46 protein-coding genes (2 of these 46 only partly in view) are annotated in these 57,671 nt (G+C 65.6%); 13 read left to right on the top strand and 33 right to left on the bottom strand.

What is annotated here, in order from left to right:
• The 17 genes from rnc to AC3A6F_RS07650 all read right to left on the bottom strand — a co-directional run.
• Nucleotides 1-482: the 5' portion of a ribonuclease III gene (rnc, locus tag AC3A6F_RS07730; RefSeq protein ID WP_487679479.1), read on the bottom strand. The gene continues 265 nt to the left of window position 1, outside the view; only the first 482 of its 747 coding nucleotides appear in the window; the start codon lies at nt 480-482; the stop codon falls past the left edge of the window.
• Between the two features lie 104 nt (nt 483-586).
• The gene (locus tag AC3A6F_RS07725) at nt 587-985 is read right to left on the bottom strand and encodes a DUF4845 domain-containing protein (RefSeq protein WP_487679477.1); all 399 of its coding nucleotides are present in this window, start codon (nt 983-985) and stop codon (nt 587-589) included.
• 12 nt (nt 986-997) lie between these two features.
• The gene (gene lepB / locus AC3A6F_RS07720) at nt 998-1,927 is read right to left on the bottom strand and encodes a signal peptidase I (protein WP_487679475.1); all 930 of its coding nucleotides are present in this window, start codon (nt 1,925-1,927) and stop codon (nt 998-1,000) included.
• Complete coding sequence (gene lepA / locus AC3A6F_RS07715; RefSeq protein ID WP_320475093.1) at nt 1,927-3,720, bottom strand: translation elongation factor 4; 1,794 nt, start codon at nt 3,718-3,720, stop codon at nt 1,927-1,929. Before lepA ends, lepB begins: the two co-directional genes overlap by 1 nt.
• Nucleotides 3,721-3,946: 226 nt before the next feature.
• On the bottom strand, nt 3,947-4,216 hold the full coding sequence (locus AC3A6F_RS07710; protein WP_487679473.1) for a glutaredoxin family protein: 270 nt from the start codon (nt 4,214-4,216) through the stop codon (nt 3,947-3,949).
• Between the two features lie 14 nt (nt 4,217-4,230).
• On the bottom strand, nt 4,231-5,688 hold the full coding sequence (locus AC3A6F_RS07705; protein ID WP_487679471.1) for a DegQ family serine endoprotease: 1,458 nt from the start codon (nt 5,686-5,688) through the stop codon (nt 4,231-4,233).
• A gap of 142 nt (nt 5,689-5,830) precedes the next feature.
• A complete protein-coding gene (locus AC3A6F_RS07700) occupies nt 5,831-6,130 on the bottom strand; it encodes a sigma-E factor negative regulatory protein (RefSeq protein WP_487679469.1) in 300 nt (99 codons plus the stop codon).
• Nucleotides 6,131-6,190: 60 nt separating this feature from the next.
• Nucleotides 6,191-6,793 (bottom strand): RNA polymerase sigma factor RpoE, encoded by a 603-nt coding sequence (rpoE, locus tag AC3A6F_RS07695; RefSeq protein WP_040776532.1) that lies wholly within the window; start codon nt 6,791-6,793, stop codon nt 6,191-6,193.
• Nucleotides 6,794-6,864: 71 nt separating this feature from the next.
• A complete protein-coding gene (locus AC3A6F_RS07690; RefSeq protein ID WP_487679466.1) occupies nt 6,865-7,464 on the bottom strand; it encodes a protein YgfX in 600 nt (199 codons plus the stop codon).
• Between the two features lie 79 nt (nt 7,465-7,543).
• Nucleotides 7,544-8,791 carry a beta-ketoacyl-ACP synthase II gene (gene fabF / locus AC3A6F_RS07685; RefSeq protein ID WP_320475098.1) on the bottom strand — a complete coding sequence of 416 codons (1,248 nt, stop codon included), beginning with the start codon at nt 8,789-8,791 and terminating at the stop codon, nt 7,544-7,546.
• A gap of 31 nt (nt 8,792-8,822) precedes the next feature.
• Nucleotides 8,823-9,062 (bottom strand): acyl carrier protein, encoded by a 240-nt coding sequence (gene acpP, locus AC3A6F_RS07680; protein WP_005666812.1) that lies wholly within the window; start codon nt 9,060-9,062, stop codon nt 8,823-8,825.
• 193 nt (nt 9,063-9,255) lie between these two features.
• Nucleotides 9,256-9,993, bottom strand: a complete 738-nt coding sequence (fabG, locus tag AC3A6F_RS07675) for a 3-oxoacyl-ACP reductase FabG (protein WP_487679463.1) — start codon at nt 9,991-9,993, stop codon at nt 9,256-9,258.
• 16 nt (nt 9,994-10,009) lie between these two features.
• Complete coding sequence (fabD, locus tag AC3A6F_RS07670) at nt 10,010-10,945, bottom strand: ACP S-malonyltransferase (RefSeq protein WP_487679461.1); 936 nt, start codon at nt 10,943-10,945, stop codon at nt 10,010-10,012.
• 46 nt (nt 10,946-10,991) lie between these two features.
• Nucleotides 10,992-11,978 (bottom strand): beta-ketoacyl-ACP synthase III, encoded by a 987-nt coding sequence (locus AC3A6F_RS07665; RefSeq protein ID WP_487679459.1) that lies wholly within the window; start codon nt 11,976-11,978, stop codon nt 10,992-10,994.
• A 20-nt stretch (nt 11,979-11,998) separates the two neighbouring features.
• Nucleotides 11,999-13,075 carry a phosphate acyltransferase PlsX gene (gene plsX / locus AC3A6F_RS07660; RefSeq protein WP_487679457.1) on the bottom strand — a complete coding sequence of 359 codons (1,077 nt, stop codon included), beginning with the start codon at nt 13,073-13,075 and terminating at the stop codon, nt 11,999-12,001.
• A 222-nt stretch (nt 13,076-13,297) separates the two neighbouring features.
• Nucleotides 13,298-13,480 (bottom strand): 50S ribosomal protein L32, encoded by a 183-nt coding sequence (gene rpmF / locus AC3A6F_RS07655; RefSeq protein ID WP_005666806.1) that lies wholly within the window; start codon nt 13,478-13,480, stop codon nt 13,298-13,300.
• 246 nt (nt 13,481-13,726) lie between these two features.
• Nucleotides 13,727-14,224, bottom strand: coding sequence for a YceD family protein (locus tag AC3A6F_RS07650; RefSeq protein WP_487679454.1), 498 nt, complete (start codon nt 14,222-14,224; stop codon nt 13,727-13,729).
• 101 nt (nt 14,225-14,325) lie between these two features.
• Here AC3A6F_RS07650 and AC3A6F_RS07645 point away from each other — a divergent pair, with 101 nt between their 5' ends.
• Nucleotides 14,326-14,931, top strand: coding sequence for a Maf-like protein (locus tag AC3A6F_RS07645; RefSeq protein ID WP_487679452.1), 606 nt, complete (start codon nt 14,326-14,328; stop codon nt 14,929-14,931).
• A 28-nt stretch (nt 14,932-14,959) separates the two neighbouring features.
• Nucleotides 14,960-15,709, top strand: coding sequence for an SAM-dependent methyltransferase (locus AC3A6F_RS07640; RefSeq protein ID WP_487679450.1), 750 nt, complete (start codon nt 14,960-14,962; stop codon nt 15,707-15,709).
• Nucleotides 15,710-15,757: 48 nt separating this feature from the next.
• On the opposite strand, the gene AC3A6F_RS07635 is transcribed toward AC3A6F_RS07640, so the two are convergent.
• The 8 genes from AC3A6F_RS07635 to AC3A6F_RS07600 form a co-directional block, all read right to left on the bottom strand.
• Entirely contained in the window at nt 15,758-17,035 is a 1,278-nt protein-coding gene (locus AC3A6F_RS07635) for an EAL and HDOD domain-containing protein (RefSeq protein WP_487679448.1), read from the bottom strand.
• Nucleotides 17,036-17,166: 131 nt separating this feature from the next.
• Nucleotides 17,167-18,447 (bottom strand): 23S rRNA (adenine(2030)-N(6))-methyltransferase RlmJ, encoded by a 1,281-nt coding sequence (locus AC3A6F_RS07630; RefSeq protein ID WP_487679446.1) that lies wholly within the window; start codon nt 18,445-18,447, stop codon nt 17,167-17,169.
• Nucleotides 18,448-18,570: 123 nt separating this feature from the next.
• On the bottom strand, nt 18,571-19,869 hold the full coding sequence (gene aceA / locus AC3A6F_RS07625) for an isocitrate lyase (RefSeq protein WP_487679444.1): 1,299 nt from the start codon (nt 19,867-19,869) through the stop codon (nt 18,571-18,573).
• A gap of 352 nt (nt 19,870-20,221) precedes the next feature.
• Nucleotides 20,222-22,831, bottom strand: coding sequence for an ATP-dependent chaperone ClpB (gene clpB / locus AC3A6F_RS07620; RefSeq protein WP_487679442.1), 2,610 nt, complete (start codon nt 22,829-22,831; stop codon nt 20,222-20,224).
• An 88-nt stretch (nt 22,832-22,919) separates the two neighbouring features.
• Nucleotides 22,920-23,306, bottom strand: coding sequence for a fluoride efflux transporter CrcB (gene crcB / locus AC3A6F_RS07615; protein ID WP_487679441.1), 387 nt, complete (start codon nt 23,304-23,306; stop codon nt 22,920-22,922).
• Entirely contained in the window at nt 23,291-23,749 is a 459-nt protein-coding gene (moaE, locus tag AC3A6F_RS07610) for a molybdopterin synthase catalytic subunit MoaE (RefSeq protein WP_487679439.1), read from the bottom strand. Before moaE ends, crcB begins: the two co-directional genes overlap by 16 nt.
• A complete protein-coding gene (locus AC3A6F_RS07605; protein WP_487679437.1) occupies nt 23,746-26,430 on the bottom strand; it encodes a DUF349 domain-containing protein in 2,685 nt (894 codons plus the stop codon). Before AC3A6F_RS07605 ends, moaE begins: the two co-directional genes overlap by 4 nt.
• A gap of 78 nt (nt 26,431-26,508) precedes the next feature.
• Nucleotides 26,509-27,093 carry a hypothetical protein gene (locus AC3A6F_RS07600; RefSeq protein ID WP_487679436.1) on the bottom strand — a complete coding sequence of 195 codons (585 nt, stop codon included), beginning with the start codon at nt 27,091-27,093 and terminating at the stop codon, nt 26,509-26,511.
• 359 nt (nt 27,094-27,452) lie between these two features.
• Here AC3A6F_RS07600 and AC3A6F_RS07595 point away from each other — a divergent pair, with 359 nt between their 5' ends.
• Together AC3A6F_RS07595 and AC3A6F_RS07590 are read left to right on the top strand one after the other, a co-directional pair.
• Nucleotides 27,453-28,724 (top strand): exonuclease SbcCD subunit D C-terminal domain-containing protein, encoded by a 1,272-nt coding sequence (locus tag AC3A6F_RS07595; RefSeq protein WP_487679434.1) that lies wholly within the window; start codon nt 27,453-27,455, stop codon nt 28,722-28,724.
• The gene (locus AC3A6F_RS07590; RefSeq protein WP_487679432.1) at nt 28,721-32,470 is read left to right on the top strand and encodes an AAA family ATPase; all 3,750 of its coding nucleotides are present in this window, start codon (nt 28,721-28,723) and stop codon (nt 32,468-32,470) included. The genes AC3A6F_RS07595 and AC3A6F_RS07590 overlap by 4 nt, the downstream gene beginning before the upstream one ends.
• Before the next feature lie 174 nt (nt 32,471-32,644).
• Here the strand turns inward: AC3A6F_RS07590 and AC3A6F_RS07585 are convergent, their stop codons facing one another.
• From AC3A6F_RS07585 to AC3A6F_RS07565, 5 genes are all read right to left on the bottom strand, one after another.
• Entirely contained in the window at nt 32,645-34,435 is a 1,791-nt protein-coding gene (locus tag AC3A6F_RS07585) for an IlvD/Edd family dehydratase (protein WP_487679430.1), read from the bottom strand.
• Between the two features lie 13 nt (nt 34,436-34,448).
• Complete coding sequence (locus AC3A6F_RS07580; protein ID WP_487679428.1) at nt 34,449-35,327, bottom strand: SMP-30/gluconolactonase/LRE family protein; 879 nt, start codon at nt 35,325-35,327, stop codon at nt 34,449-34,451.
• Nucleotides 35,324-36,142: a D-xylose 1-dehydrogenase gene (gene xylB, locus AC3A6F_RS07575; RefSeq protein WP_487679426.1), complete on the bottom strand. Its 819-nt coding sequence runs from the start codon at nt 36,140-36,142 to the stop codon at nt 35,324-35,326. The genes AC3A6F_RS07580 and xylB overlap by 4 nt, the downstream gene beginning before the upstream one ends.
• A 26-nt stretch (nt 36,143-36,168) precedes the next feature.
• Nucleotides 36,169-37,353, bottom strand: coding sequence for a fumarylacetoacetate hydrolase family protein (locus AC3A6F_RS07570; RefSeq protein ID WP_487679424.1), 1,185 nt, complete (start codon nt 37,351-37,353; stop codon nt 36,169-36,171).
• Between the two features lie 186 nt (nt 37,354-37,539).
• A complete protein-coding gene (locus AC3A6F_RS07565) occupies nt 37,540-40,623 on the bottom strand; it encodes a TonB-dependent receptor (RefSeq protein WP_487679422.1) in 3,084 nt (1,027 codons plus the stop codon).
• 570 nt (nt 40,624-41,193) lie between these two features.
• Here AC3A6F_RS07565 and AC3A6F_RS07560 point away from each other — a divergent pair.
• From AC3A6F_RS07560 to AC3A6F_RS07545, 4 genes are read left to right on the top strand one after another with little or no spacing between them, the layout of a single operon-like run.
• Nucleotides 41,194-43,377 carry an alpha-glucuronidase family glycosyl hydrolase gene (locus AC3A6F_RS07560; RefSeq protein ID WP_487679420.1) on the top strand — a complete coding sequence of 728 codons (2,184 nt, stop codon included), beginning with the start codon at nt 41,194-41,196 and terminating at the stop codon, nt 43,375-43,377.
• A 37-nt stretch (nt 43,378-43,414) separates the two neighbouring features.
• Complete coding sequence (locus tag AC3A6F_RS07555; RefSeq protein WP_487679418.1) at nt 43,415-44,785, top strand: enolase C-terminal domain-like protein; 1,371 nt, start codon at nt 43,415-43,417, stop codon at nt 44,783-44,785.
• 10 nt (nt 44,786-44,795) lie between these two features.
• A complete protein-coding gene (locus tag AC3A6F_RS07550; protein ID WP_487679416.1) occupies nt 44,796-46,088 on the top strand; it encodes an MFS transporter in 1,293 nt (430 codons plus the stop codon).
• Nucleotides 46,085-47,713 carry a glycoside hydrolase family 43 protein gene (locus AC3A6F_RS07545; RefSeq protein ID WP_487679414.1) on the top strand — a complete coding sequence of 543 codons (1,629 nt, stop codon included), beginning with the start codon at nt 46,085-46,087 and terminating at the stop codon, nt 47,711-47,713. The genes AC3A6F_RS07550 and AC3A6F_RS07545 overlap by 4 nt, the downstream gene beginning before the upstream one ends.
• Here AC3A6F_RS07545 and AC3A6F_RS07540 read toward each other — a convergent pair.
• Together AC3A6F_RS07540 and AC3A6F_RS07535 are read right to left on the bottom strand one after the other, a co-directional pair.
• Entirely contained in the window at nt 47,695-48,972 is a 1,278-nt protein-coding gene (locus AC3A6F_RS07540; protein ID WP_487679412.1) for an SGNH/GDSL hydrolase family protein, read from the bottom strand. The two genes, AC3A6F_RS07545 and AC3A6F_RS07540, sit on opposite strands and share 19 nt — an antisense overlap.
• A 96-nt stretch (nt 48,973-49,068) precedes the next feature.
• On the bottom strand, nt 49,069-50,166 hold the full coding sequence (locus AC3A6F_RS07535) for a LacI family DNA-binding transcriptional regulator (RefSeq protein ID WP_487679410.1): 1,098 nt from the start codon (nt 50,164-50,166) through the stop codon (nt 49,069-49,071).
• Between the two features lie 297 nt (nt 50,167-50,463).
• Here AC3A6F_RS07535 and AC3A6F_RS07530 point away from each other — a divergent pair, with 297 nt between their 5' ends.
• The 3 genes from AC3A6F_RS07530 to AC3A6F_RS07520 are packed head-to-tail and all read left to right on the top strand — an operon-like array spanning nt 50,464 to nt 54,193.
• Nucleotides 50,464-51,951: an MFS transporter gene (locus AC3A6F_RS07530; protein ID WP_487679409.1), complete on the top strand. Its 1,488-nt coding sequence runs from the start codon at nt 50,464-50,466 to the stop codon at nt 51,949-51,951.
• A 31-nt stretch (nt 51,952-51,982) separates the two neighbouring features.
• A complete protein-coding gene (locus tag AC3A6F_RS07525) occupies nt 51,983-53,002 on the top strand; it encodes a glycoside hydrolase family 43 protein (protein ID WP_487679407.1) in 1,020 nt (339 codons plus the stop codon).
• A 39-nt stretch (nt 53,003-53,041) separates the two neighbouring features.
• Nucleotides 53,042-54,193 carry an endo-1,4-beta-xylanase gene (locus AC3A6F_RS07520; protein ID WP_487679405.1) on the top strand — a complete coding sequence of 384 codons (1,152 nt, stop codon included), beginning with the start codon at nt 53,042-53,044 and terminating at the stop codon, nt 54,191-54,193.
• 75 nt (nt 54,194-54,268) lie between these two features.
• Here the strand turns inward: AC3A6F_RS07520 and AC3A6F_RS07515 are convergent, their stop codons facing one another.
• Nucleotides 54,269-57,148 carry a glycosyl hydrolase 115 family protein gene (locus AC3A6F_RS07515; protein ID WP_487679403.1) on the bottom strand — a complete coding sequence of 960 codons (2,880 nt, stop codon included), beginning with the start codon at nt 57,146-57,148 and terminating at the stop codon, nt 54,269-54,271.
• Nucleotides 57,149-57,337: 189 nt separating this feature from the next.
• Between AC3A6F_RS07515 and AC3A6F_RS07510 the strand changes: the two genes are divergently transcribed.
• Nucleotides 57,338-57,547 carry a hypothetical protein gene (locus tag AC3A6F_RS07510; protein WP_123068002.1) on the top strand — a complete coding sequence of 70 codons (210 nt, stop codon included), beginning with the start codon at nt 57,338-57,340 and terminating at the stop codon, nt 57,545-57,547.
• 1 nt (nt 57,548) lies between these two features.
• Nucleotides 57,549-57,671, top strand: partial view of a methyltransferase gene (locus AC3A6F_RS07505; RefSeq protein ID WP_487679401.1) — the start only. Its footprint extends 1,017 nt past the window's final position; the window shows 123 of its 1,140 coding nt (coding positions 1-123); the start codon lies at nt 57,549-57,551; its stop codon lies beyond the right edge, outside the window.

Here is a 57,671-nt window from a genome sequence, read left to right as displayed (position 1 = left end):
GCGCCGTGGGTGGCCACCACATTATAGGTCGGCAGCGCGATGCGCTTGGCCTGCAGGAATTCCTGCAGCAGCGTCTTGGCGTCCTTGCCGAGCGTGGCCGGATCGACCGTCTGCAGCAGCGGGATATAAAAGGCGCGGATCGTGTCGCGCGCGCTGTCGAAGCCGCCGTCGAGGAAGATCGCGCCGAGCAGCGCTTCCAGGGTGTCGGCCAAGATCGAGGGGCGGCGGAAACCGCCGGACTTGAGTTCGCCCTCGCCCAGGCGCAAAAATTGCGACAGGTCGAGCTTCTGGGCGATCTCGAACAGCGCCTGCTGCTTGACGAGGTTAGCGCGCAGGCGCGACAGGTCGCCCTCGTCGAGCTGGCTGAAACGTTCGTACAGCACCGAAGCGACGACGCAGTTGAGGACCGAATCGCCCAGGAATTCCAGGCGCTCGTTATGCAGACTGCTATGGCTACGGTGGGTCAGGGCTTGCTGCAGCAACCCGACTTCCCGGAACGTATACCCCAAGCGCGTTTGCAATAACTGAAGATTCATTGTTGATGTCATGTGCGTGGCCGGGCGGGCCACGGTGTTTCTATAAAGGCTTAACGGGCGGCGCTGTCGGCCTCGGCCACCACGCCGCTCGGGTCGGTGGTGCCGGCGAAGTCGATCAGCAGGCTGACGTTACCCATTAGCGGCAGCCGCTTTTCGTAGGCAAAGCTGATCTGCATCTCGTCGCCGTCGCGGCTGAAGACCAGATCCTGGCCGCGTACGGCCTCGACGTCGTTGACGCTGGTATGGCGGTTGAAGGCTTGCTGCATCTCGCGGATGCTGCCGCCGGTGCTCTTGACCTGGGCGATCCCGGACTTGATCGCGTTGTACTCGATATAGGCCGGAACCATGCGCATGGCAAAGATGCCGGCCACGCCGATGACGGCCAGCGCCCCGATCAGGCCGGACAGCGAGATACCGGCTTGCTTGTTCAACAGCTTCCTGCGATCCATGCGCGCCCCTTGTTATTGGATACCGCCGACACGTTTCGGATTGCTGAAGTTCATCCAGACCACGAAGGCCTTGCCGACGATATTGCGATCAGGCACGAAACCCCAGTAACGGCTGTCCGCGCTATTGTCGCGATTATCGCCCATCATGAAATACTGCCCTTCCGGCACCACGCAGGTGAACTTGTCGTAGGTGTATTCGCAATTTTCGCGCAGCGGGAAGTTTTCCACGCTGCCCAGGTCGATATTACGCTTGTCGGCCGTGTTCAGGATGCGGTGCTGGGTAAAGCCTCCCGGGCTCGGCAGTTTCTCGACGAACTGCTTGTGGTAGATCGGATGCTGGTCGTCCAGGTAGTCGTCCAGTGCCGTGTACTCGACCGGCTTGCCGTTGACCGTCAGGCGCTTGTCTTCGTAGGTGATTTTATCACCCGGCACGCCGACGACGCGCTTGATGTAATCCTGGTTCATGTCCTTTGGGTACTTGAACACCATCACGTCGCCGCGTTGGGGATTATTGATCTGGATGATTTTTTTATTCACGATCGGCAGGCGGATGCCATAGGTGTACTTGTTCACCAGGATGAAGTCGCCCACCAGCAGGGTCGGCACCATCGACGACGACGGGATCTTGAACGGTTCCCACAAGAAAGAGCGCAAGATAAACACCAGCGCGATCACCGGGAAGAAACTGCCCGAATATTCGATCCAGGTCGGCTGGCGCAGGTGGGCCTGCTCGATCGCCGCGCGATTGCCGTTATGGTCGACCTTGATCCCATCCGCGACCAGCTTGGCGTTGCGCGTATCGTACTCGCGCAGGGCGGCATCGGCGGCGCGGCGCCGTTGTTTCGCCAAATAGAATGTGTCCAGGCACCAGATGATGCCCGTGATCACCATCAAGACGAACAGGATCAGGGCAAAATTGCCCAGGATGGGTTGCAGGTTCATTATTTATCTTCCACCTGGAGAATGGCCAGGAAGGCTTCCTGTGGAATCTCCACCGAGCCGACCTGCTTCATGCGCTTCTTGCCGGCCTTTTGCTTCTCCAGCAGCTTTTTCTTACGCGAGATGTCGCCGCCATAGCACTTGGCCAGGACGTTCTTGCGCAGCGCCTTCACGTTTTCACGCGAGATGATGGTGGCGCCGATGGCGGCCTGGATCGCCACGTCGAACATCTGGCGCGGGATCAGTTCGCGCATCTTGGCCGCCACCTGGCGGCCGCGGTAAGGCGCGTTGGCGCGGTGGACGATGATGGCCAGGGCGTCGACTTTTTCGCTGTTGATCAGCATGTCGACCTTGACCACGTCGGCCGCGCGATTTTCCTTGAACTCGTAGTCCATCGAGGCATAGCCGCGCGAGGTCGACTTGAGGCGATCGAAGAAGTCCAGCACGATCTCGGCCATCGGGATCTCGTAGTGCAGTTTCACCTGGCGGCCGTGGTAGGCCATGTCCATCTGGATGCCGCGCTTGCCGTTACACAGGGTCATCACCGCACCGACGTACTCTTGCGGCATGTACAGGTTGACGTCGACGATCGGCTCACGCACTTCGTTGATCTTCGACGGTTCGGGCATCTTGGATGGATTGTCGACGCGGATCATGCTGCCATCGCGCATCTCGACCTCGTACACCACGGTCGGCGCCGTCGTGATCAGGTCCATGTCGAATTCACGCTCCAGGCGCTCTTGCACGATCTCCATGTGCAGCAGGCCCAGGAAACCGCAGCGGAAGCCAAAGCCCAGCGCCTGCGACACTTCAGGCTCGTACATCAGGGCGGCGTCGTTCAGCTTCAGCTTTTCCAGCGAGTCGCGCAGCGCATCGTACTGGTTCGCCTCGACCGGGAACAGGCCGGCGAACACCTGCGGCTGGACTTCCTTGAAGCCTGGCAGCGGTGCTGGCGCCGGACGGCTGGCCAGGGTCACGGTGTCGCCCACGCGGGCGGCGGTCAGTTCCTTGATGCCGGCGATGATGAAGCCCACCTGGCCGGCGGTCAGCTGTGGCAGCGACACCGAACGCGGGGTGAATACGCCGATGTTTTCCACCAGGTTCACCGACTCGGTGGCCATCAGGAGGATTTTTTCTTTCGGACGCAGGGTGCCGTTGACCACGCGCACCAGCATCACGACGCCGACATACGGGTCGTACCAGGAGTCGACGATCAAGGCCTGCAGCGGCGCGTCCGGGTCGCCCTTCGGCGGCGGCACCTTGGCGATCAGGGTTTCCAGCACGTCTTCCACGCCCAGGCCGGTCTTGGCCGAGCACACGGTGGCATCGGACGCGTCGATGCCGATCACGTCCTCGATCTCTTTCTTGGCGTTGTCCGGGTCGGCGTGCGGCAAGTCGATCTTGTTCAGGATCGGCACCACTTCCACGCCCAGGTCGAGCGCGGTGTAGCAGTTGGCGACCGTCTGCGCTTCCACGCCCTGCGAGGCGTCGACCACCAGCAGCGCGCCTTCGCAGGCCGACAGCGAGCGGCTCACTTCGTACGAGAAGTCGACGTGGCCCGGGGTGTCGATCAGGTTCAGGTTATACACCTGGCCGTCGCGCGCCTTGTACGACAGCGCCGCGGTCTGGGCCTTGATGGTGATGCCGCGCTCGCGCTCCAGGTCCATCGAATCGAGCACTTGCGCGTCCATTTCGCGGTCCGACAGGCCGCCGCACAGCTGGATGATGCGGTCTGCCAGGGTCGATTTGCCATGGTCGATGTGGGCGATGATGGAGAAGTTACGTATGTTGTTCATTAACAAAGCTCAAAACCAGAAAGGCCGCTAAAGGCGGCGACTACGACGAAATATGGCGCACTGCGTTGCAGGACGAACGGGCCGCGCAATACGAAAAAGCGCTGCGTCGGGGGCCGTGCCGGTCCCCAGGCGAGCGCCTTGGAATTCTTGGAAGGTCATACATCACCGCTCCGACCCGGCATTTTACCGGATTTCGAGCCAGAAAGGCCGGTTTCCAGAGGGTGGCTCAGGACGCATGCCGGGCCAGGTAGGCCCGCACCGCCGCCTCGTCCAGGAAGTAATGACATAGCTCGGGCTGGGCCGGGTCGCCATATAGCACCGGCACCAGCTCGTCGAACCGCGCCACCAGCGCCGGGTCGGCGTCGACGTCCAGTACGGCGACGTCGAACGGCTGCCCGGGCGGCTCGAGCGCGCGCAGCGCCGCCAGCATGTCCTCGCACAGGTGGCACCAGCTGCGCGAATACAGGACGAACCTTGGCCCGAACCGCGTCGGCATACTCCCCTGCTGCGTCACTGGCGCGGCTTGAGCGTGATGTACTGCGAGGTGTCCTCGCGCTGCACCAGCAGGGCCACCGCCTTCGACTTGTCGTGCTTGGCCAGCAAGGCCTTGAACTGCTCGACGCTGGTGATCGGCGTGTTGTTCCACTGCAGGATCATATCGCCGGGCTGGATGCCGGCGCTGGCGGCCGGGCCCTGCGCCTCCTCGACCAGCAGGCCGTGGTCGATGCCCAGCTCCTTGCGCTCGGCGGCCGGAATGTTCGACAGTTGCAGGCCCAGCGCGTCCGGGGCAATGGCCGGCGCCGGTTTCTTGGGTTGCTGGCGCCCCTGGGCCGGACGCTCCTCTTGCAGCTCGACGATGGTGACCGGCACCTCGACCTGGGCGCCGCGGCGCCAGACGGTGACGCTGGCGCGGCTGCCGACCTTGGAGGCGCCCACCAGGCGCGGCAGGTCGGTGGTCGACTCGATCGGCTGCTTGTTGAAGGCCAGGATGATGTCGCCGACCTTGATGCCCGCCTTCTCGGCCGGGCCGCCCGGTTCGACCATCGAGACTTCGGCGCCGCGCGCCTTGCCCAGGCCCAGCGATTCGGCCACGTCGCGCGTGACTTCGCTGATCTGCACGCCCAGGCGGCCGCGGGTGACCTTGCCGGTGGCCTTGAGCTGGTCCGAGACGCGGAGAACCTCGTCGATCGGCACCGCGAACGAGATGCCGTTATAGGCGCCCGACAGCGTCGCGATCTGCGAATTGATGCCGATGACTTCGCCGCGCAGATTGATCAGGGGGCCGCCCGAATTGCCGGGATTGACCGCCACGTCGCTCTGGATCAAGGGCAGGTATTCGCCGGTATCGCGCGACTTGGCCGAGATGATGCCGGCGGTGACGGTATTCTCGAGGCCGAACGGCGAACCGATGGCGAGCACCCACTCGCCGACCCGGATCTTGCTGGAGTCGCCGGTGCGCAGGTAAGGTAAATTGGTCGCGCCCAGCTTCAGGACCGCGACGTCGGAGCGGCGGTCGGCGCCCAGCACCTTGGCCTTGAACTCCCGGCGGTCGGAGAGGGTGACCGTGACTTCGTCGGCGCCCTCGACCACGTGGGCATTGGTCAGCACGAAGCCGTCGGCCGAGATGATGAAGCCGGAGCCCACGCCGCGCTGCACTTCGCGTTCTTCTTCCTGCGGCTGCGGGCCACGCCGGCCGCCGCCGCGCGGCGCCATCTGGCCGCCGAAGAAGCGGCGCAGGAATTCCTGCATTTCTTCCTCGCCCGGCGCGCCGCCGCGGGTGCGCACGCGCTCGGTGGTGCGGATATTGACGACGGCCGGCCCCACTTTTTCGATGACGTCGGTGAAGTCAGGCAAACCGGAGACGGTCGGGGTGGGGACGGGGGCAGCGGCGTGGACGGGTTGGATGTATGCCGTGGCGCCGGACACGAGCAGCGCCGACAGGAGCAGGCTGGCAGTTTTACTGGTCATGGATTCGCTATCGAATGGCTAAGATTGACTGAATGGTAAGCCAAATTATGCGCTTTGTCGCGCCATGCCAGCCGCGTATCGCCTACGTCCGACGGAGGAGAGATGAAATTTAAGCCTGGGATAAGGATGGCAGACCGGGAAGTCAGGAAGATGCGGTCTTGGCGAGCACCGCCGCCAGGCCGGTGGCCTCGGGCGCGACGGCCGCACGGCGCAGCGGCGGCGGCTCGCTGGCGAGGCGTTCGGCCAGGCGCGCGCGGAATTCGGGTGACAGCACCGGCGCGGCCGTGTCGCGCAGCGCGTCGCCGATCAGGTGATACAGATCCCAGGCCTGGCGGCCGTCGGTATCCTGCAGCGCGGCCAATGCCAGTTCCAGATCGGCTTCGGGCAAGGCGCCGTCTTTCAGGGCAGAAATCTGCTCGCGTAATTTTCTATTGGTGTCCATCGGTGGTTCCATCGACGTCGGTAGTGTTCAATATTTGCTGTGTTCGTACGATCCCGCTACCTACCGACGTTTGTCAACCGGGAAATCGAGTAAAGGGCGTAATTTCTCGGCTATGACTTCGCGCGCGCGGAAAATCCGGCTACGCACCGTACCTATTGGACAGGCCATCACTTCAGAGATTTCCTCATAACTGAGCCCTTCGATTTCGCGCAAGACGATCGCCGTGCGCAGCTCGAGCGGCAATGCTTCCATGGCCGCGTTGACTGTGTGGGCAATCTGCTTACTGGCGAGCATGGATTCCGGTGTATTAATGTCGCGCAAGCTGTCTGCATCATCGAATCCTTCGGCGCGTTCGGCATCCGTCTCGGTCGAGGTCGGTGCGCGCCTTCCCTGGGTGACTAGAAAATTCTTGGCAGTGTTGATTCCTATTCGATAAAGCCACGTATAAAAAGCCGAATCCCCGCGAAAATGGCGCAGGGCCCGGTATGCTTTGATGAAGGTCTCTTGCACCACGTCTTCGGCTTCGGCCGGATCGTGGACGAGACGCGACACCAGGCGCATCAGGCGACGTTGGTACTTGGAGACAAGCAAATCGAAAGCCCCCTGGTCCCCCGCCTGGACGCGCTCTACCAGCAACTGATCACACTCGCGTTCTGTCGTCACGGACCATGCCCCATTGGCGACCCTCTCGCGAGGAGCACCGATTTACTCGTGCAGCGTAAATCGGTACATCCTTAAGAGTTGGCCCCCTGCAATAAGTTCACACTGTTTTGTATCGATATTGTTGCAACCCCATTGGCCAAGGCACGCACGGCCACCGCCAGCGCGCGGTACTGGCCGGCGCCGACGGCGTCTGGCAGCAGCACCAGTGGCCAGGTCGCGCCGTCCTCGGCGCGCAGGCGCAGCAAGATGCAGCACGGCCAGACCGTGGCGCCGGGAAGCAGCGTCATGGCTGGGCCCGGCCCCGGGATCCCGGCCGCCGGCCCGCCTTCCCCCAACTCCTGTTGTACCGTCAGGCGTAGCTGCCCAACTCCAGAAATATCAATTCGGCGCACCGTTGCAATCGAGTGCAAAATCGCCGTGGAATGTGTGAGGCAGCGGGCCAGCGACAGCGCAGCCAGCAGCGGCGCGCATGCGACAGCACCGCCGAATGCGAAGCGTTCAGGCAGCAGCAGGCCCACGGCCAGGGCGGCCGCGCACAGGCACGCGCAGAAGACGGCAACCAGGCAGCGCAGGCGACGCGACGGCGCGATGACGGCGGACACCGCAAGCGACATGGAACAAAGGATGAGGGACAGGATGGCGGGCGGAGGAGGATCCTCTACCGCCAGCACCGGCCGGCCGCCACGAACGGGCGGCAGGCCGGGCTGTTGGAAGCGCCCATCCCGTTAGACCGGGATGGGGCGAAGTGGTTCAGACTTTGGCGAAGATCAGCGTACCGTTGGTGCCGCCGAAACCGAAGGAGTTCTTCACCGCGTAGTCGATCTGCATCTCGCGCGCCGTGTTGGCGCAGAAGTCCAGGTCGCACTCGGGATCCTGGTTGAAGATGTTGATCGTCGGTGGCGACACCTGGTTGTGGATCGCCAGCACGGTAAACACCGATTCCAGCCCGCCGGCGCCACCGAGCAGGTGACCGGTCATCGACTTGGTCGAGTTCACGACCAGGTTCTTGGCATGGTCGCCGAACACGCGCTTGATGCCCTGCACTTCAGCCTTGTCGCCCAGCGGGGTCGAGGTGCCGTGCGCATTCACGTACTGCACCTGATCGACGTTGATGCCGGCGTTGTTGAACGCATTGACCATGCAACGCGCCGCACCAGCACCATCCTCGACCGGCGAGGTGATGTGGTAGGCATCCGCGCTCATGCCGAAGCCAATGACTTCAGCATAGATCTTGGCGCCACGCGCAACGGCGTGTTCGTATTCTTCGAGCACCATGACACCGGCGCCCTCGCCCAGCACGAAGCCGTCGCGGTCGCGGTCCCATGGACGCGAAGCGGTCGCCGGATCGTCGTTGCGGGTCGACAGCGCGCGTGCCGAGGCGAAACCGCCCAGGCCCAGCGGCGACACGGTCGATTCGGCGCCGCCCGCGATCATCACGTCGGCATCGCCGTACTCGATCAGGCGCGCTGCCGCGCCGATGCTGTGCAGGCCGGTGGTGCAGGCGGTGACGATGGCCAGGTTCGGGCCGCGCAGGCCGAACTTGATCGAGAGATCGCCCGAAATCATATTGATGATCGATGCCGGCACGAAGAACGGCGAGATGCGGCGTGCGCCGCGGTTCGCGTATTCTTCCTTGGTCGCTTCGATCATCGGCAGGCCGCCGATGCCCGAACCGATCACCACGCCGATGCGGTCCGCGTTCTCTTCGGTGACTTCCAGGCCCGAATCCTGCAGGGCCTGGATGCCGGCTGCCATGCCGAAATGGATAAACGTATCCATGTGGCGGCCTTCCTTGCCCGGCAGGTAGTCTTCGACGTTGAAGTTCTTGACCTCACCAGCGAAGTGGGTCGTGAATGGCGCTGCATCAAACTTGGTGATGCTGGCAATGCCCGACTTGCCGGCCAGTGCCGCATCCCAGGTCTCGGCAACGGTGTTACCGATCGGTGAGATGCAGCCCAGGCCGGTGACGACGACACGGCGGTTGCGTGAACGACTCAAGCGATTCTCCCAAAAACTGTAAAGCGACTACTTAGGCCTTGACGTGCGCGGTTGCGTAGTCGATGGCTTGCTTGACGGTGGTGATTTTCTCAGCCTGCTCGTCAGGGATTTCCATTTCGAACTCGTCTTCCAGTGCCATCACCAGTTCAACGGTGTCCAGCGAGTCAGCGCCGAGGTCGTCAACGAACGAGGAATCGATTTTGATGTCTGCTTCTGCAACGCCCAGTTGTTCAGCGACGATTTTTTTAACGCGTTGTTCGATATCCGACATGTTGTAGCTCCATTAAGGTATGTGTTGCGGAAAGTGCGCGCATTTTATCAGGTTTGCGACCCGAAAAACTATTTTCGGCGACTGCGGCTAATTCGCCGGAAAGTCCTGCTAAAAGTCGAGATTGCGTCCCAATCGGGCCCGGCTCGCCGGGGCCGACTGGGACGCCGTCTTTATCAATTTATTACTTTACTGATTAATTCATATACATGCCGCCATTCACGTGCAACTCGGTGCCCGTGATGTAGGCGGCCTGCGGACCGGCAAGGAAGGCCACCGCATGGGCGATGTCTTCCGGCTGACCCAGGCGGCCCAGCGGAATCTGGGTCAGCAGGGCCTCATGCTGGCCTTCGCCCAAGGCCTTGGTCATATCGGTGTCGATGAAGCCCGGGGCCACGCAGTTGACAGTGATGTTGCGGCTGCCGATCTCGCGCGCCAGCGCGCGGGTCATGCCGGCCACACCGGCCTTGGCGGCGGCGTAGTTCATCTGGCCCGGGTTGCCGGCCGCGCCGACCACCGAGGTGATGCTGATGATGCGGCCGGCCTTGGCCTTCATCATGCCGCGCAACACCAGGCGCGACAGGCGGCCGACGGCGGTGAGATTGGTGGCGATCACGCTGTCGAACTCGTCATCTTTCATGCGCATGGCCAGGTTGTCCTGGGTGATGCCGGCATTATTGACCAGGATAGCCAGGCTGCCGTAGCCCTTCTGCACTTCGTCCACGACCTGTGCGCAGCGCGCCGCGTCGAGCACGTTCAGGACCACGCCCTTGCCGCCGAATTCACCCAGGTAGTCGGAGATCGCCTGGGCGCCCGATTCGCTGGTGGCGGTGCCGACGACCTTCGCGCCCTGGCGCGCCAGTTCCAGCGCGATGGCCTTGCCGATGCCGCGCGATGCGCCGGTGACGAGCGCGACTTGGTTCTGCAGATTCATAGGTTTCCTTTATCTTTTATTCGGAGATCGACGCCAGCACGCGCTCCAGCGCAGCCTGGTCGACCAGCGCTTCGCCGACGAGGTTCGCGTCGATGCGCTTGGCCATGCCGATCAGGGTCTTGCTTGGTGCGCATTCGATGACCTGGGTCACACCGTCAGCTGCCATCTTCTGCATGGTCTCGACCCAGCGCACCGGACCGGCGGCCTGGCGCACCAGCGCGTCCTTGATCTGCTCAGGATCGCTCAGCACGGCGACGTCGACGTTGTTGATGACGTCAATTCGCGGAGCGGCAAACTTCAGCTCCGACATATAAGTACGCAGGCGGTCGGATGCCGGTTTCAGGAGGGACGAGTGGAATGGCGCCGACACCGCCAGCTTCATGGCGCGCTTGGCGCCCTTGGCCTTGGCGATCTCGCAGGCGCGCTCGACGGCAGCCGTATGACCGGCAATCACGATCTGGGTCGGCTCGTTGAAGTTGACGGCTTCGACCACCTCGCCCTGCGCCGCTTCGACGCAGACTGCGCGCACGTCGTCGGCCGACAGGCCGAGGATGACGGCCATGCCGCCCTGCCCGACCGGCACCGCGTCCTGCATCGATTGCGCGCGGAAGCGCACCAGCGGCACGGCGTCGGCGAACGGGATCACGCCAGCCGCCACCAGGGCCGAATATTCTCCCAGGCTATGGCCTGCGACCACATTCGGCACCGGGCCGCCGGCCGCGATCCAGGCGCGGTAGACGGCGACCGCGGCGGTCAGCATGACCGGCTGGGTATTGGTGGTCAGGTCCAGGTCTTCCTTCGGACCTTCGGCGATCAGACGCTTGAGGTCGAAGCCCAGGGCGTCGGACGCTTCTTGCACCGTCTGGTCGACGACCGGGTTGCCGGCGTAACCGTTCAGCATGCCCACTGCCTGGGCGCCTTGTCCGGTGAACAGGAATGCGAATTTGCTCATCGTTGTTTTCCGTAGTTTTGTTGTTCTTGGAGGCTAATCCCGGCGCTTACATGCGCGCCAGCACCGCGCCCCAGGTAAAGCCGCCGCCCACGCCTTCCATCAGCACGTTCTGGCCCGGCTTGATGCGGCCGTCGCGCACCGCCTGGTCGAGCGCCAGTGGGATCGAGGCGGCCGAGGTATTGCCGTGTTCGTTGACGGTGACGACCATCTTCTCGAGCGGCAGGCCGAGTTTCTTGGCGGTGCCGTTCATGATGCGGATATTGGCCTGGTGCGGCACCAGCCAGTCGACTTCGGTTGCGGACACGCCGGCGTGATCGAGCACCTCATGCGCGACTTTTTCCAGCACCGACACCGCCAGCTTGAACACCGCCGGACCGTCCATGTGCAGGAAGCCGCTGCCGGCGACCGCGCCATTGGCCAGGTTGCCCGGGATCGACAGGATGTCGGCATGGCTGCCGTCGGCGTGCAACTTGGCGCCCAGGATGCCCGGCTCGTTCGAGGCTTCGAGCAGCACGGCGCCGGCGCCGTCGCCGAACAGCACGCACGTGGTGCGGTCGTTGAAGTCGACGATGCGCGAGAACACCTCGGAGCCGATCACGAGCACCCGCTTGTGGTTGCCGGCGCGGATGAAGGCGTCGGCGGTCGAGACCGCGTACACGAAGCCGCTGCAGACGGCGGCCACGTCGAAGGCGGCGCTGCCGTTGGCCATGCCCAGCTTTTGCTGGACGATGCAAGCCGTGCTCGGGAAGCTGCCGTGGAAATCGGGGGTGGAACTGGCGACGATCACCAGGTCGACGTCGGCCGGGGTCTTGCCGGCCATCTCCAGCGCCTTGCGGGCGGCGTGCGCGGCCAGGTCGGACGACAGTTCGTCGGCCGCGGCATAGTGACGCGCCTCGATGCCGCTGCGGGTGACGATCCACTCGTGCGAGGTCTCGACGCCCTTCTCCGCAAGCTGGGCCGCCAGCTGTTCGTTGCTGACGCGGTTGGCTGGCAGATAGCTGCCGGTGCCGGTGATTTTGCTATACATGGTCATTGCTTCACCATCCTGCTGGGTTATTGTGCCTGGCGCTGGCCGTCCTGCACGGGCGCCGCAGCGGCAGCCTGCACGCTGGCCGGAGCCGTTACCGGGGAGCTGGGCATCAGTTCGGCGATCAGGGCCGACAGGTGCTCTTGCACATTATTGTGCGCGGCATCGTAGGCGCGCTTGATCGCCCACTCGAAGGCATAGGCATTGGCGCCGCCGTGGCTCTTGAAGACCAGGCCTTTCAGACCCAGCAAGCCGGCGCCATTGTAGCGTTCCGGATTGAGCTTCTTGAGCGACTTGCGCGCCAGCAGCGCACCCAGCATCGACAGGATGCTTTCCTTGAACACGCTCTTGACGAAGCGCGACATGCCTTCGATCGTTTTCAGGGTGACATTGCCGACGAAACCGTCGCAGACGACGACGTCGACCGTGCCCTTGAAGATGTCATTGCCTTCGACATTGCCAAAGAAGTTCAGTTTGCCACGTTCGGCATCGGCGCGCAGCAGCACGCCGGTGGCTTTCACCACCTCGTTGCCCTTGATGTCTTCGGTGCCGACGTTGAGCAGGCCGATGGTCGGGCGCGGAATGCCCTCGATCGCCGAACACAGCACCGACCCCATGATGGCGAACTGGTGCAGGTGATCGGGCTCGCAGTCGACGTTGGCGCCCAGGTCGAGGATATAGGTCGGGGCGCCCTTCTGGTTCGGGATGATCGAGCAGATCGCCGGGCGATCGACGCCGGCCATGGTCTTGAGCACGTAGCGCGACACGGCCATCAGGGCGCCGGTATTGCCGGCCGAGACGCAGGCGTGGGCGCTGCCGTCCTTCACCAGCTCGATCGCCACGCGCATCGACGAATCCTTCTTGCGGCGCAGGGCCACTTCGACCGGATCGTCCATCTCGACGACTTCGGAGGCGTGCTTGACGGTCAGGCGCGGGTTATTGTCCGCGTGATGCTTCTTGAGTTCTGCGCGCAGCACATCCTCGACGCCCACGAGCACGAGCTCGGCGTCAGCTTGCTTTTTGAGGAAGGAGATGGCTGCCGGAATGGTAACTGAGGGGCCGTGATCGCCGCCCATGCAGTCAATGGATATTTTAATTGTCATTTGTTGGAGATGCCGCGGCTCACACAGGACGGGCGGCCAGAGGGGATCGGGGCGTGGCGCACATGCGCACGGGATCCAGGCTGTTCAACATGACGGTGCCAGGAGCGTCGGGACGAACTCCCAGGATGCAGCCGGTTACTGAGCAGATGCCAAAGAAAAAGCGGCGCCACGCAGATAACATACGTTGCGCCGCTTTCATGATACTAAAAGCCAGAACGTCGATTACTCGTCGTTCTTGGTCTTCAGGACCTTGCGACCACGGTAGAAACCGTTTGGCGAGATGTGGTGACGCAGGTGGGTTTCACCAGTGGTCGGCTCGACTGCCAGATTAGGGGCGGTCAGGAAGTCGTGCGAACGGTGCATGCCGCGCTTCGATGGGGATTTCTTATTCTGCTGAACAGCCATGATAACTCCTAGTACAAAGTTCTAAAATTTTAACACAATCGATATGCAAAAAGGATGCAAGTCGAGTATCTCGGCGGCAAGCCCCAAGGACTGCCGACATGTTGAACGCTGCTACAACTACCGCGAATGCCATACTCGATTGCACGCGTTTGACACGTTTTTTTGCAGAATTTGGACGACATTGTTTCTACGCTGCCGCCACCGTACTGCGAATCCTGTGCTGCTGATTTTTCCTGCTATTTCTTCTTAGTCCGTCTTCAGGTTCTTGAGGGCGGCGAAAGGCGACACTTTATCGGTTTTCAGGCCATCGAGCAAGCCCGTATCCGGACAAACATCATGCCGTGGCGACTGCGGCAAGGCCAGCAGGGCCTCATCCTCGAGCAACTGGCGGATGTCGCAGCTGCGGCTGCCGACGATCACGTCGATGCTTTCGTCGTCGAGGATTTCCTCGATTCCATCGGCATCCTCGTCGTTCTCACCCAGCACCAGCATGGTCGACGAATCGATCTCGTAGTCCAGAGGCTGCAGGCAACGCTGGCAGACCAGCTTGACGTGACCGGCGACCGCAAGGGTCAGCGACGGATAGCCGTGGCGGGTCTTGCCGCCCTGGATCGACCAGTTGATGTCGCCGCTCTTTTCCACGCTTTCGGCGGCCAGACGGGTCATCTCGATCAGGGGCGTAGCGCCTTCACGATGGCCGTCGCTCTTGCAAAACTCGAAGGCGTCGATGACAAAAGCGCTCATTTAGAAAGTTACCCCGGAAAACCTGCGATAATAGCAGGCTTTTCGCGGCAGCGTCAAAAAAACCGTCGCATTCCCGCGTCGTATTCTCATCAAACTGCGCCATGAAACCTTTGCCTTCGCTCATTCTCGCCTCGAGTTCCGCCTATCGCCGCGAGCTGTTGCAACGCCTGGGCCTGCCCTTCGAGGCCGTCGCGCCCGACATCGACGAGACAGCGCTGGATGGCGAAACGCCGCAAGCCACCGCCCTGCGCCTGGCGCGCGCGAAGGCGCAGGCCGTTGCGCGGCTTCACCCCGGCGCGCTGGTGATTGGCTCCGACCAGGTCGCCACCCTGGACGGGCTGCAGATCGGCAAGCCGGGTGACCATGCGCGCGCCCTGGCCCAGCTGCAACTGATGCGCGGTCGCGAAGTCGTGTTTCATACCGCCCTATGCCTGTGGGACGGGCGCGTTGCCGACCCGGACCAGGCCGCGCAGGTGGAGAATGTGCAGGTGCGCGTCGCTTTCCGCGACCTGCCCGACCATGAACTCGACGCCTACCTGCGCATCGAGCAACCGTATGACTGCGCCGGCAGCGCCAAGAACGAAGGGCTGGGCATCGCCCTGCTCGAACGCATCCAATCGAACGACCCCACCGCCCTCACCGGCCTGCCGCTGATCGCCCTCACCGGGATGCTGCGCAAGGCCGGCGTCCAGTTCTTCAGCAACTGAGCGGCACCCGACTGATAGAATTCGCACCATGCCCGGCACCCTGTACCTGATCCCGAATACCCTCGGCCCGACCGACGCCACCTCTGGCGCCCTGAATGCCCTGCTGCCAACCCAGGTGCAGGCACTCACGAGCAAGCTCGACTACTTCGTGGCGGAAAACGCCAAGACCGCGCGCGCCTTCCTGAAACTGATTGCGATCGATCACCCGCTGGCCAAGCCGCTGCAGGAAATCGAGATCGCGGAACTGAACGTGAACACGCCGCCGGCGGCGCTGGCGCAACTGCTGGCGCCGCTGCTGGCGGGCCGCGACGCGGGCCTGGTGTCGGAAGCCGGCGTGCCGGCCGTGGCCGACCCTGGCGCCGACCTGGTGCGCCTGGCCCACCAGCACGGCATCGCGGTGCGTCCGCTGGTCGGACCGTCGTCGCTGCTGCTGGCCGTGATGGCGAGCGGCCTGAACGGCCAGAGCTTCGCCTTCAACGGCTACCTGCCGACCGATGCGGCGCAGCGCACCAAGCGCATCCAGGACCTGGAAAAGCGTTCGCGCAACGAGCGCCAGACCCAGTTGCTGATCGAGACACCTTATCGCAACGGCGCCATGCTCGAGGCGCTGGCGAGCGCTTGCCAGCCAGGCACCCTGATCTGCGTAGCGACCGACCTGTCGCTGCCGACCGAATCGGTGCGCACCTTGACGGCGGCACAGTGGAAGGCGGCGCTGGCGGCCAATAAAGGGCCGGACTTCCACAAGAAGCCAACCGTGTTCCTGTTGCTTGGTCAGTAAGCCCGGCAGAACCTTTGCGCCAGTATGCAGTGGCTGCCGCGGTGGCTACTACAGTGGCTGCGGGACGTCGTTGGTCAGCTCGCGCACCCAATCGAAAGCGGCCAGCTCGATCTCGCGCACCTCGGCCACCGTCAGGCCGATCTTCTTGAGCGCACTCGCCAGTTTGCGGCCGCCCTCGGCCGCCTCGAGCAATTCGGCGATGCGCAGCATGGTGCCGAAATCGCCTTCGCGCTCGAGCAGCGCTTCGCGCACGTCGTGCGCGATGTCGACGTGGGCCAGGATGTCGGCCATCGGCACCGAAAACAGGGCTTCGGCCAGCGACATGATGCCGACCGTGAAGGCGCGGTCGGCGCTGGCGGTGTCGCCTGGCCGCACGCGCAGGGTCATCAATTCGAGCAGTTTGCCGCGGGTCGTGGCCAGCTGCAGCAGCGGCGACTTGAGCTCGACCCGGGCGCCAGCCGCCGTGTAGAGCAGGATCTGCAGCCAGCGCCCCAGCTGGCGCCGGCCGAGCTGGACCAGGGCCTGCGACAGCGATTCGATGCGCGGACCCGGCACAGCGCGGCTGTTCACCAGGCGCAGCAGGTTCAGGCTGATCAGGGCGTCGCGCTTGACGGCGGTTTCGATCGCCTGGCTGTCGGCGTTCGAGTTGACCAGTTCCAGCAGGCGCAGGATGGTGATCTCGGACGGCGTGATCTTGCGTCCGCTCAGGATGACGGGGCGGGCGAAATAATAGCCCTGGAAATATTCGAAGCCGAGTTCCATGCACAGCTTGAACTCGTCGATGGTCTCGACCTTCTCGGCCAGCAGGGTCTTGCCTGTGCCGCGCAGCGATTCGACCAGTTGCGCCAGCTCGTTCGGGGCCACGCCCTTGACGTCGACCTTGATGATGTCGACCAGTTGCACCAGCTTATCGAGCTCGCTCGAGTGCTCGACCACGTCGTCGACCGCGAACTTGAATCCCAGTTCCTTGAGCTCGGCCACCCGCGCCAGCAGTTCCGGCGTCGGCTCGACGGTCTCGAGGATTTCCAGGATTACCTTGTGCGGAGGCAGGAAGCGCACGAAGTCGCTCATCAACACCACCTCGTCGACATTGACGAAGGCAAGCTGCTCGCCCACCACCTGCTCCATGCCGAGCTGGGATGCATGCGAGATGACGGCGGCGGTGGCCGCGGCGCCGTCGGTCAGCTTGGCGTCGTCGTCCTCGCCGGCAGCACGGAACAGCAGCTCGAACGCCACCAGATGCTGGTCGCGCCCGAGGATGGGCTGACGCGCAAGAAAGAAATCATCGGACGGCACGGAGACCGCTGCCGTTGCATCGGCGTGCATCGAAAAATACTCCTGGAAACAGTCACGGCAGCGCGCCGCGCCCGGTGGACGGCACGCGCCACCCACCTACGCCGACTATACTACAAAAATGCTAATCTTAGCATTTCGACATCGAATCGAGCGGTGCCGGATCACCCCAGGCCGCCACTGCCACCGCCACCGCCTTGACGGGTGCGTCCATTACGCGGTGCGCTCGGCGCTGCCGGCCGGGCCGCGCTGTTGCGCGCGGTGCGCGGTGCGCCCTCGCGCGGGCCCGCAGCCGCATCGGAGCGGGTGCGCGACGCATTGCCGCGTGGCGCGGCAGTACTGCGCGGCGCTCCATCACGGGGTGCACCATCGCGTGGCGCGGCAGTGCGTGGACCACCGGCGCGCGCCGGTTTAGCTGGAGCGGGCGGCGCTTCGTCGGCGCGCGGCATGCTCTGGCCCGGCAGGCGCAGGCTGCCCTTGCCCGACAGCGGGCTGGCGCGGCGTGCATTGCCCACCGGCGCCCGTGGCGTATCGCCCACCATACGGCCGGCGGCGGCGCCGGTCACTTGCGTGCCCGTCTCGATCGTGAAGCGGGCGCCGGCGTCCTTGCCCAGCACGCGCACCAGATAGGGCATGACTTCGCGCAGGATCGGCTCGAGCGTGTACGGCGGGTTCAGGATGAACATGCCGCTGCTGTGCAGGCCGGTGCCGTCCGGGGTCGGTGTATTGGTGGTGAGCGTGACGTTGAGCCATTCCTTGGCCGGCAGGCGCTTGAGGCGGTCGGCGAACTGGCGCGACTCCATGCGCTGCAGCACCGGATACCAGATCGCGAAGATGCCGCTCGGGAATTTGGCCAGCGCTTCGTCGAGCGCGTCGCGCACGCGCTTGTAGTCGTCCTTGATCTCGTAGGGCGGGTCGATCAGCACCAGCGCGCGGCGCGACGGCGGCGGCAGCAGCGCCTTCATGCTGTGGAAGCCGTCGCCATGCTCGATCATCACGCGGCGGCCGCGCGAGCGCTCGCCCTGCTCGGCCTTGTGCGCGTCGAGCTTGCGGAAGTTATCGGCCAGGATCTTGCAATCGGCCGGGTGCAACTCGAACAGGCGCAGGCGATCCTGCTCGCGCGACATCTGCTCGGCCACGTAGGGCGAACCCGGGTAGTAGCGCATCTTGCCGCTCGGATTCATGCCCTTGATGAGGTCGAGGTATTCCTTCAGCGGGGCCGGGACGTCGGTGCAGTTCCATAGCGGGCCGATGCCGGTATCGAACTCGGCGGTCTTGGTCGCCTGGAAACTGTCGAGCGCATACACGCCGGCGCCCGAGTGGGTGTCGATATAGGTATAGGCGGCATCCTTTTGGTTCATGTACAGGTGCAGCTGCACCTGTACAAAATGCTTGAGGACATCGGCGTGGTTACCCGCGTGGAAGGCGTGGCGGTAGCTCAACATAAGCTGGAATTCCTAAAAGAGGTTGCCGCGAGAAAGTTGGCGGCAGAATTAGGCGCCATTATCCACTACAACCGGCTGCGGCTGGGAATTCCAGTAGGGTCGGCGCCTCCGCCGACCCTACGATCACGCTACCTTTTTCGCTTCGAAGAACTGTTCGTCCTCCGTCGAGCCATGCAATGCGGTGGTCGAACTCTGGCCCTGCTGGATGGCCTGGGTCACGGCGTCGAAGTAGCCGGTGCCCACTTCGCGCTGGTGCTTGACGGCGGTGAAGCCCTTCTCGGCAGCCGCGAACTCGGCCTCCTGCAGCTCGACGAAGGCCGACATGCCGCTGCGGGCATAGCCGTGGGCGAGATTGAACATGCCGTAGTTGAGCGAATGGAAGCCGGCCAGCGTGATGAACTGGAATTTATAGCCCATGGCGCCCAGCTCCTGCTGGAATTTGGCGATGGTGGCGTCGTCCAGGTTCTTTTTCCAGTTGAACGAGGGCGAGCAGTTATAGGCCAGCATCTTGCCCGGGAATTTCGCGTGGATGGCGTCGGCGAAGCGGCGCGCGAACTCGAGGTCGGGCTTGCCGGTCTCGCACCACACCAGGTCGGCATACGGCGCATAGGCCAGGCCGCGCGAGATCGCCTGCTCGATGCCCGGCTTGACGCGGAAGAAGCCCTCCACCGTGCGCTCGCCGGTGCAGAATTCCTTATCGTTGGCGTCCACGTCGGAGGTGAGCAGGTCGGCCGCCTCGGCATCGGTGCGGGCGATGACCAGGGTGCCCGTGCCCATCACGTCGGCCGCCAGGCGCGCGGCATTGAGTTTCTCGACCGCCTCGCGGGTGGGCACCAGCACCTTGCCGCCCATATGGCCGCATTTCTTGACCGAGGCCAGTTGATCTTCAAAGTGCACGCCGGCGGCGCCTGCCTCGATCATCGACTTCATGAGCTCGTAGGCATTGAGCACGCCGCCGAAGCCGGCTTCGGCATCGGCCACGATTGGCGCGAAGTAATCGATGTCGTCCTTGCCTTCAGACCATTGAATCTGATCGGCGCGCTGGAAGGTATTGTTGATGCGGCGCACGACCAGCGGCACCGAGTTGGCCGGGTACAGCGACTGGTCGGGATACATCTCGCCAGCCACATTGGCGTCGCCCGCCACCTGCCAGCCCGACAGGTAGATCGCCTTCAGGCCGGCCTTCACCTGCTGCATGGCCTGGTTGCCGGTCAGGGCGCCGAGGGCGTTGACGTAGGGCTCGTCGTGCACCAGCTGCCACAGCTTGTCGGCGCCGCGCTTGGCCAGGGTGTGCTCGATCGGGACCGAGCCGCGCAGGCGCACGACGTCGGCCGCGGTGTAGTTGCGGACCACGCCTTTCCAGCGCGGATTGCTGTCCCATTCCTGCTGCAATTCGGCGATTTGCTGTTCACGGCTAGTCATGATGCTCTCCTGAAGATGATTGACAACGATTGGTAGGTAGTGCGAATCCGTTGAATCCATCATAGCCCGCTTAGTGCGCAGCACAATCACTCTTATATAAGACAGATTACTATAATTTTGTCTTTTGTTTTCAATGGCTTGAAATCCCCATTCCGGTATGCGAAATGAAATTTCTTACAATGAGAACAAGTTCAGGTCTGGCTTTGCTGCGCATTCCATATGGCAGGACGATCATTTCGCATCCTGAAAAATCGCGCCTTAATTCCCATCAAGAAAGACCCCTGCAGGCGAGCGTAAACGGACAAAGGGCGCAGCAGATGCCGCGCCCTTCAGTCGCTTTACAACGAATGGCTTACTTGGCCAGGTCGACTGTCTCGTCGCCGAACACGAGTTCGCCGTGACGCACCCGCACCGGAATCGTGTCCTTCGGTCCGAAGCGGCCCGCCAGGATCGCCTTGGACAGCGGATTCTCGATCTGCTGCTGGATCGCGCGCTTGAGCGGACGCGCGCCATACACCGGATCGTAGCCGGCCTCGGCGATTCTTTGCAGCGACTCTTCGTCGATATCCAGCGTCATTTCCATCTTGGCCAACCGCGTCTCCAGGTTGTGCAGCTGGATGCGGGCGATGGCGCCGATATTCTTCTCGTCGAGCGCATGGAACACCACGATCTCGTCGATCCGGTTGATGAACTCGGGACGGAAGTGGCCACGCACCTCGGCCATCACGGCCATCTTGACCACCGCCGGTTCGTCGGTGTCCATCGCCTGGATCCGGTGCGAGCCGAGGTTCGAGGTCATCACGATCACCGTGTTCTTGAAGTCCACGGTACGGCCCTGGCCATCGGTCATGCGGCCGTCGTCCAGCGCCTGCAGCAGCACGTTGAACACGTCCGGGTGCGCCTTCTCGATCTCGTCGAGCAGGATCACGCTATAGGGTTTTCTGCGCACGGCCTCGGTGAGATAACCGCCCTCCTCGTAGCCGACGTAGCCCGGCGGCGCGCCGATCAGGCGGGCGACCGAATGCTTCTCCATGAATTCGCTCATGTCGATGCGGATCAGCGCATCCTGGGTATCGAACAGGAAGCCCGCCAGCGCTTTACAAAGCTCGGTCTTGCCGACCCCGGTCGGACCCAGGAACATGAAGGAGCCATAGGGACGGTTCGGGTCCGACAGCCCGGCGCGCGAGCGCCGGATCGCATCCGACACCGCCTCGATCGCCTCGTCCTGGCCCACCACGCGCTTGTGCAGTTCGTCCTCGATATGCAGCAGCTTGTCGCGCTCCCCCTGCATCATGCGCGCCACCGGGATGCCGGTCGCGCGCGACACCACTTCGGCGATCTCTTCGGCGCCCACCTGCGTGCGCAGCAGCTTCGGTTTCACGTTATCCGTCTCCGCACGGGCCGTGGCTTCCTCGGCCTGGCGCAGCTGCGCTTCCAGGTCCGGCAGGCGGCCATACTGCAGCTCCGAAGCCTGCTGCCAGTTGCTCTGGCGCTTGGCCTCGTCCATCTGGAAGCGGATGCGCTCGATCTCTTCCCGGATGTGGGTGGTGCCCTGCACCGCCGCCTTCTCGGCCTTCAGCACTTCTTCGTAGTCGTTGTACTCGCGTTCAAGGCGCGCGATCTCTTCGCCGAGCAATTCCAGGCGGCGCTGCGAGGCTTCGTCGGTCTCGCGGCGCACGGCTTCGCGTTCGATCTTCAGCTGGATCATGCGCCGCTCGAGGCGGTCCATGACTTCGGGCTTGGAATCGATCTCGATCTTGATCTTGGCCGCCGCCTCGTCGATCAGGTCGATCGCCTTGTCGGGCAGGAAGCGGTCGGTGATATACCGGTGCGACAGCTCGGCCGCGGCGATGATTGCCGGGTCGGTGATGTCCACCTGGTGGTGCAGCTCGTACTTCTCCTGCAGGCCGCGCAGGATGGCGATGGTCGCCTCCACGCTCGGCTCGTCGACGATGATCTTCTGGAAGCGGCGCTCGAGCGCGGCGTCCTTCTCGACGTACTTACGGTACTCGTCGAGCGTGGTCGCGCCGACGCAGTGCAGCTCGCCGCGCGCCAGCGCGGGTTTGAGCATATTGCCGGCGTCCATGGCGCCTTCGGCCTTGCCGGCGCCGACCATGGTGTGGAGCTCGTCGATGAAGACGATGGTCTGGCCTTCATCCTGCGCCAGCTCCTTCAATACGCTCTTGAGCCGCTCCTCGAACTCGCCGCGGTACTTGGCGCCGGCCAGCAGCGCCGCCATGTCGAGCGACAGCACGCGCTTGCCCTTGAGCGAATCGGGCACTTCGCCGTTGACGATGCGCTGGGCCAGGCCCTCGACGATCGCGGTCTTGCCCACGCCGGGCTCGCCGATCAGCACCGGGTTGTTCTTGCTGCGCCGCTGCAGCACCTGGATCGCGCGCCGGATCTCGTCGTCGCGGCCGATCACCGGGTCGAGCTTGCCGGCGCGGGCGCGCTCGGTCAGGTCGAGCGTGTATTTTTTGAGGGATTCGCGCTGGCCTTCGGCCTCGGGCGAGTTTACGGCTTCGCCGCCGCGCACGGCTAAAATGGCCGACTCCAGCGATTTACGGGCCAGGCCGCTTTCGCGCGCCAGGCGACCGGCGTCGGACTTGTCGTCGGCCAGCGCCAATAGCACCATCTCGGACGACAGGAACTGGTCGCCGCGCTTTTGCGCCTCGCGATCGGACAGGTTCAGCAAGGCCATCAGGTCGCGTCCGGCCTGGACGTTGCCGCCGGCGCCGGTGACCTTCGGCTGGCGCTCCAGTTGCGCCTTCAGGGCATTGGTCAGCGCGCCGACATTGACGCCGGCGCGCTGCAGCAGCGAGCGCGCGCTGCCGTCGTCCTGGTTCAGCAGGGCCAGCAGGAGGTGAATCGATTCGATGTATTGATTGTCGTTGCCGACCGCCAGGCTCTGGGCATCCGCCAGCGCTTCCTGGAGCTTGGTCGTCAATTTATCTTGCCGCATGGTGTTGCTCCCTAGAGGTTGTTATTAGCTTGAGAGCAAGATAGGGATGAACGGGCGGGTTTTCAAGATAGCCGGCGCCTGCCGGGAGCTAACCGCGCAGCGCGCGCCAGATAGCGAATCCGGCCGCGCACAGCAGCAGCGCGCCAAACAGGTGCAGCGCCGTATGCGCCAGCGCCCAGCCGACCTCTCCGCGCTGCAGCAGCGTCACCGATTCGCCCGAAAAGGTCGAGAAGGTGGTCAGGCCCCCGAGGAAACCTGTGATGACGAACAGGCGCCATTCGGGCGCCAGTTGCGGCTGGTCGGTGAAGAAGCCGAGCGCCAGGCCGACAAGAAAGCCGCCGACCAGGTTGGCCGCCAGGGTCCCGATCTGCACGAAGCCGTGCAGGCCGCCCAGCCACAGCCCCAGGCCCCAGCGCAGCCAGGCGCCGAGCGCGGCGCCGATGCCGACCGCGGCAAAGCTCAGGGCGCTTCCCACTTGGCCTTCGCGGTATCGTCGCTGACGCGGGCGTCGACCCAGCGCGCGCCGTCAGGCGTTTGCTCTTTCTTCCAGAACGGCGCCTCGGTCTTGAGGTAGTCCATGATGAATTCGCAGGCCGCAAACGCATCGCCCCGATGGGCGGCGCTGCAGGCCACCAGCACGATCTGGTCCAGCGGCGCCAGCGGGCCGACGCGGTGGATGACCAGGGTGCCGTACAGGGGCCAACGTTCAGAGGCGCGCGCCGCGATTTCCTCCAGTGACTTCTCGGTCATGCCCGGATAGTGTTCCAGCTCCATCTCGGAGACCCTGGCGCCATCGTTCAAGTCGCGCACGGTGCCGACGAAAGACACCACGGCGCCGATGCGCGCATCGCCGGCGCGCAGGCGCGCCACTTCCTGGCCGAGGTCGAAATCCCCGGTCTGTACCCGTACTTCGTTCATGAATGGTCCTTCGGCTGGCGCAGCAACAGGTGTTCGATGCGGGTCTCGGTGCGCACGTCGAGCAGGGCCGGCAACGCCAGCAGCGCGCGCAGTTCGGCCGCCTGCGCGCCCGGCTTCTGGCCCGACTTGAGGGAGCTTTGCAGCACCTCGACCTGCAGGCGCAGGCGCTCGCGCGCGAACTCGGGGCCGCTGTCGATGCCGGCCGCGATTTCCAGGCGCAGCAAGTCGTTCAGCAGGTGCTCACGGTTGCCTTCCATCTGGCGCACGTAGGCGGCGCGTTCGCCGTCGGACGCTTCCAGTGCCGCAAGGGCGGCGTCGAAGCGCGCATGCAGGATCGGCTCGTAGCCGCCGTCCAGCGCCAGCATGGCGTCCCAGCGCCCGCGCCAGTCCGAAGCCTGGGTTTGGGCGTCGGGATTGGCCAGTGCCGTCTCGAGCGACTGGACCAGGCGCAGCTTGTCGCGCACGGCCCCGGCCAGCGCCGTATCCTGCGCGCGGCGGGCGGCGTCGGCATGCTGCTGGACCTTGGCGATAGCGGCGTGATAGCGCTTGTCGATGCGCGCCTCGTGGGCGCGCGGCACCGGGCCGATCGCCTGCCATTCGGCGGCGGCCTCGCGGAGCAACTTGCCGACGTTGGCCGGCAGGGCATCCGGCGCGGCTGCTTCCAGGCGTTCGCACACGGCTTCCTTGGCGATCTCGTGGGCGCGGCGCTCGCTGTCGGCCGCGTGCGCCTGCTCCTTGCGCGCGGCGAACAGCGCGTCGCAGGCGCCGCGGAAGCGCTGCCACAGCGCCTGCTCGGCCTTGCGCTCGAGCGGCAGCGCGCGCGCATGTTCCTGCCAGCGCGCCTGCAGCTCGCGCAGCATGTCCACGGCGTGGCGCTCATGCGGGTCGAGCTTGTGCACTTCTTCGATCAACTGCTCGCGCACCGCGATCTCGACCTTGCGCTGGTCTTCCAGCGGGCGTTGCAAGGTGGTCAGCGCGTCGGCGAACAGGCCGTCCAGGCGCTTCTTTTCCTTGCGGTCGACCGCGCCCAGGTGGCTCCAGGCGGTGCGCAGGCGCTGCACGGTGCCGGACACGTGCTTCCAATCGGCCTCGCCCGATTGCAGGCGCCCGATCTCGGCTTGCGCTTCCTCGACCAGGGCCTGGCCGCGCGCCGCATTGGTATGGCGTTCGTCGGCCAGCTGCCTGAAGTGGGCTGCGGCCGGCGCATAGGCGGCGCTGCAGGCGGCGTCGAAGCGCTCCCACAGGCTGCGCGGCGCCGGGCCGGACAGGCTGTCCAGGGCTTTCCAGCGATCGCGCATGCTGCCCACCTTCTTGGCCAGCTCGGCCATCGCCAGGCCCTGGGTCGGCAGCGATTCGACGGTCTTGATCAGTTCTTCGCGCGAGACGTTGCCGCCCCAGCGCGCCCAGTCCGACAGCCGCTTGAGCTCGGCGCGCAGATGGGTCAGGCGGTCGGCCTGCGGCGCGGAGAGGCGCATGCCCTTGTCCCTGGCTTCCTTCAGCGCCTTGTCGAGCTCGGCGGCGGTGCCGAGCGAGCCTTGCTGCAAGGCTGCTTCGAGCGCATCCATACTGTCGAGGAAGGACTGGTCGGCGCCGCGTGCGGCCGGCCTGCCGCCCTCTTTTGCGCCCTCCTTGCTGCCCTCCCTCACGACCGGCACCGGCTTGGCCGGACGCGTTTCCTGCGGCAGGCCCGCGAGCAGCGCGTCGAAGCGCTCCTGCAGGGCGCCGCCAGCGGCGTTGGCCGGCAAGGCCGGCAGGCGCTGCCATTCCCGGCGCAGCGTCTCCTGCTTGAGTTCAGCCGGAGCCTGCGCTTGCCATGCAGCCAGGGCCGCCCCGCGCGCGGCCAACGCGGCCTGGTCTTGTTCGATCGTCGCCAGGCTGGCCGTCAGGCGTGCGTGTTCGGTCGCGAATTCGGCGACCAGGGCGCGCGGCAGCGAGGCGTGGCCGGGATCGACCAGGGCCGCCTCCTGCTCCTGCTGCAGCCCGGCCAGGCGCGCGGCCAGCGCGGCCGCGTCCAGCCCACCCGCGTCCAGGGCGCGCAAGACGGCCAGGCGGTCGATCATGGCGCGCTGCAGCGCCACCTGCGATTCGAGGCGGCGGCCGAGTTCGGCGCGCACGGTGTCGAAGTCGGGCGCCAGCTCGGGAGCGCGGATGACCGACCATTTGCGGTCCAGCTCGGCCACGTGGTTCGGGGTCAGGAGGGTGTCGTTCAGCAGCGACCGGGCCTGGGCCAGCGCCTCTTCGCCGCGGCGCAGTTCGGATTCATGGTGGCGGATCGCGTCCAGCCTGCCCTGCACCAGCTTGGCGACGCGGCGGTCGACGTTGCGCATTGCCGTGTGCACGCGCTCGAGGTGCTCGCGCCCGTGGACCAGTTCGGCCGCGGCCAGGCGCAGTTCGGAAAATTCGGATTGGAGGATGAAATCGACGGCGGCCGCTTCGTCGGCGCCCAGCGCCTTGAGCCGTTCGGCCTGGCGTGCGCGGGCATCAGCGAGCGCTAAGCGGGCAGCCTGCGCGTCATGCGCAGCAGCAGCAGCAGCAGCAGCAGGAGTGCCCGACTTGCCCGAACCAGCCTTGACGCCGCGATCCGCCGGCCCCGAGGCCTTCGCCGCGGCAGGTTTGGCCTCCGGCTTGTCGCCGGACGTGGCCGATTTCCCGCCCTGCCGCTTGAATAGGAATTCGAACATGATGAAATCGCACTTCCAAAACTCCCATCATAGCAAAGAACCTCGGCTTCGATCGACATGTCCGGCCCGGCTGCCCCCTTAGTTTACGAGTGGCAAAGCGTGATTTTGCCTTGAGGAAATCTCAGCTGGCGGCGGCCCGCGCATCACGCCCATGTCGGCGCCGCGACTGTCGCCACGGTTTTCGCTCTGGTGGGCGTCGTGCGCCAGCATCTGGTTGGCGATGGCGAACCAGGCCTCGCCCGGGATCATGGTGCGCGCCAGCGGCAGCAGTTCGCGCTCTTCGCGTTCGAGGCGTTCGAGCAGCAGCTCGCAGCAGCGCTCGAGCGCCGCCAGGCAGCTGGGATCGCCAAGGGCGGCTGCCGCCTGCGCCGCCTTGCGCGCTTCGAGCGCCTGCCGGCCCAACCCATCCAGCTCGGCCACCAGCCGGGCGGCACCCTCGCCGCGCCGGCGCAGCGCCGGCAGCACGAACTTGTCGAGCTTGCGCCAGTGGCAGGCCTCGCACACCTGGCGCAGCGCTTCGCACGCCTGTTCGTACTGGGGCATGGCGGGCGGTTCGCCCCACCAGGCACAAGGTCGCCAGCGCTCGAGCAATGCCTGCACCTCGATCCGCGTGCGTGCTTGCTCGACGGACAAGGCAACAAGCGTATAGGTTGATGTCAGCATGGTGTCTCCTCTCAATTTGCTCCTCCGGCGCGCGTGGATAATCCATGCCTATGGCGGTCGGGGATGCTTTATAGGGGTAGCCGGCTATTGTGTTTGGTATGTGCCGGCCGACAGGAACTTCGTAGTGTAGAGAGAAGAAGGTGGGCGGGTTTGACATTGATCAAACCCGATTTCACAATGCGAGCGAGGTCAGACGGGGTGAATTTCCTCTACAAAACACTCTTCCAACATGCTACCGCTGCATCGCACTGCGCCGCGCCCATCCATTGTCCAGCAGGGCGGCGCCCAGCTGCGCTATAGTAAGCGCGCTTTCCCGATCCTGCCTACCGACCTTCTTCACCCTCACTCGTCAATTCCTCATGCGGCTGCTGCACACCTCCGACTGGCACCTCGGCCAGACCCTGCACAATCACGACCGGACCTACGAACACCAGTGCTTCCTCGACTGGCTGGCCGACACGCTGGCCGAGGAGCAGATCGACGTGCTCCTGATCGCGGGCGACATCTTCGACACCGCCAATCCGTCCTCGAACGCGCAGCGCCAGCTGTACCGCTTCCTGCAGCAGGCGCGCACCCGCGTGCCGCACCTGCAGGTGGTGGTCATCGCCGGCAACCACGATTCGCCGGGCCGGCTGGAAGCGCCGACGCCGCTGCTGGAAGCCCATGGCACGATCGTGGTCGGCAACGTCCTGCGCCGCGGCGACGGCGAGATCGACCTGGAACGCCTGCTGGTGCCGCTGCGCGACCGCGACGGCAATACCGCGGCGTGGTGCCTGGCCGTGCCCTTCCTGCGCCCCGGCGACCTGCCGCGCCTGCGCGCCGCCGACGGCAGTGAGCCGGCCGAAGACAGCGTGCGCGACCCTTATATGCACGGCACCGCCCTGCTCTACCGCCAGGCGCATGCGCTGGCGCGCGAACGGGCGGCCGAAGGCCAGGCCATCGTCGCCATGGGCCACTGCCATATGGCCAAGGGCCAGGCGTCCGAAGACTCCGAACGCCGCATCGTGATCGGCGGCAGCGAGGCCCTGCCGGTCAGCATGTTCGACGCCGGCATCGCCTATGCGGCCTTGGGCCACCTGCACCTGGCCCAGCGCGTCGGCGGCCTCGAACACGTGCGCTATTGCGGCAGCCCGCTGCCGCTGTCGTTCTCCGAAGTCGGCTACCAGCACCAGGTGCTGCGCATCGATCTCGAAGGCGGCAAGGCCGGCGCCATCACGCCACTGTTCGTGCCGCGCCCGGTCCAGCTACTGCGCGTGCCCGCCACGCCGGCGCCGCTGGAAGACGCGCTGGCGGCGCTGGAGGAGCTGGAACTGGACCCTGAACTCCCGCAGCAGGCCTGGCCCTATCTCGAAGTGCGGGTGCTGCTGGACGGACCCGAGCCGGGCCTGCGCGCCCGCATCGAGGCGGTCCTGGAGGGCAAGCCGGTGCGGCTGGCCAAGATCGAGCCGACCCGCAAGCTGGTCGCAGCAAGCGACGAGGCCGAAGCCCTGAGCCTGGACCAGCTTGCGCAGCTGCAGCCGGACGACATCTTCCGCCGCCTGTGGCGGCAAAAATATGGCGACGAGGCGCCGCCCGAGCAGATCGCGTCGTTCGCCGAACTGTTCCTCGCCGTGGAAGGAGACGCGCCATGAAGATCCTCCGTATCAGCGGCAAGAACCTGGCCTCGCTGGCGGGCGAATTCGCGGTCGACTTCGAATCCGGGCCTCTTGCCACCACCGGCCTGTTCGCGATCAGCGGCCCAACCGGCGCGGGAAAAAGCACCCTGCTCGACGCCCTGTGCCTGGCGCTGTACGACGCCACCCCACGCATGCTCAAGCGCGCCGGCAGCCAGTTGCCGGACGTCGGCGGCGACACCGTCTCGGCGCTCGACCCGCGCACCCTGCTGCGGCGCGGCGCGGCCGAGGCCTGGGCCGAAGTCGACTTCGTCGGCAGCGACGACGGCCGCTACCGCGCGCGCTGGAGCGTGCGCCGTTCCTACGGCAAGCCGGGCGGCGCGCTGCAGCCGGCCAAGATGAGCCTGCACCGCCTGCCGGAACTCGCGCCGATCGGCGGCACCAAGACCGAGGTGGCGGCGGAGATCGTGCAGCGCATCGGCCTGTCGTTCGAACAATTTACGCGCGCCGTGCTGCTGGCCCAGAACGAGTTCTCGGCCTTCCTCAAGACCGACGAGAACGAGCGCGGCGAGCTGCTCGAGACCCTCACCGGCACCACGGTCTATAGCGAGATCTCGCGCCGCGCCTTCGAGCGCTACAAGCTCGAACAGCAGCGCACCCAGGTGCTGCAGGCCAAGCTGGCCAATGTCGCGCCGCTGGCACCAAGCGAGCGCGCCCAGCTCGACCTCGAACGCAGCGCCGCCGATGCCGCGCGCGAAGCGCTCGACAGCCGCCACGCCCTGCTGGAACAGCAACTGCGCTGGCACCAGGAGCTCGACAAGCTCGGGCGCGGCCAGGCCCAGGCCGAGGAAGCGCTGGCCGCCGCCAACGCCGAGCGTGGCGCGGCTGCCGAACGACGCCAGCGCCTGGCCACGCTGGAAGCGGTGCAACCGGCGCGGCCGCTGGCGGTCGAAGTCCAGCGCCTGGAAGCCGAGCGACGCCAGGCCCATTCTTCGGTCGCCAAGCTCGAAGGCGAGCTGGCGGCGGCGCTCGAACTTCGCCGCACCAGCAGCGCCGAAGTCGATGCCGCCATCGCGCGCCTCGACGCGCTGGATGAGCAACTGCGCGCCGCCGGACCGCAACTGGACCAGGCCAAGGCGCTCGATGCCGCACTCGAGACGCTTGCCCCCGGCCATACCCAGGCAAAAGCCGCGCTGGAAGCGGCGCGCCAGCAGGCCCGCGAAGCGCGTGTCCAGCATCAGGCCAAGTCGGAAGAACTCGCGCGCGCACGCGGCCTGGTCGAGGCCGCCGCCGCGTGGCTGGCGGCCCAGTCCCGGCACGAGGCCGTGGCCACCGGATGGCAGCAGTGGGAACGCCTGCTGCGCCAGGCCGGCCAGGCCCAGTCTTCCCTCGCCGCCGGTGCAACGACGCTGGCGGCAACTCGCGCGGCGGCCGACCAGGCGGCGGGACGTGACGCCCAGGCGGCCAGCGCGCTGGCGCAGGCCATCGAAGGTCTCGACACACTGGAGGAGAACCGGCGCGCGGCGATGGCGGCGCTCGGGGAGTTCGACGCCGAGGCGATCGGCGCCGAACGCCAGCAGCTGGAAGGACGCCGCGAACGGCTGGCGGCGGCCGAACGCGCCTGGCTCGACCTGTCGGCGGCGCGCGAGACGCTGGCCGGACTCGCGCGTGAATCCGAGCGCGCCGCAAGCGCGGCGGCCGGCGCCGAACGCGCCCTGCACGAGGCGCGCGCCGCGGCGCCGACACTGGAAGCGGCAATGGCACAGTCGGAACGCTCGCTGAGCGCCGCCGAACTGGCGTGCGCCGCCAATGTGGAGCAACTGCGTGCGAACCTGATCGACGACGATCCCTGCCCCGTTTGCGGCGCCCTTGAGCACCCGTACGCCCATCAGGATGCGACGCTGAACGCGATGTTGACGGGCCTGCGGGCCGAAGTCGACGGTTGCCGCCTGCGGGTGCGCGAGAATGGCGCGCTGCAGGCGACCCACGGCGCCGCCCTCGCCGCCGCCCAGGAACGGCTGGAGGCGCTCGCGCGGGACCGCACGGCAATCGATCTGCGCATCGCCGGCCTGGTCGAGGCCTGGGATGCCGATCCACTGGCGGCCGAGGCGCCAGGCGAACCGGCACGCGTCGACTGGTTCGGCGTTCAACGCGGCGCCGTGCGCGACGCGCTCGATGCGCTGGCGCGGCGCGAGCAAGCCTGGCGCGCCGCCGCCAGTGCGCGCGATGCGGCCCAGCGTGACGTCGACGGCGCGCAATCGGTGCTGGCCAAATTGCGCCAGAATGCCGAGACCGAGCGCGAGACGGCGGCCCGCTTGCAGAACGAACTGAAAGCATTGGACTCCGGCCAGCAGGCGGCAGCCACGCAACTGGATGCCCTGCTGGCCGAGCTCGATCCCGCCATGGCGGCCGCCCACGGCGACGGCTGGCAGACCGCATGGCGTCGCGATCCCGCAGGCTGGAGCCAGGCCCGCGCGACGGAAGCCGCCGGCTGGCGCGAGCAGACCGAGGCCCAGGCCCGCGGGGCCGCCGCGATCGCGCCGCTGGAAGTCGAGGCGGGCGCGCTCCAGGCGCGCATCGCCGAGATCGACGCGGCGGGCGTCAGGCTGGCCTTTGAGTTCGAGCGCATCAACGGCGAGTCGGGCGCGAAACGCGCGGCGCGCGCCGCCTTGTGGCAAGGCCGCGCGGTGGGCGAGATCGAACGCGAACTCGCCGCCGCCGTGAGCGGCGCGCGCGAGCAGGTCGCGGCGCGCCAGCAGGCCGCCAACGAGGCGGCGCAGGCCGAGACCCGGGCCCGCACCGCGCAGGCCCAGCTGCTCGAGCGCATCGCGGAACTCGACGGAGCCGGCGCCACGGCCAGCGCGCGACTCGCCGACTGGCTGGAAGACTACCGGCGCCAGGCCGACGGCCTGGACGACATCAATGACACCGACGAACTGGCGCGCCTGCTGCAGGTCGGCGCCGCCTGGCTGGCGCAGGAGCGCAGCGCCCTGAACGCCATCGAGACCGGGATCGCCAATGCCAGCGCGATCCTGGCCGAACGGCGCGCCCAGCGCGCGGCGCATCTCGCGTCGGCGCCGCCGGACGGCCATCCGTTCGAGGCGGTGCAGGCCACCTTCGGCGCACTGGTGGTCGAACGCCAGGCATCGATCGAAGCGGCGACCGCCTTGCGCCTGCGCGCGATGCAGGACGACGAGCGGCGCCGCCAGGCGGAATCGAGCCTGGCCGAGATCGAGCGCCAGCAGGCGCTCGATCAGCGCTGGGGCAAGCTGTCGGAGCTGATCGGCTCCAGCGACGGCAAGAAGTTCCGCAACTACGCCCAGCAATTCACGCTGGACGTGCTGCTCGGCTATGCCAATGAACACCTGAAGCAGCTGGCCCGGCGCTACCGGCTGGAGCGCGTCAGCTACCAGGGCATGCCGTCATTGGCGCTGATGGTGCGCGACCAGGACATGGGCGGCGAAGTGCGTTCGGTGAACTCGCTGTCGGGCGGCGAATCGTTCCTGGTGTCGCTGGCGCTGGCGCTGGGCCTGGCCTCGCTGTCGTCGAACCGGGTGCGGGTCGAATCGCTGTTCATCGACGAAGGCTTCGGCAGCCTCGATAGCGAAACGCTGGGAGTGGCGATGGACGCCCTGGACGCGCTGCAGTCGATGGGCCGCAAGGTCGGCGTGATCTCGCACGTGCAGGAGATGACCGAACGCATCGCGACCAAGGTGCTGGTGCGGCCCGCCGGTGGAGGCAGCAGCGCGGTGGTGGTGGAGTAAGGTGGAATAGAACCGTATTGTTGGCCAAAAGACGTCGTCCCCGCGAAGGCGGGGACCCAAGTTCACACGCACAGCCACTACGATCTGCTTTAGTGGTCTGCGTGATACTTGGGTCCCCGCCTGCGCGGGGACGACGTTTCAGAGCTAACGATTGAAGGCTGTTCGCTCGTTGGATCAGTGGTTGTGCCGCGGCATATCATGCCCCACGCCGCGATACGGCAAGGCGAGCTCCATGCACGCGCCCTTGTGCAACTGGCCCACCGAGGCGCGGTAGATCTCTTGCCACGGGGTCTGGCTGGCGGGGATCGCCGGCGGCGTGTCCTGGCGGCGCGCGTCCATCTCTTCATCCGACAGCAGCACGTCGCAACGGCCGTGGTTCAGGTCCACGCGCACCACGTCGCCCGTGCGCAGCAGCGCCAGGTTGCCGCCGGCCGCGCTCTCGGGCGAGGCGTTCAGGATCGACGGGCTGTCCGAGGTGCCCGACTGGCGGCCGTCGCCCAGGGTCGGCAGGTTGCTGATGCCTTGCTTGATCAGGTGATCGGGCGGCTGCATATTGACCACCTCGGCCGAACCGGGCCAGCCGACCGGACCCGCGCCGCGGATCACCAGCATCGTGTACTCGTCGATGCCCAGGCTCGGATCGTTGATCCGGTGGTGATAGTCGTCGGAGCCGTCGAACACGACCACCTTGCACTCGAAGCAGTTCTCGTGCCCCGGATTGGCCAGGTAGCGCGCGCGGAAGGCCGGCGAAATAACGCTGGTCTTCATGATCGCGAAGTCGAACAGATTGCCCTTCAGGACCAGGAAGCCTGCGGTATCTTTCAGCGGCTCGGCGAACGGCTTGATCATCTCGCGGTCGTCGGTCTCGCGGTTGTAGATGTTCTCGGCAATGGTCTTGCCGGTGACGGTGAGGCGCTGCGAGCGCAGCTTACCCGCCTGCTCCAGCTCCCACATCACGGCCGGCACGCCGCCGGCGCGGTGGAAGCGCTCGCCCAGGTATTTTCCGGCCGGCTGCATGTTCAGCAGCAGCGGCACGTCGTAGCCGTATTCCATCCAGTCTTCTGGCGTGATCTCCACGCCCGCATGGCGCGCCATGGCCACGATGTGCGGCTGGGCGTTGCTCGAGCCGCCGATCGCGGCGTTGACCACGATCGCATCCAGGAAGGCGTCGCGGGTCAGGATCTGCGACGGGCGCACGTCATCTTTCGCCAGTTCGACGATGCGGCGGCCCGTTTCGTAGGCCATCTGGCCGCGCTCGCGGTATGGCGCGGGAATCGCCGAGCAGCCGGTGAGCGACATGCCCAGGGCCTCGGCCACTGCATTCATCGTCGAGGCGGTGCCCATGGTGTTGCAGTGACCGGCCGACGGCGCCGACGCGGTGGCAATGTCGACGAACTTCTTCTCGTCGATGGCGCCGGCCGCCAGCTGGCGGCGCGCCTTCCAGATGGCGGCGCCGGAACCCACCAGCTCACCCTCGAACCAGCCGTCGAGCATCGGGCCGCCCGACAGCACGATGGCGGGAATGTCGACCGTGGCCGCAGCCATCAGCTGGGCCGGCACGGTCTTGTCGCAGCCGGTGGTGAGCACCACGGCATCGATCGGATAGCCGTGCAGGATCTCGACCAGGCCGAGATAGGCCAGGTTGCGGTCCAGCGCCGCGGTCGGACGGCGGCAGTTCTCGAAGATCGGATGCAGCGGGAATTCCATCGGAATGCCGCCGGCGTCGCGGATGCCGTCGCGCACCCGCTTGACGGTCTCCAGGTGGATGCGGTTGCACGGCGTGATGTCGCTGCCGCTCTGGGCGATGCCGATGATCGGCTTGCCGCAGCGCAGCTCCTCGGGCGTGATCCCGTAGTTCATGAAGCGCTCGAGGTAGAGCGCGGTCATGTCGATGCGCTCGGGATTGTCGAACCAGTCCTGGGACCGGTAGCGGCGCTTGGCGTTGTTGCTCGCGTTGTTGCTCATTGAGTCGATTATTCTATGGTTGATCCTGCAACCGCAGCGCATGCTGCGGCAGTCCCGGCACGTCGGCGCGGAAAGTGAACAGCCCGCCCGCGAGCGGCTGCGCCTCGAGCTGGACGGCGGACAGGCCCTTGCGCGCCGTCGTAGCATACACGGTGCGCAGGTCGTCGCCGCCGAAGGCCAGCTTGGTGATGTTCGCACACGGGAAGCGCACTTCGCCCAGCTTGCGTCCCTGCGGGTCGAAACGGTCGATGCGCCAGCCGCCGAAGGTGGCCACCCACAGGCAGCCTTCGGCGTCGACCGCCATCCCGTCCGGATACCCGCCGTCCGCCAGTTCGGTGAACAGGCGCTTGCGCACGACCAGGCCGTCCTGGCCCAGGTCGAAGGCAAAGATGCGCTTGGCCAGCGTATCGGTGTGGTACAGCGTGCGGCCGTCGGGGCTGACGGCCGGGCCGTTGGTGATCACGTAGCCGTCGTCCACGCGGCTCGCCGCGCGGCCGTCGAAACGGTACAGGGCGCCGGTGGCCTGGTCCTCGGCATCGTCCATCGAACCGAACCACAGGCGTCCCTCGGCGTCGACGTGGCCGTCGTTGAAGCGGTTGCCCGGCTGGTCGGCCTCGACCTTCAGCAAGGGCGAGAATTCGCCGGTGGTTTCATGGAAGCGGTACAGGCCATCTTCCAGTGAGCAGACGAAACCGCCGCCCGTGACCGGCACCACGAAACTCACCTGCCCCGGCGCATCCCAGCTGCGCTTTGCACCGTCCCGGGTGTCGTAGCAATGCAGGCGCCGGCCCTTGATGTCCACGAACCACACCTGGCCCGCCGCGCCATGCCACAGCGCGCCTTCGCCAAGCGTGGCCCCCACCTCCCACAGGCAGTGCGGCGCGGTGTTCATGCGCCGTACCAGCCCGCGTCGACGAAGTATTCGCGGCCGCTGCAGCGGCGCGCATTGTTCGAGGCGAGGAACAGCGACAGCGCCGCCACGTCCTGCATTTCCACGCGCTCCTGCAGGCACTGGCCGTTCAGGATGCGCGCTTCCTCGTGCGGCGTATGCCACAGCGCTTCCTGGCGCGGGGTGCGCACCGCGCCGGGAATCACCGCCACCGCGCGGATCCCGTGCGGTCCGAGCTCGCGCGCCATGGCGCGCGTCATGCCCTCGACGCCGGCCTTGGCCGTCATGTACAGGGCCAGCTCGGTATGCGGCAGGTGCCACGAGATCGAGCCGAAATTCTGGATCACGCCATGGCCCTGCTCGCGCATGCCTGGAATGACGGCCTGGGAACAGAAGAACTGGTGACGCAGGTTGACGTTCATCCGGCTTTCCCAGTAGGCCGGGGTGACGTCGCCGATGTGGTGACGATCGTCGTTGGCCGCGTTATTGAGCAGGATGTCGACGGCGCCGGCTTCCTGCACGATGCCGTCGAAGGTGCGCTTGAGCGCGTCGAGGTCGGTCAGGTCGCAGTGGAGGAAGCGCGGCGCGTGGGTCGGGTCGGCCACCGATTTGGCCAGCGACTCGGCCAGGGCGCGTCCTGCGCCCTCGGCGATGTCGAGGAACCAGACCCGGGCGCCCTGGCCGACGAAGGCGGTGACCAGCTCGGCGCCGATGCCGCTGCCGCCGCCGGTGATGACGACGCGCTTGCCGTTCAGGTCCGGATAAGTTGCGTATTCAAAGGCTGCGCTTTTAAAGCCCGGTTGATTGATGTCAGACATGGGTTTTTCGTATTAAGGGCTGTTTTTTATTTCTGGACCAGCAAGCCGCGCTGCGCCAGGTTGGCGTACAGCGCGCGCACGCCGAAGGTCCAGGGCGTGATCGCGTCGCTGCGTTGCACGGTGTTGACCAGGGTGCCGAGCGATGGCGTCGAGATGCCGACCTTGTCGCCCAGGTGGTGGGTGAAGCCGCCGCCTGCCGCGTCACGGTCCTTGATCGGCGAGAACATCGTGCCGAGGAACAGCATGAAGCCGTCCGGGTACTGGTGGTGCGCGCCGCAGGTCTGGGCCACCAGGTCGAGCGGGTCGCGGCTGATCTCGCGCATGCGGCTGCTGCCTTCCAGGATGAAGCCGTCGTCGACGCCTTCGATCAGCATGTTCACCTCGCACTCGCGCAGGGTGTCGAGCGTGTACGTATCGTCGAACAGGCGGACGAAGGGGCCGATGGCGCAGGAGCCGTTATTGTCCTTGGCCTTGCCCAGCAACAGGGCGCTGCGGCCTTCGATGTCGCGCAGGTTGACGTCGTTGCCCAGGGTGGCGCCGACGATCTCGGCGCGGCTGTTCACCGCCAGCACGATCTCGGGTTCCGGATTGTTCCAGTGCGAGGTCGGATGCAGGCCGATGTCGGCGCCGTGGCCGACCGACGACATCGGCTGCGACTTGGTGAAGACTTCGGCGTCCGGGCCGATGCCCACTTCCATATACTGCGACCACAGGCCGCGCGCCGACAGCTCGGTCTTCAGGCGCGCCGAAGCCTCGGAGCCCGGGACGATGTCCGACAGGTCGGTGCCGATGGTTGCCTGCAGCTGCTCGCGCAGCGCCTCGGCGCGCGACGGGTCGCCCTTGGCCTGCTCTTCGATCACGCGTTCCAGCAGGCTGACGGCGAAAGTCACGCCCGCGGCCTTGATCGCCTGCAGGTCGCATGGCGCCAGCAGGCGGATGCCGTTGGCGCCGGGCTCGCCGCGCAGCGCGGCGTCCATCAGCGCGCGCACCTCGCCCAGGTCCTCGCCCTCGGCGCTGCCCGCGATGGCCAGCAGGTCGGAGCGTTCGAACAGGTCGGCCACGGTCGGCGCATGGCGGGTGATGTCGACCAGGCGGCCGCCGCGCACGGCGACCACGGCTGGACCTTCGTTGGCGCCGGTGCGCCAGACCCGGCCGACCAGCAGCGCGCGGTCGAGGTCATCGGGAAGCGGATTGGCTTGGAGTGTAGTCATGATTCCTCTATTGATGATGCCGCCCTTGGGGGCGGCAGTATCGGTATGTGATGAAGCATCGGCGGACATGATTCTAACATTAATGTTAACGCAATCATTGACCAACATCGGGTTTGATCCTGACTTCCCTGCCCGCGCTCACCGGTACACGGCAAGCGCGGGCAGGATCGTCAAGCCGCGCCGGTATCAGAACTTGCCGCGCAGGCCCAGCTGGAAGGTACGGCCCGGGTCATAGAACCCGAACTGCGCGTTCTCGAACTGGAAGTAGGAGTCGCGCTTGGCCTTGTTGATGTTGACGACATCGAAGGTGATGGTCGGCCAGTTTTCACGATCGAACACCTGCTCGAGATCCACGCTCGACGAGAAGTCGGCCTGCTTGTAGGCACGGCCATACAGGGCAGCCGCCGCGATACCGTTCTGGCCGCCGTTGGCCGCCTGGCTGCCTTCGCGGTAGGTGTGCGAGAAACGGGCCATGAAGCCATGGTTCTCGTAGTAGACGCCGAAGTTGTTGCTCTTGCGCGGCACGTTCAGCGCCACGAAGCCGTTCGTGCCTTCGCCGCTGGCCGACTGGTTGATCAGGGTCGCGGTTTCACTGAAGCCGAAGCCCTTGATCGGCAAGAACTTGTCGAGCGGTTGGACCCAGCCGATTTCCAGGCCGCGGATGCGCAGGATGCCGCCGGCATTGCGTTCCTGGCTCATCACCACGGTCGCCGCGCCCGGACCGCCGCGCGCGTCGATCGCTGCCTGCTGGTTCGGAATCAGGTTGTTGTAGGTGACGCCATACTGTTCCAGCGCGCTGAACGGCAGCGAACGGTTCTCGATCACGGTGAAGCCCTTGAGCTTCTTCTGGAACACGGTCAGGCTCACATAGCCTTCGCCGCCGGTGTACCAGTCGACGCCGAAGTCCAGGTTCTTCGAGATGTAGGGCATCAGTTCGGGGCTGCCGATCGTGCCGACGTCGGCCGACACCGAACTGAAGTTGATGCCAGGACGCAGCGAGTTCGGATTGGCGCGGGTCATGCTCTTCGATGCCGCGGCGCGCACGATGACATTGTTGGCGACCGTCAGGGCGGCGGTACCGGATGGCAGCGTGTTGTTGTAGGTGTTGTTCACATACTGCCACTCGGTCGCGTTCGGGTACTTGGAACCGTTCGCCGTGAGCGTTGCATTGCGTGGGTCGCTGAACGAATTGAGCGAGCCGACCTCCTGCTTGGTGCGCACATACCGCACGCCGGCGTTATACCGGAACGGCATATTGGCGAGCAGGGTCGAGCCGTTGATCTCGGTATAGAAGCCCGAGCTCTTCTCGCGCATATAACCCGCGCTCGCCCCGGTCGACGAACTGGTCGAATCCGGCGCCGTCGAGTTGTAGTAGTCGTAGTTCGAATCCTTCCTGAAACGGTCCCAGTCGACGACCAGGCGGCCGTATTCGCCAGGCACCAGGTAGCTTGCCAGCTTGTCGGCCGGGATCAGCGAGCCCTGGTAGACCAGCTGGTCGGTGCGTCCCGCGGTGTAGCCGGTGCCGAAGCCGGGATAGAGCGCCGCTGCGCTCGCGCCAGGCGTGTTGGCGCCGTCGCAGGCCGGGGCGCCGTTGGGGCCTTGCAGGAACACGCTTGGATTGTTGCCGCACACCGCAGCCTGCCAGGCGGCCGAGTTGTCCTGGCCGCGGATGCGGCGGTCGATGTCATCGTAGGCGTAGCCGAGCTTCAGGTTCAGCTTGTTGTCACCCCAGGTCAGGTCGGTATGGAAGCCCTTGGTGCTGGTTTCGCGCAGCTCGTTCTGGATATTGACGCGGCCACCTGCCCAGCCGAGATTGGCCGGGTTGTTCACATCGTTGTTGAACGTGATGCTCGGTACGCCGCCCTTGGTGGCGTCATACGTGGCCACAAGGCCGCTGCCCGCCGCGGTGATCGGCATGACGGTCGGCGCTTCGTGGGTGAAGTCCGACTCCGTCGCGTTGGCCTGCGCCTCGAGCTTCAGGGTTGGCGCGATCTGCCACGTCATCCCCGGGTTGATGCCCTTGAGGGTGGTCTTGTCGCGGCGTGGGCCGTATTCGATGAAGTAGCGCGAGTTGGCGAAGGTGCCGCCCGTCGCCGTGCAGCCGGCGTTGCAGTCGGGACGGTCCACAGTCATATTGAGCGGAATGGCAAACTCGTTGCGCATCGCCCAGGTGTAGCCGACGCGCTGCATGTCGTCGTCTTTTTCGCTGTACAGCGTATCGACGTAGAAGTGCAGGTTCTCGGTGGGACGGTATTCGGCGCTGATGATGGCCGCGGCCTTGTCGCGGTCGCCGTAGTACTCCATGTAGCGGCCGAGGCGAGGCACCAGCGCGTTGTCGATCGCGGTGATGCTCGTGCCCGGGTTGTTGGCTTCCAGGAAGCCCTGGTTGATCGGCGTACCGGGAACGAGGCCGGCGCCCGCGCCGACTGGCACGGTGCCGGGGATCGTCCAGTTGCCGCCGCCGGTGTTGTTACGCGACGGCAGGCCATTCTGCGCAGCCGACAGGTTGGCATTGGTCAGGCCGACCGTCTCGTAGCCGGTGGTGCGTGCCTTCTGGCGGTTGTAGTACACGCCGCCGAGGATACCGAATTTGTCGCCCCAGGTCTTGCTGGCCAGGAGCGAGCCACGTGCGCCGACGTCGTTGGCGATTTCCTGCTTCTGCGCGGTCGCGCTGTAGACGACGTAGGTGCCTTCCTTGTCGAAGGGACGCGCGCTGCGCAGGTTGACCACACCGGCGGCGCCACCCTCGAGCTGCGAGGCATTCGGGCTCTTGCTGACGGTCAGCTTGGTGAACAGTTCGGTCGGCAGCAGGTCGAGGTCGATCTCGCGGTTGGTGCTGGCGCCGTCGATCGGTCCGGACGACGCCACGGCGATCTGCGCATTGTTCAACAGGACTTTGGTGAAGCTCGATCCCAGGCCGCGGATCTGGACGTTCATGCCCTCGCCGGTCACGTCGCGCGAAATCTGGACACCTGGAATGCGGCTGAGCGATTCAGCGATGTTCTTGTCCGGGAATTTACCCATGTCTTCCGAACTGATGGTGTCCTGGAAGCCGACGGCTTCCTTCTTGTCGCGCGCGGACGCCAGCAGACTGCCGCGGTAGCCGGTCACTTTCACGACGTTCACGTTGGCCTGCGCGTTGGCGTCGGGGGTGGTGGTGACGGTGGTGTCCTGCGCATATGCCTGGTGAACCAGGCCGGCCATGACGGTCAGGCCAAGCGCCCATTGGCGCCGGCGAGCCGCACCCTGCTGCTGAGAATTACGAGTCATTCAATGTCTCCTGATGGTTTTTTTACTTCTATTTACTGCTAAGTGAGCAACCTTCTACGGTTGTCTGATGGATAGGTAAAACCGCCCGACGCGGCAAACAGGGCGTTCTTCCCGGCGCGCTCTAGCGGCAGGTCACGGTGTTCGAACCGGCTGGATGCGCAGGACGCGGGGTGGGCGATGCCGACCACGCGTCTGGAATGGATGGGTGAAGGGTGCGTGGCATAGCCAGACGCAGGGTGACGTCTCGTTGTTGCATGCTTATCTCCTCGTTATTTTTTTACTTCAAGCACATGTTACGAACATCTCTATTAACACGAATGTTATCGCAACCATCCCAGTCTACTGGTCAAAAATAATGATTGTCAACAAAATATTCCGAACGTAGCGAAAGCGCAAATGTTATGCATACCAGGCGCTCCTGACGAGCCGCTTGCCGAACCACCATCGGGCGCCTTCTTGCCATGATCCGCTCAACAAAACGCTTTCAAATCGAAAAGGTTCGCGCTAACATTCCCGCAGCCGGATGATACAAAACAAACATTCCGGATCAAAAAACATGGAGACAACCTCATGCATCGACTCTTCGGGCGGCTCTGGGCCGCGTTTCTTTTCGGCATGCTGCTCTGCATTCCGACCCATGCCGCCGCAGAGGATGGTTATCAGCTGTGGTTGCGCTATCAACCCCTCCCCGCCGCCCAGCGCGCGCACCTGCCCGATTCGATCCTGGTGCTCGGCGCCGACAGCCCGACCAAGGGCGCCGCGCGCGCCGAATTGCAACGCGCCCTGCAGGGAATGCTGGGCAAGGCGCCTGGCATCGTCGACAAGGCGCGCCTCGATACCATCGTGCTGGCGCGCGGCGCCGACCTGCCGGCCGGCCTGGATACCGCGTCCGCAGTACGCAATGAATTGAAAAAGCTTGGCGACGAAGGCTACCTGGTACAGCGCGCGAAGCTGAACGGCGCTGCCGTCACCCTGGTCGCTGCCAATACCGACGCCGGCCTGCTGTATGGCAGCTTCGCCTGGCTGCGCGAGCTGCAGCTCCCATCGGGCAAAGGCGCCGACAAGATCGCGCTGGCCTCCAGCCCCACCCTGCCCCTGCGCGTGCTGAACCACTGGGACAACCTCGATCGCAGCGTCGAGCGCGGCTATGCCGGCGAGTCGATCTGGAACTGGTGGGAACTCCCGCACATCATCGATCCGCGCTACACCGACTACGCGCGCGCCAATGCCTCGCTGGGCATCAACGGCACCGTATTGAACAACGTGAACTCCAAGGCCGAGGTGCTCGGCGCGCCGTTCATCGCCAAGGCCGCCGCCATCGCCGACGTGCTGCGTCCCTACGGCATCCGCGTCTACCTGTCGGTGCGCTGGTCGACCCCGCTCGAGATGAAGCAGACGAAGACGGCCGATCCGCTCGACCCCGAAGTGGCCGCCTGGTGGAAGAACAAGGCCGACGAGATCTACCGCACCATCCCCGATTTCGGCGGCTTTTTGGTCAAGGCCAATTCGGAAGGCCAACCGGGCCCGCAGGACTACCGCCGCAACCACGCCGACGGCGCCAATATGCTGGCGCGCGCCGTGGCCCCGCACAAGGGCATCGTGATGTGGCGCGCCTTCGTGTACGCCTCGCCCGAGGAGTCGAAGGCGGGCAAGGCGCACGACCGCGCGGTCGAGGGCTATGACCAGTTCATCCCGCTGGACGGCAAGTTCGACGACAACGTGCTGGTGCAGGTCAAGAACGGCGCGATCGACTTCCAGCCGCGCGAGCCGGCCCACCCGATGTTCGGCGCGATGCCGAAGACGCCGCTGATCATGGAATTCCAGATCACCAAGGAATACCTGGGCTTCGCCACCCACCTGGCCTATCTGGGCCCCATGTTCCAGGAAACCCTGGAATTCGATACCCGCATTGGCGGGCGCAAACTCACGGTGGCCGACACCATCCAGGGCAAGCAGGGCCGCGTAGGCGGCATCGCGGGCGTGGCCAATATCGGCAGCAGCCGCAGCTGGAGCGGTTCGATCTTCGACCAGTCCAACTGGTATATGTATGGCCGCATGGCCTGGGACCAGGGCCTGGACAGCCGCGCCATCGCACGCGAATGGGCGGCCCAGACCTTCAGCCCGGATGCACGCCTGCTGGACCCGGTCGTGAACATGATGATGCGTTCGCGCGAAGCCGTGGTCGACTACATGACGCCGCTCGGCCTGAACCACGTGATGGGCAGCAGCCATCACCATGGTCCGGCGCCCTGGGTCGACAACCTGGAACGCGCCGACTGGAATCCGATCTATTACCACCGCGCGGGCCGCGACGGCATCGGCTTCGACCGCACCGCCAAAGGCAGCAATGCCGTGGCCCAGTATGCGCCGGAGGTCGCGCGCCGCTTCGCCGACCCGAAAACGACGCCGCCGGAGCTGCTGCTCTGGTTCCACCGCCTGCCGTGGGATTACCGGATGCCGTCCGGCCGCACCCTGTGGGAAGAGCTGGTGACCCGCTACGACCACGGCGTGGCCGAAGCCGCCGCGATGCAGGCCGAGTGGCAGCGCATGAAGCCCTTCGTCGACGCCCAGCGTTACGCGGATACCGCCCAACGCCTCGCCCAGCAGCACGTCGAAGCGCAATGGTGGCGCGACGCGAGCATCGCCTACTTCCAGGACGTGTCCGGGTTGCCGTTGCCGGCCGGCGCGCGCAAGCCTGCGCAGTCGCTCGACCACTACAAGTCGATCCGCTTCCCGTATGCCCCGGGGATTTGAGACTGCCCCGTTTGCCTGAATGACTTCTGGAGATGAGATGAACCCGATTCAACGCGCCGCCACCCCGACCATCGTGGAGATGCAGGTGATCCCGGTCGCGGGCCGCGACAGCATGCTGCTCAACCTGTGCGGCGCCCATGCGCCCTACTTCACCCGCATCCTGGTGCTGTTGAAAGACAGCGCTGGCCGCACCGGCATGGGCGAGGTGCCCGGCTCGAACGGCATCCTGCTGGCCCTGCAAAAGCTGGTGCCGCTGGTAGAGGGCACGGAGATCGGCCACCACCGCCGCACCCTGAACCGCCTGCGCGCCGCCATCTCGGGCGTCAGCCACCAGGTCACGTCCAGCGCCGAAGCAGCGGTGATGAAGCAGCCGCACGAGATCAACCTGCGCCTGGAAAACGTGGTGACGGCCGTCGAGGCGGCCCTGCTCGACCTGCTCGGCCAGTTCATGGGCGTGCCGCTGTGCGAGCTGCTGGGCGACGGCCAGCAGCGCAGCCACGTGCCGATGCTGGCCTATCTGTTCTATATCGGCGACCGGGGCCGCACCGACCTGGGCTACGATGACGACGCCGGCCGCGACGGCTGGTACCGGGTGCGCAACGAAGAAGCCCTTACTGCCGAATCGATCGGCGACATGGCCGCGGCGGCGGTCGAACAATATGGCTTCAAGGACTTCAAGCTCAAGGGCGGCGTGATGCGTGCTGAGGAAGAAATGGAAGCTGTCGCCGCGATCAAGCGCCGTTTCCCCGACGCCGGCGTGACGCTCGACCCGAACGGCGCCTGGTCGCTGCGCGAGGCGATCGACGCCTGCCGCGGCCAGGGCCACCTGCTGGCCTATGCCGAAGACCCGTGCGGCCCCGAGGGTGGTTATTCGGGCCGCGAGATCATGGCCGAATTCAAGCGCGCCACGGGCATTCGCACCGCCACCAATATGGTCGCCACCGACTGGCGCCAGATGGCCCATTCGCACCTGCTGGGCGCAGTGGACATCCCGCTGGCCGATCCGCATTTCTGGACCATGCAGGGTTCGGTGCGCCTGGCGCAGCTGTGCCACGACTGGGGCCTGACCTGGGGTTCGCACTCGAACAACCACTTCGACGTCTCGCTGGCGATGTTCACCCATTGCGCGGCTGCCGCGCCGGGCGCCATCACGGCGATCGACACCCACTGGATCTGGCAGGAAGGCCGCGAACGCCTGACGACCGAACCGCTGCAGATCGTGGGCGGCCAGGTGGCGGTGCCGGAGCGTCCGGGCCTGGGCATCGAGCCGGACATGGCGCGCATTGATGAGGCACATGAACTCTACAAGAAGGTGGCCGGCGGCGCGCGCGACGATGCGATGGCGATGCGCTACCTGCTGCCCGACTTCAGCTACGATCCGAAGCGCCCCAGCATGGTGAAGCCATGAAGGAGGCCCAATGATTGCGGCAGTCCTGGGCCGGGTCCGGGGCGGCACCGTCCGCGGCCTGCGCTGGTGGATGATCAGCCTGATCATGCTGGGCGCGGTGGTCAACTACCTGACCCGCAGCTCGCTGGCCGTGGCCGCTCCTACGCTCCTGACCGAGCTGAATATCACGACCCAGGAATACGCGTACATCACTGCGGCCTTCCAGGGCGCGATCATGCTGCAGCCGCTGTGCGGCTACGTGCTCGACGTGATCGGCCTCAAATATGGCTTCGCGATCTTCGCCACCGCCTGGTCGCTGATCTGCATGGCGCACGGCATGGCCACCAACTGGCAGACCCTGGCCATCCTCCGCGGCCTGCTCGGCTTCGCCGAAGGCTCTGCCAACCCGGCCGGGATGAAGGCGGTGTCCGAATGGTTCCCGGCCAAGGAGCGCGGCCTGGCCGGCGGCGTGTTCAATATCGGCGCCTCGTTCGGCTCGATGCTGGCACCGCCGCTGGTGGTGTGGGCCATCCTGCACTACAACTGGCAATCGGCCTTCGTGATCACCGGCGCCCTGGGCCTGGTGTGGGTATGCGCCTGGCTGCTGCTGTACGACGCGCCGAAGCGCCACCGCCGGCTGTCCGAGGCCGAGGCGGCGCACATCGCCGCCGGCCAGGAAGACCATCTTGCCGGCGACGGAACCAAGCCGTCGGTCCTCAGCATCCTTAAAAAACGCAATTTCTGGGGCATCGCCCTGCCGCGCTTCCTGGCCGATCCGGCCTGGGGCACGCTGGCGTTCTGGGTGCCGCTGTACCTGACCACGGTGCGCGGCTTCGAGCTGAAGGACATCGCCATGTTCGCCTGGCTGCCCTTCCTGGCGGCCGACCTGGGCTGCATGTTCGGTCCGGTGGTCGTGCTGGCCCTGCAAAAGCGCGGGGTACGCCTGATCAATGCCCGGCGCGGCGCGTTCACCCTCGGCGCCATCATGATGATGGGCGTGGCCTTCGTCGGCTACGTCGACAACGCCTATGCCGCGATCGCCCTGCTCAGCCTTGCAGGCTTTGCCCACCAGACGCTGTCGGTCACCGTCATCACCATGTCGTCCGACCTGTTCCGGCGCAATGAAGTCGCCACCGTGGCCGGCATGTGCGGCACCTTCGGCAACCTGGGCCTGCTCATCTTCTCGCTGCTGATCGGTACCCTGCTGGCCAGCGTCGGCTACACGCCCTTCTTCGTCAGCCTGGCGGTGCTCGACCTGATCGCGGCGGTGCTGCTGTGGACGCTCGTGCGCGAGCCAGAACCTCTTACGACACAAAAAACATGATCCACAACCCGATCCTGCGCGGATTCAATCCCGACCCGTCCATCGTGCGGGTCGGCGACGACTACTACATCGCCACCTCCACCTTCGAATGGTATCCGGGGGTGCAGATCCACCACTCGCGCGACCTGGTGAACTGGCGCCTGGCCGGCCGGCCGCTCAATCGCGCCAGCCAGCTCGACATGCGCGGCGCGCCCGATTCCTGCGGCGTGTGGGCGCCGTGCCTGACGTATGCGGACGGCCTGTTCTGGCTGATCTACACCGACGTCAAGCGCTATGGCCGCACGTCGACCGGCGGCGCCGGCGGCAGCGCCTCGCTGCGCGATTTCCATAACTACCTGGTTACCAGCCCGAGCATCGACGGGCCGTGGTCCGACCCGGTGCACCTGAACAGCAGCGGCTTCGATCCGTCGCTGTTCCATGACGACGACGGCCGCAAGTACTTCCTGAACCAGCTGTGGGATCACCGCCCGGGCGGCAAGCGCTTCGCCGGCATCGTGCTGCAGGAATACTCGGTCGAGGAACGGCGCCTGGTCGGCAGCCGCACCAATATCTTCGCCGGGACCGAGCACGGCCTGACCGAAGCGCCGCACCTGTACCGCCGCAACGGTTATTACTACCTGCTCACCGCCGAAGGCGGCACCGGCTGGAACCATGGCGTGACCATGGCGCGCTCGCGCGAGCTGCTCGGACCCTACGAGCTGCACCCGGATGTGAACGTCCTCACCACGCGCTCGCGTCCCGACGCCGCGCTGCAGCGCGCCGGGCATGCCGACCTGGTCGATACGCCCGATGGCCGCACGTATATGGTCTACCTGTGCGGCCGGCCGCTGCGCAACCGCGGCACCTGCACGCTGGGGCGTGAGACCGCGATCCAGGAAGTGGTGTGGGGAGAAGACGGGTGGCTGCGCACACTCGATGGCGAGGGCATGCCGCAACTGGAAGTGGAAGCGCCCGGCTTGCCCTCACATCCTTTCGAGCCTCAGCCCGCGCGCGCCGAATTCGATGCGGCAGAGCTGCCGATCGATTTCCAGTGGTTGCGTACGCCGTATCCGGAAGAACTGTTCAGCCTTACTGAACGCCCCGGCCACCTGCGCCTGTTCGGACGCGAGAGCTTGGGCAGCACGTTCCGCCAGGCGCTGGTGGCGCGGCGACAGCAGGCGCACTGCTTCAGCGCGGCGACGTCTGTCGAGTTCGAGCCGGAACACTTCCAGCAGCAGGCGGGACTGGTCTGCTACTACGGCGCCGCCAAGTTCCACTACCTGTACATCACGCACGACGACGACACCGGCAAGCACCTGCGCGTGATGAGCAGCCTGCCCAACCACCTGCAGGCGGATGCGTTTACCGCACCAATCGCCCTGCCCGCTGGCGTGCCAGTCAAACTACGGGTCGAGGTGGATGAAGAACGCATGGTGTTCGGATACCGCCTGGACGACGGTCCCTGGCAGTGGCTGCCGCAGCAGTTCGACGCCAGCATCCTGTCGGACGAGGCCAGCGCGCCCGGCCAGCCCAATTTCACGGGCGCCTTCGTCGGCATGGCCTGCCAGGACATGGCCGGCACCGCGCTGCATGCCGACTTCGATTATTTCGAGTACCGCGAGCGGCCTTACCTCAGCCGACTGTAGGCGCAGTTGTCGAACTGCTGCAGCGGCACCGCCGCTGCCAGCGCGGCGTAACCAGCATGCGACGGGTGCAAGCCGTCGCCGCTGTCATGGGCCTTGGCCAGGTAGGACGGCCGTGACGGATCGCGCAAGACCGCGTCGAAATCGACCACGCCGTCGAAGGCCTTCTCGCTCCGTACCCAATCGTTGACCGCCTGGCGCAGCGCTTCATTGTGCTGCGCTGGCGCGTAGTAGCCGCTGCCCATGAACGGCGTGATGGTCGCACCGATCACGCAAATCCCCTTTGCATGGGCGCGCGCAATCATCTGCAAATGGGCTTGCTTCAAGTCCTCCAGCATCGCCTCGATCGCCTGCGGCGTGTCTTCCTTCGAGCGGCGCAGCACGCCGATATCGTTGACGCCGATGAAGACGACCGCATGGCTCACGCCATTTCTTGCCAGGACGTCGCGCTCGAAGCGCGTGACGAGGCTCGGGCCCAGGCCCTCGCGCAGCAGACGGCCGCCGCCGATGCCGGCATTGATCACGGCGAGCTGCCGCTTGCCGTCCTGGGCGATGCGCTGCACCAGGTGATCGGTCCAGCGGTTGTTGGCGTCGGTGGTGGCGCCGTAGCCGTCGGTGATCGAGTCGCCGATCACGACCACGGCCCGCGCAGCGGGGGCCGCGCTGACTTCGACGTCGGCCAGCTGGTGCCAGCGGGTGACCGTCTTCGCATCCGGGAGACTCGCGGCCATGGTCTGGCGGCCCGGGGCCAGGTAAGTCGTGGTGCGCGCGCCGGCGTGGCCGGTCTGCTGGCCGGCCGCATTCGCCAAGTGCATGGTGACGGCGATATCGAGGCCGCTGGCCGCCGCCAGGTCGACCGGGTCGCTGACGTATTCGGCGCCGGCCGGTATGCGCACCGAGGTGCTGCCGTTGAAGCGCAGGCCCTGGAGCGAACCTGCCACCACCTCGGATGAACCCGGCCGCACCGCGCGCGCGATGCTGACCTCGTTCACGACCAGCATATCGCTGCCATAGGCATTGCTGATCCGGACCCGGACCTGGCTGCCGCCCAGCGACAGGCGCACGACCTGGCGCACGGTGCCGTCCTTCCACAGCTCGGCCGGCATGGCTTCGGCCTGGCCGTATGACATCTGGGACGTGCCCCAGCTAGCGACCCAGTGACGGGCCCCGCTATCGTTGGCAGCCGGTGGGAATGCGCAGGCGCCCAGGCCGAACGCGGCCAGGACGGCGATGGCCAGGCGGCCTCGACGATAAGTATGCAAGATGGTCTCCGGTGATGGCATGGCCTGCGGGAGGCAGGACTACCAAATCTGTAACGCTAATGATAGCGCAACCAAACCGGACGTAAAACGAAACTTTCAGGCGAAGATGCGTACCGGCGGCCGGATCCGCGGCGCAGCGTCGGACTGGCGCCGCACCAGCGTGAACGCCGTTCTGATGTGCTCGGGAGCGGCCGGCAAGCCGGTGCGCTCGGCAGTGACGCGCTGGACGATGCATTCGATCGCCGCCTCGGCCATGTCCATGGTCGGCTGGCGCACGGTGGTGAGCGCCGGCCAGATCGTGGTCGACAGCGCGGTGTCGTCGAAGCCGACCACCGTGATATCGCCCGGCACGTCGAGCCCCAGGCGATGCGCCACCGCGACCGTCGCGGCGGCCATGTCGTCGTTGCTGGCGAAGATCGCCGTCGGACGGTCGGGCAGCGCCAGCAGGATCTCGGAGGCGTCGAGTCCGGAACGGTAGTTGAACATCCCCTGTGTCACCAGCTCGGCCGCGGGGTCGGCGCCGAACTCCTTGATCGCGGCCTGGTAGCCTTCCAGCCGCGCCGCGCTGGCCGACTGGTAGGGATGGCCGCTGATGAAGCCGATCCGCTGGTGGCCCAGCTCGATCAGGTGGCGCGTCATCTCGTAGGCGGCCTGGCGGTCGTCGATGCCGATCGCGCTGGCCCGCGCATCGGGCTGGCCGCAGGCGATCAGGGCCAGCGGAATGCCGGCGTCGACGATGCGCGCCACGATCTCGGCGTTGTCGACCAGCGGCGGCGGCAGGATGATGCCATCCATCTGGTTGTCGATGAGGCGCTGGGTCTGCTCGACGATCTGTTCGCCGTCGGCGCATTTCTCGACCAGCAGCTGGACGTTGTTCAGGCTGACCTTGTTCAGCAATCCCAACAAGACCTCGGTGAGATAGGCGCCGCTGCGTACGCTGGGCATGCTGTACAGGAAGCCGATGCGGATCGGGCGCGAGCCGGCCAGCAGGCGCGCCTCGGGGTTCGGCGCGTAGTTCAGGGCTGCCGCGGCGGCGGTCACCTTCTTGCGCGTGCTCGGACGCACGGTCGACTTGCCGTTCATGACGCGCGAGACCGTCATCGGCGACACCCCGGCAAGCTTGGCCACATCGGCCATGTTCGGGCCACGCTTGGCCTCCGCTGGGGTAGTGAGTCCGATATGGGAAGTAGGCATGCGGGGCGACCTCTGACAGAACGATGGTAACGCGATGTTAGCGCGAACTTTAATGATTTAATTCTAACACGCAGCGCCGTACTTACATCCATCTCCAGGCTTATAACTGCTATGCGGATTGACAATAAAGCGGTTGACGGCAGCATGGCATCTCATCCACAATCGAAAACAATGATTGCGCTAACTTTTTATTGGTCAAGCGTGATACATGCGTAACCCGGCCTTCTCGCGACAGCCCGCTGGCGCTCGAAGGTCTGATGGTTGCAATTGCTTTTCAACACATAGATTGGCAAGACAATGACTACAATTATTAAAGCGCAGCCGACGCTGGAGACAACTGAAAAAATCGGCTATGCACTGGGCGACCTGGCCGCCAACCTGATCTTCCAGACCCTGCTCACCTTCCTCGCTTTCTTCTACACCGACGTCTATCAGATCTCACCAAACGCCGCCGCCAGCATCATCTTCATCGGTGGCCTGGTGGGCGCCTGCTTCAACCCGCTGATGGGCATCATCGCCGACCGCACCTCGACCCGCTGGGGCAAGTTCCGTCCCTGGATCCTGTGGACCTCGGTGCCGTTCGGCCTGGTGGCGATCCTGGCCTTCAGCACGCCCGACCTGGGCGAGCGCGGCAAGTACATCTACGCGATGCTGACCTACATCCTGCTGATGCTGGTGTACTCGGCCAACAACCTGCCCTACTCGGCCTTGAGCGGCGTACTCACCGGCAGCATGGCCGACCGCAACAGCCTGTCGTCGTACCGCTTCGTCGCGGTGCTGATCGCGCAACTGGTGATCCAGGTGCTGCTGCTGCCGCTGGTGCTGATCCTGGGCGGCGGCGACAAGGTGGCCGGCTTCCAGACCGTGATGATGTTCTTCGCGGTGGCCGGCACCATCTGCTTCCTGATCACCTTCTTCACCACCCGCGAACGCATCGTCCCCACCCAGAGCCAGCGCTCGAGCATCAAGCAGGACGTGGCCGACCTGATGCGCAACCGCCCCTGGGTGGTGATGCTGGTGCTGACCATCCTGGTGTTCATCACGCTGTCGCTCAAGGGCGGCATGTACATCTTCTACTTCCGTAACTTCCTGCAAGAGGCGGCGCTGGCGGCCTTCCTGAGCGACGTCGGCTTCCTGAGCTTCATCGACGGCCTAAACACGCTGCTCACCGGGATGGGCCTGACGCAGTTCCACTGGCCGGAAGACGCCGCCACCTCGGGCTTTTCCCTGTTCAACGCGGTCGGCATCATCCTGATGATCGTCGGGATCGGTTTCTCCAAGCCGCTGGCTGACCGCTTCGGCAAGCGCGACGTGTTCGGCGCCGCCCTGCTGCTGGCGGCCGTGTTTCGCCTGAGCTACTACTGGATCGGGCCAAGCTCGATCGGCCTGGTGTTCGGCGCCCAGATCCTGTACGGCTTCTTCTACGGCATCACGATCCCGCTGCTGTGGGCAATGATCGCCGACGTCGCCGACTACTCGGAATGGAAGAACAACCGCCGCGCCACCGCCCTGCTGTTCTCGGCCATGATCTTCGGCCTCAAGGCGGGCCTGTCCATCGGCGGCGCGCTGGTGGCCGCCCTGCTGTCGGCCTATGGCTACGATGCCGCCCTGGCCGTCCAGTCGGGCCAGGTCGCCGATGGCGTGCGCCTGTCGGTCAGCGTCTACGCCGCCATCCCCTTCCTGCTGGCCGTGTGCTGCCTGGCGGCGTACGACATCCGCAAGAACACCGAGCTGCAGATCGAGCGCGAACTCGGCGAACGCCGCGCACTCGCCGCCCAGCAGTGATTTTCATTTGAACCCGAACCAGACAACAGCCATGCCTGAAACCATCGACAAAGACCACGTGCAGTCCCTCAAAGAGCGCGCCATCTCCGCGCCCCTGCTCGATCACATCTATATCGCCGACCCGTCCGCCCACGTGTTCGACGGCCGCATCTACATCTATCCTTCGCACGACATCGAGGCCGGCGTGCCGTTCAACGACGACGGCGCCCATTTCGCCATGGAGGACTATCACGTCGTCTCGATGGACCACCCGGGCGCCGAAGCGGTCGACCACGGCGTGGCCCTGCACGTGCGCGACGTGCCGTGGGCGGCGCGCCAGATGTGGGCGCCCGACTGCGCGCGCAAGGACGACAAGTATTACCTGTATTTCCCGGCCAAGCGCCCGGACGGCATCTTCCAGGTCGGCGTGGCGGTCAGCGATACGCCCACCGGCCCGTTCACGGCGCAGCCGCAGCCGATCGCCGGCAGCTATTCGATCGATCCGGCCGTGTTCGGCGACGACGATGGCGAGTTCTATCTCTATTTCGGCGGCATCTGGGGCGGCCAGCTGCAGAAGTACCGCGACAACCTCTATAGCCCCGACCATGAAGAACCGGCGGCGCACGAGACGGCGCTGCAGCCGCGCGTGGCGCGCCTGCGCGGCGACATGCTGGAGCTCTGCGAAGAACCGCGCGCCGTGCGCATCCTCGACGCCGACGGCAACGAACTGCTGGCCGGCGACCACGATCGCCGCTTCTTCGAGGCGCCGTGGCTGCACAAGCACGACGGTAAATACTATTTCTCGTACTCGACCGGCGACACCCACCTGCTGTGCTATGCGACCGGCGACAGTCCCTACGGCCCGTTCACCTACCAGGGCCAGATCATGACCCCGGTGATCGGCTGGACCACGCACCACTCGATCTGCGAGTTCGAAGGCCGCTCGTATCTCTTCTACCATGACAGCAGCCTGTCGGGCGGCGTCACCCACCTGCGCTCGGTGAAGGTGACCGAGCTGCATTACGACGACGACGGCAAGATCGTCACCATCTCGCCCTATCGCCAGGACTGAGAGCAGTCATAACACCCACAATAAAGGAGACAACACCCGATGACATCGCGACGCGATACCCTGAAACTGCTTGGCACGGCGGCCGGCGCCATGCTCGCCCCCCACGCATTGGCCGCGCAAGACGCCGGCCCAGCCCTGAAGGACCTGGCCAAGGCCAAAGGCATGCGCTTCGGTAATGCCATCGGCTTGCTGGAAGACCAGGACACCCGCAAGAGTTTCCGCGACCCGGCCTACCGCGCGCTGATGGCGCGCGAGTGCAATATGATCGTCGCCGAGAACGAGACCAAGTGGCAGGCCTTGCAACCGAAACCGGGGCCCTACCAATGGGGTCCGGCCGACGAGATGTTCGCCTGGGCGCGCAAGGAAGGCATGGCGATCCGCGGCCATGCCCTGATCTGGCAGGATCCGAAGTGGCTGCCCGCCTGGGTGAACGCGCTGGACCTGAAATCCAAGCCGGTCGCCCACGCCGAAGCAATCCTGCGTGAGCACGCCAAGACCGTCTGCACGCACTTGAAGGACGTGATCAGCCACGACGTCGTCAACGAAGCGGTGTCGCCCAAAGACGGCTCGCTGATCCAGAACGTCTTCACCAAGCGCATGGGCGCCGTCGAGCAGATCGAATTCGCCTTCCGCCAGGCCCACGAGCACGCGCCGAAGGCGCAGCTGGTGTACAACGACTTCATGGGCCCCGGCCTGGGCGACGACGCCAAGCACCGCGCCGGCGTATTGAAACTGCTGGCCGAACTCAAGAAGCGCGGCGCCCCGATCCACGCCCTGGGCCTGCAAAGCCATGTCAGCGCGGGCGACATGATGTCCGGCCCCGCCAACGCGGCGGTCTTGCGCGAATGGCGCAAGTTCCTGGACGAGGTCACCGGCATGGGCCTGGACCTCCTGATCACCGAGTTCGACGTCAACGACAAGACCTTCCCCGCCGATTTCGCCAAGCGCGACGCGGCCACCGCGGCGCTGGCGCGCGACTATCTCGACGTGACCCTGAGCTACCCGACCTGCCGCGATTTCCTGCTGTGGGGCATGGCCGACCACGTGAACTGGCTGCAGGTCTGGGCCGATGCAAAGCGTCCGGACGGCCTGGCGCAGCGTCCGACGCCGTACGACAGCCAGTTGCGCGCCAAGCCGATGCGCGAGGCGATCGCCGCGTCGCTGCGCGCGATGCCGATGCGTAAAGCCTGATTCTTCGCTTTCAGCACTTAAAAAGGGCAGTCCGCATAATGCGGACTGCCCTTTTCAGTTAACGCTTGCCGACGCTTACAGGCGCGGACTTTGCTGCGGTCCCAGGTAGCTCGGCTTCAGCCCACCCGCATCGAGCACCAGCTTCTGCACCACCAGGCCCGGATCGAGCGCCCAGAACTTCAGCACATGCTTGCCCGGCTTGGTCAGCTGGTGTTCGGTCGTGAACACCGCCGCCCCATCCGACACGATCTTTTCCCAGAACGGTTCCGACTCGTCCGCATGTACATTGACGATCTGCGGCGCCTCGTCGTCGATCGACACGGCATAGCGGAAGCCGGCGCCCGGCTGGAATTTCAGGGTCGGCGCGAGCGTCACCTGCAGTTTCACCTTGCCGCTGCTGACCGTGTTGACGTCGTACTCCAGGCGCATGCCCTGCTTCACGTCCAGCGCCGCAGCGGTCACCGGCAAGGTCGTCACGCCGGCATCGGTGCGGCCATGGCCAGGAATCCTGAGCCAGCTGCGGCCCTCGGGCGCCAGCGCACGGGTGTAGTTGGCCGCCTCGATCGACACCACGCCGCCGGTCTCGACGAAGCCCTTGGCGCCTTTCGGCATGTCCGCACGGCGCAGCGGCACATTGACCAGCACGCGGGTATCGTTCGGCCCCGTGATCGTCAGCACTGCCGGCTGCGGCTTGGCCGGCACCTTGTCCCAGCGCACATCGACGGTCACGCGCTGCTCGCCCGTCACCTTGCCGCTCGCCTGGCTCACCACCACCCAGGGCTGATTGGACTCGATGCGGTAATCGAACGGTGCGCTGCCACGGTTGAAGATGTCGAGGTAGTGCGATTTCTTCACATAAGGGTCGAACGTCGGCAAGTCCAGCGCCTTGAGACCGTAGGCGCCCCAGGCCTTGGCGCTGCCCTCGACCGCCACCGACATATTGGCGCCAGGCGGCACGTCGATGCGGTGAACGGCGGGCAGCACGTTCGCGCGCGGCTGTTCCCAGTTGACGTAGCCGAAGCGGGTCTGCGACATCATGTGGTTCCACTTGCCGCCGCCAATCGCGTGGTATTGGCGCGCCAGCTCGACGTCGTTCTTGTACAGCGCCTGCACGCGCTCGGCCATGTCGTTGGTGGTGGCGCGGAACTGGGTCGCGTAGTGGTGGTTCTGGCCGGCCGCCACATACAGCTCGTTCATATTGGCGGACGCCGCGACCGGATACTGCACCAGCTGGAAGAAGGCGTCGCGCTGCTCGGGGCGCAGCTTGGCCGCCACCTTGCTTGCTCGCTCGGCCAGCGCCGCATAATCGCGCGCGATGCGGCCCGCCTCGTCGTAATTGAGCACGCTATAGGTGCCTGGCTCGAGCTGCTCCGGCTTGCGGCGACCGTTGAAGCGGGTGTAGCCCTCGACCAGCTCGGCGATCTCCACCGCGTGCTCGGCGCCGAACTCGCGCGTGGCCCACAGGCGCAGGTATTCGGGCAGGCGTTCTGCCGGCCAGGCCGCCGGGTTCCAGGCGTAGGTCAGGAAGAATTCGATCGGCACTTCCATCGGCTTCAGGTCGCCGACGTTGACGATCCACATGCGCTTGGCGTCGTACTGCCAGGCCAGGTGCATCTGTTCCCAGATTTTCGGGATCGGCGTCACGTTCAGCCATTTATACGAACGCGGGCCGCCCACGTAGTCGAAGTGGTAGTAGACGCCGGCGCCGCCCGGACGCGCGCGTTCCTCGGGCGTCGGCAGGCGGCGGATATTGGCCCAGTTGTCGTCGCACCAGAGCAGCAGCACGTCGTCGGGCACGCGCATGCCCTTCTCGTAATAGCCCTGCACTTCCTTGTACAGCGCCCACACCTGCGGCACTTCGCCCGCCTGCTTGCCGGTATCCTTCTCGATCATCGCGCGCTGGTCGCGCACGATTTTCTGCAACAGGTCGACGTTGTCGTCCTCGGACATCGGCTCGTCGCCGTCGCCGCGCATGCCCAGCGTGATCACGCGGTCCTGGCCGTGCGAGTTGCGCAAGCCCTGCTTCCAGAACTCCTGCAGCCCCGCGGCGTTCTTGCTGTAATCCCAGGCGCCCTTGCCGAAGCGGGCCCACTCGTCGTGCGCGCGCATCATCGGCTCGTGGTGCGAGGTGCCCATGATGATGCCCATCTCGTGGGCCAGGCGGCCGTTTTCGGGATCGTCGGCATAGAAGGCCGTGGGCGGCCACATCGCCGGCCACAGGTAGTTGCCGCGCATGCGCAGCACGAGCTCGAACACCTTTTCATAGAAACGGTGGTTGAAGCCGCCGTACTTCTCCTTGGCCCAGTTGGTCAGCGCAGGCGCTTCGTCGTTCAGGAAGATGCCGCGGTACTGCACCACGGGAGCGTCGCTCACCTTGGTGCCCTGCGCAACGGACAGCGTCGCCTGGCGCGCCGGGACCACGTCGGCCCACCACTTCCAGGGCGAGACGCCGATCTGTTCCGACAGCGTGTAGACGCCGAAGATGGCGCCGCGGCGGTCGCTGCCGGCCACCACCAGCGCGCGCGCGACGCCCGGCATCGGGTTGGCCACGGCCTGGATCAGGAAGCCCTCCCACTTGCCGCGGATGGCGGCGGCGTCGATCTTGCCCTCGGCGGCGAGGCGGTCGACCAGGGCGCTTTTGCCCAGGGTGCCGACAATGACGACGCTGTCGGCCGCGCTGCCGGCGCTGTTGGCGAGCACAGGCTTGGCGCCGGTGACCAGCGCGATGTCGCCCTGCAGGTCGGCGACGGCGCGCCGCACGCCCGCATCGTCGTTCGGGTCGACCAGCAAGGGCGCGGCGCGGCCTTTGTCCGCCAGCACCACGGCTTGCGGGCCGGCCTCGAAGCGCACGATCTGGCGCTCGCCCAGCGCCCAGGCCGACGGCGCGGCCAGCACCGCGCACAGCGCAGTCAGTGGCGCAAGGGCGCGCCGGAACAGCTTCATTGTCAGTGTCATGAGCTACCTTGTCTCCAGTTTGTTATGTGCATCGCGGCTTGTAATAACAATTTATAACATTTAGTGTTAGCGCGATCATTCGAGTATAGGTTTGACGATTCTTTCTTGTCAATTCCTGCGTCGCGGAGTCGGGATCACAGGACGGCGGGTGTAAAATGCCGCTCTTTTCATTCACACCATCACCCATCCATGAAGCCCGCCCGCATCCTGACCTTCAAGTGCGCCAAGTGCACCAAGCCGGTCAAAGTCTTCCTCCAGAAAGTGTCTGCCTGCTCGCACATCCAGCCTTACCAGGGCATCTGCGCCTGCGGCGAAGTCAAGCGCCACGCGACCGGCAGCCCGGACGCGGTGAAGTCCTATATCGAGTCAACCGACGGCAACTGGCATCACCATCACTGATATGACGACGCGCATCGAATGGGTGGAAGGCGGCGAGACGCGCTCGGCGCTGTGGCGTTCCGAGAGCGGCTGGCCCGCGCCGAAGAAAGTGGTGCTGGCCGACGACACCCTGAGCGCCGACGCC

This window comes from Massilia sp. Soil_C_3 (genome assembly GCF_057657035.1).
The sequence above is the reverse complement of the archived record's forward strand: the minus strand, read 5'-3'. Positions and strand labels throughout refer to the sequence as shown.

Bases quoted from the DNA above. Each gene is read 5' to 3' on its own strand.
- AC3A6F_RS07585 (WP_487679430.1), bottom strand. From the start codon at position 34,435: ATGAGCAACAACGCGAGCAACAACGCCAAGCGCCGCTACCGGTCCCAG.
- rpmF (WP_005666806.1), bottom strand. From the start codon at position 13,480: ATGGCTGTTCAGCAGAATAAGAAATCCCCATCGAAGCGCGGCATGCAC.
- xylB (WP_487679426.1), bottom strand. From the start codon at position 36,142: ATGTCTGACATCAATCAACCGGGCTTTAAAAGCGCAGCCTTTGAATAC.
- AC3A6F_RS07550 (WP_487679416.1), top strand. From the start codon at position 44,796: ATGATTGCGGCAGTCCTGGGCCGGGTCCGGGGCGGCACCGTCCGCGGC.
- AC3A6F_RS07590 (WP_487679432.1), top strand. From the start codon at position 28,721: ATGAAGATCCTCCGTATCAGCGGCAAGAACCTGGCCTCGCTGGCGGGC.
- acpP (WP_005666812.1), bottom strand. From the start codon at position 9,062: ATGTCGGATATCGAACAACGCGTTAAAAAAATCGTCGCTGAACAACTG.
- fabD (WP_487679461.1), bottom strand. From the start codon at position 10,945: ATGAGCAAATTCGCATTCCTGTTCACCGGACAAGGCGCCCAGGCAGTG.
- AC3A6F_RS07520 (WP_487679405.1), top strand. From the start codon at position 53,042: ATGACATCGCGACGCGATACCCTGAAACTGCTTGGCACGGCGGCCGGC.
- AC3A6F_RS07560 (WP_487679420.1), top strand. From the start codon at position 41,194: ATGCATCGACTCTTCGGGCGGCTCTGGGCCGCGTTTCTTTTCGGCATG.
- AC3A6F_RS07580 (WP_487679428.1), bottom strand. From the start codon at position 35,327: ATGAACACCGCGCCGCACTGCCTGTGGGAGGTGGGGGCCACGCTTGGC.
- lepB (WP_487679475.1), bottom strand. From the start codon at position 1,927: ATGAACCTGCAACCCATCCTGGGCAATTTTGCCCTGATCCTGTTCGTC.
- AC3A6F_RS07555 (WP_487679418.1), top strand. From the start codon at position 43,415: ATGAACCCGATTCAACGCGCCGCCACCCCGACCATCGTGGAGATGCAG.
- AC3A6F_RS07710 (WP_487679473.1), bottom strand. From the start codon at position 4,216: ATGCCGACGCGGTTCGGGCCAAGGTTCGTCCTGTATTCGCGCAGCTGG.
- AC3A6F_RS07605 (WP_487679437.1), bottom strand. From the start codon at position 26,430: ATGTTCGAATTCCTATTCAAGCGGCAGGGCGGGAAATCGGCCACGTCC.
- AC3A6F_RS07630 (WP_487679446.1), bottom strand. From the start codon at position 18,447: ATGTTGAGCTACCGCCACGCCTTCCACGCGGGTAACCACGCCGATGTC.
- AC3A6F_RS07565 (WP_487679422.1), bottom strand. From the start codon at position 40,623: ATGACTCGTAATTCTCAGCAGCAGGGTGCGGCTCGCCGGCGCCAATGG.
- AC3A6F_RS07645 (WP_487679452.1), top strand. From the start codon at position 14,326: ATGAAACCTTTGCCTTCGCTCATTCTCGCCTCGAGTTCCGCCTATCGC.
- plsX (WP_487679457.1), bottom strand. From the start codon at position 13,075: ATGACAATTAAAATATCCATTGACTGCATGGGCGGCGATCACGGCCCC.
- lepA (WP_320475093.1), bottom strand. From the start codon at position 3,720: ATGAACAACATACGTAACTTCTCCATCATCGCCCACATCGACCATGGC.
- AC3A6F_RS07595 (WP_487679434.1), top strand. From the start codon at position 27,453: ATGCGGCTGCTGCACACCTCCGACTGGCACCTCGGCCAGACCCTGCAC.
- clpB (WP_487679442.1), bottom strand. From the start codon at position 22,831: ATGCGGCAAGATAAATTGACGACCAAGCTCCAGGAAGCGCTGGCGGAT.
- AC3A6F_RS07665 (WP_487679459.1), bottom strand. From the start codon at position 11,978: ATGACCATGTATAGCAAAATCACCGGCACCGGCAGCTATCTGCCAGCC.
- moaE (WP_487679439.1), bottom strand. From the start codon at position 23,749: ATGAACGAAGTACGGGTACAGACCGGGGATTTCGACCTCGGCCAGGAA.
- AC3A6F_RS07650 (WP_487679454.1), bottom strand. From the start codon at position 14,224: ATGAGCGCTTTTGTCATCGACGCCTTCGAGTTTTGCAAGAGCGACGGC.
- aceA (WP_487679444.1), bottom strand. From the start codon at position 19,869: ATGACTAGCCGTGAACAGCAAATCGCCGAATTGCAGCAGGAATGGGAC.
- AC3A6F_RS07640 (WP_487679450.1), top strand. From the start codon at position 14,960: ATGCCCGGCACCCTGTACCTGATCCCGAATACCCTCGGCCCGACCGAC.
- AC3A6F_RS07700 (WP_487679469.1), bottom strand. From the start codon at position 6,130: ATGGACACCAATAGAAAATTACGCGAGCAGATTTCTGCCCTGAAAGAC.
- AC3A6F_RS07510 (WP_123068002.1), top strand. From the start codon at position 57,338: ATGAAGCCCGCCCGCATCCTGACCTTCAAGTGCGCCAAGTGCACCAAG.
- AC3A6F_RS07570 (WP_487679424.1), bottom strand. From the start codon at position 37,353: ATGACTACACTCCAAGCCAATCCGCTTCCCGATGACCTCGACCGCGCG.
- AC3A6F_RS07725 (WP_487679477.1), bottom strand. From the start codon at position 985: ATGGATCGCAGGAAGCTGTTGAACAAGCAAGCCGGTATCTCGCTGTCC.
- AC3A6F_RS07600 (WP_487679436.1), bottom strand. From the start codon at position 27,093: ATGCTGACATCAACCTATACGCTTGTTGCCTTGTCCGTCGAGCAAGCA.
- AC3A6F_RS07525 (WP_487679407.1), top strand. From the start codon at position 51,983: ATGCCTGAAACCATCGACAAAGACCACGTGCAGTCCCTCAAAGAGCGC.
- AC3A6F_RS07545 (WP_487679414.1), top strand. From the start codon at position 46,085: ATGATCCACAACCCGATCCTGCGCGGATTCAATCCCGACCCGTCCATC.
- fabG (WP_487679463.1), bottom strand. From the start codon at position 9,993: ATGAATCTGCAGAACCAAGTCGCGCTCGTCACCGGCGCATCGCGCGGC.
- AC3A6F_RS07515 (WP_487679403.1), bottom strand. From the start codon at position 57,148: ATGACACTGACAATGAAGCTGTTCCGGCGCGCCCTTGCGCCACTGACT.
- AC3A6F_RS07635 (WP_487679448.1), bottom strand. From the start codon at position 17,035: ATGCACGCCGATGCAACGGCAGCGGTCTCCGTGCCGTCCGATGATTTC.
- AC3A6F_RS07530 (WP_487679409.1), top strand. From the start codon at position 50,464: ATGACTACAATTATTAAAGCGCAGCCGACGCTGGAGACAACTGAAAAA.
- AC3A6F_RS07535 (WP_487679410.1), bottom strand. From the start codon at position 50,166: ATGCCTACTTCCCATATCGGACTCACTACCCCAGCGGAGGCCAAGCGT.
- AC3A6F_RS07705 (WP_487679471.1), bottom strand. From the start codon at position 5,688: ATGACCAGTAAAACTGCCAGCCTGCTCCTGTCGGCGCTGCTCGTGTCC.